This window comes from Arthrobacter sp. 4R501 (genome assembly GCF_002929755.1).
GTDB lineage: Bacteria > Actinomycetota > Actinomycetes > Actinomycetales > Micrococcaceae > Arthrobacter.
The window spans coordinates 56578-114248 of the sequence record NZ_PJIW01000005.1 but is presented as its reverse complement, the minus strand read 5'-3'; the positions used below and the strand labels follow the sequence as shown (position 1 = coordinate 114248).

Annotated in this window: 52 protein-coding genes, 1 tRNA gene and 1 riboswitch (1 of these 54 running past the window's edge); of the genes, 22 read left to right on the top strand and 31 right to left on the bottom strand. The window is 65.3% G+C overall.

Annotated features, from left to right (window positions below):
• Positions 1 to 11: 11 nt before the first annotated feature.
• The 8 genes from atpA to CXR02_RS06050 form a co-directional block, all read right to left on the bottom strand.
• The gene (gene atpA / locus CXR02_RS06085) at positions 12 to 1649 is read right to left on the bottom strand and encodes a F0F1 ATP synthase subunit alpha (protein ID WP_104061171.1); all 1638 of its coding nucleotides are present in this window, start codon (positions 1647 to 1649) and stop codon (positions 12 to 14) included.
• An 83-nt stretch (positions 1650 to 1732) separates the two neighbouring features.
• A complete protein-coding gene (locus tag CXR02_RS06080; RefSeq protein WP_104061170.1) occupies positions 1733 to 2560 on the bottom strand; it encodes a F0F1 ATP synthase subunit delta in 828 nt (275 codons plus the stop codon).
• Positions 2560 to 3111: a F0F1 ATP synthase subunit B gene (locus tag CXR02_RS06075; RefSeq protein WP_056349412.1), complete on the bottom strand. Its 552-nt coding sequence runs from the start codon at positions 3109 to 3111 to the stop codon at positions 2560 to 2562. The genes CXR02_RS06080 and CXR02_RS06075 overlap by 1 nt, the downstream gene beginning before the upstream one ends.
• A gap of 56 nt (positions 3112 to 3167) precedes the next feature.
• Positions 3168 to 3383, bottom strand: a complete 216-nt coding sequence (gene atpE, locus CXR02_RS06070; protein ID WP_056349415.1) for an ATP synthase F0 subunit C — start codon at positions 3381 to 3383, stop codon at positions 3168 to 3170.
• A gap of 79 nt (positions 3384 to 3462) precedes the next feature.
• Positions 3463 to 4263, bottom strand: a complete 801-nt coding sequence (gene atpB / locus CXR02_RS06065) for a F0F1 ATP synthase subunit A (RefSeq protein ID WP_056349417.1) — start codon at positions 4261 to 4263, stop codon at positions 3463 to 3465.
• Between the two features lie 81 nt (positions 4264 to 4344).
• Positions 4345 to 4683 (bottom strand): hypothetical protein, encoded by a 339-nt coding sequence (locus CXR02_RS06060; RefSeq protein ID WP_227008120.1) that lies wholly within the window; start codon positions 4681 to 4683, stop codon positions 4345 to 4347.
• Positions 4676 to 5158, bottom strand: coding sequence for a hypothetical protein (locus tag CXR02_RS06055; protein ID WP_056349423.1), 483 nt, complete (start codon positions 5156 to 5158; stop codon positions 4676 to 4678). The genes CXR02_RS06060 and CXR02_RS06055 overlap by 8 nt, the downstream gene beginning before the upstream one ends.
• Positions 5159 to 5251: 93 nt before the next feature.
• The gene (locus tag CXR02_RS06050; protein ID WP_104061169.1) at positions 5252 to 6364 is read right to left on the bottom strand and encodes an MraY family glycosyltransferase; all 1113 of its coding nucleotides are present in this window, start codon (positions 6362 to 6364) and stop codon (positions 5252 to 5254) included.
• A 307-nt stretch (positions 6365 to 6671) separates the two neighbouring features.
• Between CXR02_RS06050 and CXR02_RS06045 the strand changes: the two genes are divergently transcribed.
• Positions 6672 to 7568, top strand: a complete 897-nt coding sequence (locus tag CXR02_RS06045; RefSeq protein ID WP_104061168.1) for a glycosyltransferase — start codon at positions 6672 to 6674, stop codon at positions 7566 to 7568.
• On the opposite strand, the gene CXR02_RS06040 is transcribed toward CXR02_RS06045, so the two are convergent.
• The 10 genes from CXR02_RS06040 to argS form a co-directional block, all read right to left on the bottom strand.
• Positions 7565 to 8323, bottom strand: a complete 759-nt coding sequence (locus CXR02_RS06040; protein WP_104061167.1) for a WecB/TagA/CpsF family glycosyltransferase — start codon at positions 8321 to 8323, stop codon at positions 7565 to 7567. The two genes, CXR02_RS06045 and CXR02_RS06040, sit on opposite strands and share 4 nt — an antisense overlap.
• Positions 8320 to 9123: an L-threonylcarbamoyladenylate synthase gene (locus tag CXR02_RS06035; protein ID WP_104061166.1), complete on the bottom strand. Its 804-nt coding sequence runs from the start codon at positions 9121 to 9123 to the stop codon at positions 8320 to 8322. The genes CXR02_RS06040 and CXR02_RS06035 overlap by 4 nt, the downstream gene beginning before the upstream one ends.
• Before the next feature lie 15 nt (positions 9124 to 9138).
• On the bottom strand, positions 9139 to 10008 hold the full coding sequence (gene prmC / locus CXR02_RS06030) for a peptide chain release factor N(5)-glutamine methyltransferase (protein WP_104061165.1): 870 nt from the start codon (positions 10006 to 10008) through the stop codon (positions 9139 to 9141).
• A 12-nt stretch (positions 10009 to 10020) separates the two neighbouring features.
• On the bottom strand, positions 10021 to 11094 hold the full coding sequence (gene prfA, locus CXR02_RS06025) for a peptide chain release factor 1 (protein ID WP_058932004.1): 1074 nt from the start codon (positions 11092 to 11094) through the stop codon (positions 10021 to 10023).
• 107 nt (positions 11095 to 11201) lie between these two features.
• Complete coding sequence (gene rho, locus CXR02_RS06020) at positions 11202 to 13466, bottom strand: transcription termination factor Rho (protein ID WP_104061164.1); 2265 nt, start codon at positions 13464 to 13466, stop codon at positions 11202 to 11204.
• A 296-nt stretch (positions 13467 to 13762) separates the two neighbouring features.
• The gene (gene thrB / locus CXR02_RS06015) at positions 13763 to 14737 is read right to left on the bottom strand and encodes a homoserine kinase (RefSeq protein WP_104061163.1); all 975 of its coding nucleotides are present in this window, start codon (positions 14735 to 14737) and stop codon (positions 13763 to 13765) included.
• 2 nt (positions 14738 to 14739) lie between these two features.
• Entirely contained in the window at positions 14740 to 15846 is a 1107-nt protein-coding gene (gene thrC / locus CXR02_RS06010; protein ID WP_104061162.1) for a threonine synthase, read from the bottom strand.
• Positions 15847 to 17163, bottom strand: a complete 1317-nt coding sequence (locus tag CXR02_RS06005; RefSeq protein ID WP_104061161.1) for a homoserine dehydrogenase — start codon at positions 17161 to 17163, stop codon at positions 15847 to 15849. It abuts the gene before it with no gap.
• Positions 17156 to 18661 carry a diaminopimelate decarboxylase gene (gene lysA / locus CXR02_RS06000; RefSeq protein WP_104061286.1) on the bottom strand — a complete coding sequence of 502 codons (1506 nt, stop codon included), beginning with the start codon at positions 18659 to 18661 and terminating at the stop codon, positions 17156 to 17158. Before lysA ends, CXR02_RS06005 begins: the two co-directional genes overlap by 8 nt.
• A gap of 5 nt (positions 18662 to 18666) precedes the next feature.
• Entirely contained in the window at positions 18667 to 20316 is a 1650-nt protein-coding gene (argS, locus tag CXR02_RS05995) for an arginine--tRNA ligase (RefSeq protein WP_104061160.1), read from the bottom strand.
• 171 nt (positions 20317 to 20487) lie between these two features.
• Here argS and CXR02_RS05990 point away from each other — a divergent pair, with 171 nt between their 5' ends.
• The 4 genes from CXR02_RS05990 to CXR02_RS05975 all read left to right on the top strand — a co-directional run bounded on the left by CXR02_RS05990 (position 20488) and on the right by CXR02_RS05975 (position 23541).
• Entirely contained in the window at positions 20488 to 20961 is a 474-nt protein-coding gene (locus CXR02_RS05990; protein ID WP_104061159.1) for a hypothetical protein, read from the top strand.
• Between the two features lie 3 nt (positions 20962 to 20964).
• Positions 20965 to 21831: an FAD:protein FMN transferase gene (locus CXR02_RS05985; protein ID WP_104061158.1), complete on the top strand. Its 867-nt coding sequence runs from the start codon at positions 20965 to 20967 to the stop codon at positions 21829 to 21831.
• A complete protein-coding gene (locus CXR02_RS05980; protein ID WP_104061157.1) occupies positions 21828 to 23390 on the top strand; it encodes a ferredoxin--NADP reductase in 1563 nt (520 codons plus the stop codon). Before CXR02_RS05985 ends, CXR02_RS05980 begins: the two co-directional genes overlap by 4 nt.
• Positions 23391 to 23468: 78 nt before the next feature.
• Positions 23469 to 23541: transfer RNA gene (locus CXR02_RS05975), tRNA-Arg, on the top strand.
• Positions 23542 to 23817: 276 nt separating this feature from the next.
• On the opposite strand, the gene CXR02_RS05970 is transcribed toward CXR02_RS05975, so the two are convergent.
• Entirely contained in the window at positions 23818 to 25281 is a 1464-nt protein-coding gene (locus CXR02_RS05970; protein ID WP_104061156.1) for an HNH endonuclease signature motif containing protein, read from the bottom strand.
• Between the two features lie 233 nt (positions 25282 to 25514).
• Between CXR02_RS05970 and CXR02_RS05965 the strand changes: the two genes are divergently transcribed.
• Together CXR02_RS05965 and CXR02_RS05960 are read left to right on the top strand one after the other, a co-directional pair.
• Entirely contained in the window at positions 25515 to 26573 is a 1059-nt protein-coding gene (locus CXR02_RS05965) for a M4 family metallopeptidase (RefSeq protein ID WP_104061155.1), read from the top strand.
• 60 nt (positions 26574 to 26633) lie between these two features.
• Complete coding sequence (locus CXR02_RS05960; RefSeq protein ID WP_104061154.1) at positions 26634 to 26975, top strand: protealysin inhibitor emfourin; 342 nt, start codon at positions 26634 to 26636, stop codon at positions 26973 to 26975.
• Positions 26976 to 27005: 30 nt separating this feature from the next.
• Here the strand turns inward: CXR02_RS05960 and CXR02_RS05955 are convergent, their stop codons facing one another.
• On the bottom strand, positions 27006 to 27974 hold the full coding sequence (locus CXR02_RS05955; RefSeq protein WP_104061153.1) for a GlxA family transcriptional regulator: 969 nt from the start codon (positions 27972 to 27974) through the stop codon (positions 27006 to 27008).
• A gap of 81 nt (positions 27975 to 28055) precedes the next feature.
• On the opposite strand from CXR02_RS05955, the gene CXR02_RS22320 reads away from it, so the two are divergent.
• Positions 28056 to 28223: a hypothetical protein gene (locus CXR02_RS22320; RefSeq protein ID WP_181037140.1), complete on the top strand. Its 168-nt coding sequence runs from the start codon at positions 28056 to 28058 to the stop codon at positions 28221 to 28223.
• A gap of 207 nt (positions 28224 to 28430) precedes the next feature.
• Complete coding sequence (gene hrpA / locus CXR02_RS05950; protein WP_104061152.1) at positions 28431 to 32384, top strand: ATP-dependent RNA helicase HrpA; 3954 nt, start codon at positions 28431 to 28433, stop codon at positions 32382 to 32384.
• Positions 32385 to 32449: 65 nt separating this feature from the next.
• Here the strand turns inward: hrpA and CXR02_RS05945 are convergent, their stop codons facing one another.
• Genes CXR02_RS05945 through CXR02_RS05935 form a run of 3 tightly spaced genes read right to left on the bottom strand, consistent with a single transcriptional unit; the run spans position 32450 to position 34952 of the window.
• Positions 32450 to 32878, bottom strand: a complete 429-nt coding sequence (locus CXR02_RS05945) for an HIT family protein (protein WP_104061151.1) — start codon at positions 32876 to 32878, stop codon at positions 32450 to 32452.
• Positions 32875 to 34068, bottom strand: a complete 1194-nt coding sequence (locus CXR02_RS05940; protein WP_104061150.1) for an NAD(P)-dependent alcohol dehydrogenase — start codon at positions 34066 to 34068, stop codon at positions 32875 to 32877. Before CXR02_RS05940 ends, CXR02_RS05945 begins: the two co-directional genes overlap by 4 nt.
• Positions 34065 to 34952 (bottom strand): sulfurtransferase, encoded by an 888-nt coding sequence (locus CXR02_RS05935; RefSeq protein WP_104061149.1) that lies wholly within the window; start codon positions 34950 to 34952, stop codon positions 34065 to 34067. Before CXR02_RS05935 ends, CXR02_RS05940 begins: the two co-directional genes overlap by 4 nt.
• A 99-nt stretch (positions 34953 to 35051) precedes the next feature.
• Here CXR02_RS05935 and CXR02_RS05930 point away from each other — a divergent pair, with 99 nt between their 5' ends.
• Positions 35052 to 36131, top strand: coding sequence for a PLP-dependent cysteine synthase family protein (locus CXR02_RS05930; protein WP_104061148.1), 1080 nt, complete (start codon positions 35052 to 35054; stop codon positions 36129 to 36131).
• Positions 36132 to 36135: 4 nt separating this feature from the next.
• On the opposite strand, the gene CXR02_RS05925 is transcribed toward CXR02_RS05930, so the two are convergent.
• Positions 36136 to 36792 carry an MBL fold metallo-hydrolase gene (locus CXR02_RS05925; protein WP_104061147.1) on the bottom strand — a complete coding sequence of 219 codons (657 nt, stop codon included), beginning with the start codon at positions 36790 to 36792 and terminating at the stop codon, positions 36136 to 36138.
• Positions 36793 to 36902: 110 nt separating this feature from the next.
• On the opposite strand from CXR02_RS05925, the gene CXR02_RS05920 reads away from it, so the two are divergent.
• On the top strand, positions 36903 to 37385 hold the full coding sequence (locus CXR02_RS05920; protein WP_258060841.1) for a Fur family transcriptional regulator: 483 nt from the start codon (positions 36903 to 36905) through the stop codon (positions 37383 to 37385).
• A gap of 44 nt (positions 37386 to 37429) precedes the next feature.
• On the opposite strand, the gene CXR02_RS05915 is transcribed toward CXR02_RS05920, so the two are convergent.
• The 5 genes from CXR02_RS05915 to CXR02_RS05895 form a co-directional block, all read right to left on the bottom strand.
• Entirely contained in the window at positions 37430 to 38305 is an 876-nt protein-coding gene (locus CXR02_RS05915; RefSeq protein WP_104061146.1) for a metal ABC transporter permease, read from the bottom strand.
• Complete coding sequence (locus CXR02_RS05910; protein ID WP_104061145.1) at positions 38305 to 39120, bottom strand: metal ABC transporter ATP-binding protein; 816 nt, start codon at positions 39118 to 39120, stop codon at positions 38305 to 38307. Before CXR02_RS05910 ends, CXR02_RS05915 begins: the two co-directional genes overlap by 1 nt.
• On the bottom strand, positions 39117 to 40115 hold the full coding sequence (locus tag CXR02_RS05905; protein ID WP_104061144.1) for a metal ABC transporter solute-binding protein, Zn/Mn family: 999 nt from the start codon (positions 40113 to 40115) through the stop codon (positions 39117 to 39119). The genes CXR02_RS05910 and CXR02_RS05905 overlap by 4 nt, the downstream gene beginning before the upstream one ends.
• Before the next feature lie 115 nt (positions 40116 to 40230).
• Positions 40231 to 41301, bottom strand: a complete 1071-nt coding sequence (locus CXR02_RS05900; protein ID WP_104061143.1) for a hemolysin family protein — start codon at positions 41299 to 41301, stop codon at positions 40231 to 40233.
• The gene (locus CXR02_RS05895; protein ID WP_104061142.1) at positions 41298 to 42632 is read right to left on the bottom strand and encodes a hemolysin family protein; all 1335 of its coding nucleotides are present in this window, start codon (positions 42630 to 42632) and stop codon (positions 41298 to 41300) included. Before CXR02_RS05895 ends, CXR02_RS05900 begins: the two co-directional genes overlap by 4 nt.
• 500 nt (positions 42633 to 43132) lie before the next feature.
• On the opposite strand from CXR02_RS05895, the gene CXR02_RS05890 reads away from it, so the two are divergent.
• The 4 genes from CXR02_RS05890 to CXR02_RS05875 all read left to right on the top strand — a co-directional run bounded on the left by CXR02_RS05890 (position 43133) and on the right by CXR02_RS05875 (position 49209).
• Positions 43133 to 46933, top strand: a complete 3801-nt coding sequence (locus tag CXR02_RS05890; protein WP_104061141.1) for a multifunctional oxoglutarate decarboxylase/oxoglutarate dehydrogenase thiamine pyrophosphate-binding subunit/dihydrolipoyllysine-residue succinyltransferase subunit — start codon at positions 43133 to 43135, stop codon at positions 46931 to 46933.
• Positions 46934 to 47054: 121 nt separating this feature from the next.
• On the top strand, positions 47055 to 47654 hold the full coding sequence (locus CXR02_RS05885; RefSeq protein ID WP_099093407.1) for a GDSL-type esterase/lipase family protein: 600 nt from the start codon (positions 47055 to 47057) through the stop codon (positions 47652 to 47654).
• Between the two features lie 101 nt (positions 47655 to 47755).
• A complete protein-coding gene (locus CXR02_RS05880) occupies positions 47756 to 48598 on the top strand; it encodes a hypothetical protein (protein WP_104061140.1) in 843 nt (280 codons plus the stop codon).
• Positions 48598 to 49209 (top strand): PadR family transcriptional regulator, encoded by a 612-nt coding sequence (locus CXR02_RS05875; RefSeq protein ID WP_104061139.1) that lies wholly within the window; start codon positions 48598 to 48600, stop codon positions 49207 to 49209. The genes CXR02_RS05880 and CXR02_RS05875 overlap by 1 nt, the downstream gene beginning before the upstream one ends.
• A gap of 394 nt (positions 49210 to 49603) precedes the next feature.
• On the opposite strand, the gene rsrA is transcribed toward CXR02_RS05875, so the two are convergent.
• Entirely contained in the window at positions 49604 to 49864 is a 261-nt protein-coding gene (rsrA, locus tag CXR02_RS05865; RefSeq protein WP_104061138.1) for a mycothiol system anti-sigma-R factor, read from the bottom strand.
• Entirely contained in the window at positions 49861 to 50670 is an 810-nt protein-coding gene (locus tag CXR02_RS05860) for a sigma-70 family RNA polymerase sigma factor (RefSeq protein ID WP_104061283.1), read from the bottom strand. Before CXR02_RS05860 ends, rsrA begins: the two co-directional genes overlap by 4 nt.
• 316 nt (positions 50671 to 50986) lie before the next feature.
• Here CXR02_RS05860 and CXR02_RS05855 point away from each other — a divergent pair, with 316 nt between their 5' ends.
• From CXR02_RS05855 to CXR02_RS05825, 7 genes are all read left to right on the top strand, one after another.
• A complete protein-coding gene (locus tag CXR02_RS05855; RefSeq protein ID WP_056343291.1) occupies positions 50987 to 51523 on the top strand; it encodes a DoxX family protein in 537 nt (178 codons plus the stop codon).
• A gap of 6 nt (positions 51524 to 51529) precedes the next feature.
• Positions 51530 to 52930: a 3-phosphoshikimate 1-carboxyvinyltransferase gene (aroA, locus tag CXR02_RS05850; RefSeq protein ID WP_104061137.1), complete on the top strand. Its 1401-nt coding sequence runs from the start codon at positions 51530 to 51532 to the stop codon at positions 52928 to 52930.
• The gene (rsgA, locus tag CXR02_RS05845) at positions 52914 to 54029 is read left to right on the top strand and encodes a ribosome small subunit-dependent GTPase A (protein WP_058931974.1); all 1116 of its coding nucleotides are present in this window, start codon (positions 52914 to 52916) and stop codon (positions 54027 to 54029) included. The genes aroA and rsgA overlap by 17 nt, the downstream gene beginning before the upstream one ends.
• A gap of 52 nt (positions 54030 to 54081) precedes the next feature.
• Positions 54082 to 54894, top strand: coding sequence for a histidinol-phosphatase (gene hisN / locus CXR02_RS05840; protein WP_104061136.1), 813 nt, complete (start codon positions 54082 to 54084; stop codon positions 54892 to 54894).
• A gap of 159 nt (positions 54895 to 55053) precedes the next feature.
• Positions 55054 to 55167: riboswitch (SAM riboswitch) on the top strand.
• Between the two features lie 35 nt (positions 55168 to 55202).
• Positions 55203 to 56642, top strand: a complete 1440-nt coding sequence (locus CXR02_RS05835) for an aminotransferase class V-fold PLP-dependent enzyme (RefSeq protein ID WP_104061135.1) — start codon at positions 55203 to 55205, stop codon at positions 56640 to 56642.
• A gap of 121 nt (positions 56643 to 56763) precedes the next feature.
• Positions 56764 to 57522 carry a class I SAM-dependent methyltransferase gene (locus CXR02_RS05830; RefSeq protein WP_104061134.1) on the top strand — a complete coding sequence of 253 codons (759 nt, stop codon included), beginning with the start codon at positions 56764 to 56766 and terminating at the stop codon, positions 57520 to 57522.
• A 31-nt stretch (positions 57523 to 57553) separates the two neighbouring features.
• Positions 57554 to 57671 carry the start of a metal-dependent transcriptional regulator gene (locus tag CXR02_RS05825; RefSeq protein ID WP_104061133.1) on the top strand. Its footprint extends 596 nt past the window's final position, so only the first 118 of its 714 coding nucleotides appear in the window; the start codon lies at positions 57554 to 57556; its stop codon lies beyond the right edge, outside the window.

Here is a 57671-nt window from a genome sequence, read left to right as displayed (position 1 = left end):
TGCCAGCGAAACTAGCGCTTCTGCTTGACGATCTTTTCCTGGTCTACATCGGCTTCCGAGATAGCTTCGGGCTCCTCGTGGCCGGCGCCTACCAGGCGGTTGTCACCTTCACCGAAGAAGCCCTTTTTGAAGGCCACAATCGCGGTCTTCAGTGCTTCAGCGGTGTCATCGTCCATAACGTTGGTCTGCGCCAGCGTGGTCAGGATGGAGGACTTGTGCTTGAGGTGCTCCAGGAATTCGGTCTCGAAGCGGTTGATGTCCTCAACCGGAACCTCGTCGAGGTGGCCGTTGGTACCTGCCCAGATGGACACAACCTGGTTCTCGATCGGGAACGGTGAGTACTGGCCCTGCTTGAGCAGTTCCATCAGGCGCGCGCCGCGGGTCAGCTGCTGGCGCGAAGCGGCGTCGAGGTCCGATGCGAACATGGCGAAAGCCTGCATGTCACGGTACTGGGCCAATTCCAGCTTCAACGTACCGGAGACCTTCTTCATGGACTTGACCTGCGCAGCACCACCCACGCGAGACACAGAGACACCCACGTCGACGGCCGGACGCTGGTTGGCGTTGAAGAGGTCCGACTGCAGGAAGATCTGGCCATCGGTAATGGAGATCACGTTGGTCGGGATGTAGGCAGAGACGTCGTTTGCCTTGGTTTCGATGAGCGGCAGGCCGGTCATCGAGCCGGCACCGAGCTCGTCGGAGAGCTTGGCACAACGCTCCAGCAGGCGGGAGTGCAAGTAGAAGACGTCGCCCGGGTAGGCTTCGCGTCCCGGCGGGCGGCGCAGCAGCAGTGAAACTGCACGGTAGGCCTCGGCCTGCTTGGAGAGGTCATCGAACACGATGAGGACGTGCTTGCCGCCGTACATCCAGTGCTGGCCGATGGCCGAACCGGCGTACGGTGCCAAGTACTTGAAGCCTGCGGGGTCAGACGCGGGGGAAGCCACAATGGTGGTGTATTCCAGTGCGCCGTTGTCCTCAAGGGTCTGACGGACGGCCGCGATGGTGGATGCCTTCTGACCGATTGCCACGTAGATGCAACGCACCTGCTTGGTCACATCGCCGGAAGCCCAGTTGGCCTTCTGGTTGATGATGGTGTCGATGGCGATAGCCGACTTGCCGGTCTGGCGGTCACCGATGATCAGCTGACGCTGACCGCGGCCGATCGGGATCATGGCGTCGATAGCCTTCAGACCGGTCTGCATCGGTTCGTGGACCGACTTACGCTGGGTTACGCCGGGCGCCTGGAGTTCCAGTGCACGGGTTTCGGTGGTCTTGATTTCGCCGAGGTCGTCGATGGGCTGGCCCAAGGGGTCAACCACGCGGCCGAGGAAGGCGTCGCCTACCGGTACGGACAGAACCTGCCCGGTGCGGTGGACTTCCTGGCCCTCTTCGATTCCGGTGAAGTCACCGAGTACGATGACACCGATCTCGCGGACGTCGAGGTTCTGGGCCAGGCCCAGGGTGCCGTCTTCGAAGCGAAGCAGCTCGTTCGCCATGACCGAGGGAAGGCCCTCAACACGGGCGATGCCGTCACCTGCGGTTGTTACACGGCCAACCTCTACGCGCTCAGCGTTTCCGGGTTCGTAGGACGCCGCGAACTCGTTCAACGCAATACGGACGTCGTCGGCGTTGATGGTCAATTCGGCCATCTGCAGTCCCTGCTCTCCTGTTTTCGTGATCATCGTTGCTCACGATGACCGGGGTTTCGTTTCGTTAAGTTGTGCTTGTCCGGCTATCCGGCCAGTTGGCGGTGAAGCTGTCCCAGCCGGGTGATAACCGAAGCGTCGAGCACTTCGTCACCCACCTGGACACGGATTCCGCCGATCAGTTCAGGATCAACGGTGAGGTTGATCTTGAGCTCGCGACCGTACAGGGAATTAAGCCCTGCCTGGAGGCGGGCGAACTGCGTCTCCGTCAAGGGACGGGTGACGCTGACCGTTGCAATCCAGCGCTGCTGCCGTTTGGCTGCCAGCTCGGCGAACCGGGCTACGAGCCGAGTCGCCTTGATGCCGCGGGGCTGGGAAACTGCCTGCGCGATGAGGACTTTTGCTTCCTCGCCTGCGCCGGGATGCAGCTTCTGCGCCAACGCGGTCTTCGCTGCAGCACTGGCCTGCGGCTCCGACAGAGCACGTTGTACCTCGTGGTTGGAGGCAACGGCCTGGTTGAAGGAGAACAGATCGTTCTCCAGCTCTTCCAGCCCAGAGATCCCGGAGGCAGAAACGGCCGACTTGTTTTCAGCAACAGCGATAACCACCGTTGCGGCAAGCGTCTCGAGTGCATCGCCGATATCTCGGGCCGATGCCCAGCGTGAACTGGCCAGTCCGCCCGCGATGTCCGCAGCCTCAGCGGAGACTTTTCCGCCAACAAGCTGCCTGACAAGCGCCGACTTTTCGTCACCGGTGCGGGAAGGGTCAGTCAGGGCGCGGCGCAAGCCAGCCGAGCTGTCCACCGTTCCCAGGATTCCGAAGAGTTCCTTAGCCAACTGCAGCGAGGCCAACGGAAGCTTTGCTTCCAGTTGGGTCAGCGCCGTGGTCAGCGATTCGCTCGATACACCTGACATTACTTAGCTGCACCTGCGTTCTGGTTCTCCAGATCTGCCAGGAAGCGGTCAACAACACGGGCGGAACGCTCGTCATCGTTGAGTGCTTCGCCAACGATGCGGCCTGCCAGCGTGGTGGCCAGCGTGCCTACCTCGGAGCGCAGGGACACAACTGCGGCCTGGCGCTCCGATTCGATCTGCACGTGTGCCTGTGCCGTGATGCGGGCAGACTCAGCGGCAGCCTTTTCCTTCAGATCTGCAAGGATCTGGGCGCCTTCAGCACGGGCTTCCTCGCGGATGCGGTTAGCTTCCGCGCGGGCGTCCGTAAGCTGCTGCTTGTATTCTTCGAGGGCGGCTGATGCTTCTGCCTGGGCCTTTTCAGCCTTGGCAATGCCGCCTTCGATTGCCTCAGCGCGCTCTGCAAACGTCTTCTCGAACATCGGGACAACGAACTTGACCACGATGAACATGAGGACAGCAAAGCCGGCGAGGACAACGCCCATTTCCCAGACGTTGGGTACCAGTGGGTTAGTCTCGCCCGCTGTGGCAGCTGAGATGATCACCTGGTTCATAATTCACCCGTCCTTTTCTACTCGGTTCTGGATGTTCGCTTGGTTCTGAAGTCAGACTAGAGAACGAAAGCGAAGACCAGGCCGAGGATGGCGAGGGCTTCAGTCAGCGCGAGGCCGAGGAATGCGATCGGCTGCAGGACGCGCTGGGCTTCCGGCTGACGTGCTACGCCGTTGATGTAAGCAGCGAACACGAGACCAACACCGATACCACCGCCGATTGCGGACAGTCCGTAGCCGATGAGGTTGAGGGAGCCGTTGATGGTGCCTTCCATTTTTCTTCCTTTCAAGATGCCACCCATGTGGCAGGTTGTTTGGGTTGCTTCATCCCCGTGAGGGGAAGTTTGTGGGTGCCTAGTGGCTGTCCGCGTGCAGTGCGCCTTCGATGTAAATGGCGGTCAGCAGCGTGAAGACGTAGGCCTGCAGGGCCATGATCAGTGCTTCCAGCATGTACATGGCAACTGCGCCGGCGATGACCAGAAGGGAGGTTCCCTTGAGCAGGATGTTCTCCTGCATCACCAGGAACTCAATGCCTGAACCGGCGATCATGACGATCAAGTGCCCTGCCAGCATGGTGGCAAAGAGACGGAGGCTGTGTGTGACCGGCCGGACCAGGAAGTTCGAGATGATCTCGATCGGGATCACAATCGGGAGAATGTAGACCGGGACGCCGGACGGCACGGTGGCCAGCTTGAAATACTTCAAGCCGTTCTTCTTGATGCCGATGGCAATCCAGGTGACGTACACAATGCCCGCGAGGACATAGGCGCCGCCAACGTGCGAGAAGCTCGGGAGCTGGATCACGGGAATGGCGCCGTAGATGTTGTTCACCAGAATGAAGAAGAAAAGGCTGAACAACAGCGGGACATACTTCATGAAGTCTTTGCCGCCGATAATGTCTTTTGCAATGCCGTTTCGGACAAAGCCATAAGCCATTTCACCAGCGAACTGGAGCTTGCCGGGAACAAGCTGCTGCTTCCGCGCAGCTAGCAGAAAGAATGTGGCGATAATGACGACCGACAGGATTACCAGCAGCATCTGCTTGGAGAATCCGTCAGCCACCCCCCACGGCAGGATTGCCGGCAGGTGCATTTCTTCAATTCCAGGAGGATTGAACTCTCCTGAATCTTGGGCCGGGAGCGCAAGCGCGATCAACGCGTTTCCTCTCTGCAGTGTCCATCATTGGGCGTTGGTCGAGGACCCGCGGAATTGTGCTCCGCAGCTCCCCCTGTGAAATTATTTGGCATTTGTGTTTCCGTCCGCGGACGGGCCGCTGTCTGCGCCGCTCTTACCTGCCGTGGTTCTGGAACTGGTAAGGCCATGCATGTGGGAAAGATAGAAACCTCCGAGAGCTCCAAGCAGAGCGCCTGCGAGCACGATCCAGCGGGTTCCCCACAGATAATCCAGACCCCACCCTATCAAACTCCAGACGATGATTCCGCCAATAATGTAGCTAAAGACGGCCATTCCGGCGTTGTATCCGCCGTCGTTGTTTTCGGCCGACACCCCCGGCGTGGGCGCAGCGTTCTTGGGCACGGAGGAACCGTTTTTCGCTGTTCGTTTCCGATCAGGCATCGTTCGGCTCCTTGGGCTCGGGGTCGTTGTAAATCTGCAGGCGCGCCTTGCTGAAGCCATAGATTTCGGCAGCCTGCCAGAAGACAACAGTGGCAACGGCACCAATCAGGAACCATCGGTCGTGAAGCCAGGCAGGTGCTCCGATCACAAACAGGACAACCGCGAAACCCACGACCTTGACAAAGTAGGTGGCCGCGAACATTCCGATGGCACCAGAGGGGTTGTTGCGCCCCACGAAGTGGCCCACGAGAAGACTGATGGCGAAGAAGAGCATCACCAGGAGGCCGCCCAAAGTACTGGACAGAACGCCGCTGGGGCCGTTCAGGATCACAGCCGGGATGCCTGCCAGAATCAGCGCGCCTGCACCGGCAGCTGAACTGAGTGCGAGGAGGCGAAGCCACAGCGAGCGCGTGGGACCGGAAACACCAACGGGTCCGCTGCCGGACGAACGTCCGGGTTCGGCGTTGGAGGTCATAAGATCCCAATCGTCGGCGCCCTGGGGCTGGGTGGAGGGGCAGCTTGGGCTGCCCCTAAATTCTACACGAGATAGAAATATATCCGAACGCTGTTACGCCGGCGACTGGTCACTGTGGCGGCGCAGGTAAGGCCAGGCCGTAATCAGGCCCGTAACCAGCGTGGCGAAGATGTCGGCGGCCAATACAACTTGCCAGGGGAAGACTGCAAAGGCCAATCCCCCGAAGGACAGGACGGCGGTCCAGAGGTACATCAGGATCACGGCCGTCCGGTGCGAGTAACCGATATCCAGCAGCTTGTGGTGGAGGTGGCCGCGGTCTGCGGACCATGGCGAACGTCCCCGCGCTGTCCGGCGGACGACGGCGAGGCCCAGGTCAAGCAGTGGGAGGAACAGCACGGCGAACGGCAGCAGAATCGGTATGACTGTGGAGATACCGTTGGCGCGGTCGTACAGCCCTGAGCTGATCTGGCCTGTGGAGACGATGCCGGCGGCCGCCATCAGCAGGCCGATCAGCATGGCACCGGAATCGCCCATAAAGATCTTGGACGGGAACCAGTTGTGCGGCAGGAAGCCGATGCAACTGCCAACGACGACGGCGGTGAGCAGGGTGGCCAGGTCCGAATAGTCCAACAGGACGGCGTTCCGGTGCACCCAGTACGCCGTGAAGAAGAAGGCAGTTCCGCCGATGATGGCCACGCCGGCGGCCAGCCCGTCGAGGCCGTCAATGAAGTTGAAGGCGTTCATCGTGGTGACGATCAGCCCAGCCGTCAGCACCACCCGGAGCAGTTCGTTCTCCAGGTAGATCGGCTCCGGAACCCACGGGACTATGGTCATCCGGACGCCCCAGATGGCCACCACCAGGGCTGCGGCGCTCTGGCCGAGGAGCTTCACCCACCAACGGATGTCCAGGAGGTCATCCGCGATCCCCACGAGCACGATCAGCGCCGCGCCCGCCAGGACGCCCCATGGCGAGAAGTTGTTCCGGTAGATGTCCTTGACGAAGAAGGACTGGCTGGCGACAAGGAGGGCCACCAGCACGCCGAGGAAGATGGCCACACCTCCCAGCCGGGACACCGGCGTCGTATGCATGTCACGGCTGCGGATGGGGGCGTGGAGTTCAAGCCGGTGCCCGATGACGCGGGCACCCCAGGTGGCTCCGTAGGACACGACGGCAGCCGTCAGCCCCATAAGCAGGTACATAATCATGCGATAGCGGCCGTTTCGTCGGTGTGCGGCGCAACCCTGCGGGTGCGCACGGGCATGGACAGCGGCCCGAACAGGTGGTCCTCGATCGATGGGCTCACTGGCGGGGAATCTGACTTTCGATAAATGAAACTTCTCCGTCGCCGGGCGCGCAGCAGGCAGTGCATTTTTTCTTGTACGCAGTGCCTTACAGGGCTGTATTACAGTGGACTCTAGTCAAGATACTAGCGCCAACGGCTCCATGGCTTCGCGCCACACTGGCGCATTGCGAGCGGGGAATCCCCTGAAGGCCATGCTGAAAGGAATCCCCATGACCGTCCGGGTTGCAGTTGCCGCCGTGACGTTTAACCGTCATAAAGAGCTGTCCGTCCTGCTGGACGCCATTAATGCGCAGTCCGCGGCAGTGGACACCATCTGCCTTGTCGACAGCGGCACGGACCCCGCACGCGAAGTTGCCGCGCGGCACACAAATGTTGATTACGTCCGTTCCGAAGCAAACCTCGGCGGAGCAGGCGGCTTTGCCCTCGCCGCGCTGAAGGCGGTGGCCAGCGGTGCCAAATGGGTCTGGATGATGGACGACGACGCCGAGCCGGCAGATCCCGAATGCCTCGCCACGCTGCTGCGTGAGGCTGAGGCCCGCGACCTTGAAGCCGTGGTCCCGCTGGTGGTTGCCCCGGGCCATCCCGACCGGCTGTCCTTCTTCTTCCGGCTGGACGGGAAAGTCACCCACGACCGGGCCGAACTGGAAAAAGTAGGTTTCCTACCCAACGACGGACACTTCTTCAACGGTGCCCTGATCAGGTCCGACGTGTTTTTCAAGGTGGGCCTGCCGGACATGCGCCTCTTCATCCGCGGCGACGAGGTGGACTTCACCATCCGCCTCCGCAAGGCGGGCATCCGGTTCGGCACGGTCACCACCACCGCCATCACCCACCCGCATGCGTTTTCCGAGACGAAGCACGTCTTTGGTGCACGATGGCATGTGATCGTGCCGGATTCGGCGTTCAAACGTTACTACTACTACCGCAACCGCGGGTACCTGATCCGGCGCTATTTCCGGGTTAAGTCGCTGGTGGCCGACGTCGGCGGCTATCTTGGCTATTTTGCGCAGCGCCGTGACCTGAAGGGACTGCTTGCCTGGGCAAGTTCCTTCTCGAAGGGACTGCGTGCCAAGGGCTTCGCGCGGCTGGAGGATCAGAAGTTCTAGGACACGCGCCGCAGCCGGCGCCGCGCCAGCAGCCACAGCAGCACCCACGGCTCGCCAAACACGCGGTACGCCACGCGGCGGGGATGCAGCAGCAGGCGCCATGCCCATTCCAGCCCGAGCCTCCCGAGCCATCGAGGTGCAAGTTTCTGGATTCCGGCCAGCTGTTCGATCGCGCCGCCCACGGTGCAGTAGATGGCCGGCGGGAGCGTGCCGAGCCGGCGCTGCAGCACTGATTCCTGCAGCGGCATGCCCAACCCGAGCAGGACTAGCTGGGGTTGCTGCTCTGCGAGCCAGCGCACAGCAGCCGTTTCGACGTCGTCGTTCCAGCCCTCGCCGGGCAGGCCCGCTACGGTTGCACCGGGAACAAGGCTCCGGAGCTTTTCGACAGCCAAGGCGTTCGCCTCGGCGCCGGCGCCAACCACCGCCATCCGCTTCAGGCCGGTAACCCTGCCCAGGTACGGCAGCCAGTCCGTGGAACCCAGCCGGTACTCCATGACCGGCCCCACGGCATTCCCCGTCCGGCTCCACAGCCAGAGCACTGGCGCCCCATCGAGGAGCACCACGTCGCTCTCCTCATAGACGGAACGAAACCCTGCGTCGGAATGTGTCAGCGTGACACTGTGCAGGTTATGTCCGACGACGGTCCGCTTGGTCCCGTCGGCGACGAACCCCGCCAGCACCTCAAGCAGGTCGTCAACCTTGAGCGGCGTGGCGTCCACGCCCAGGACGGGGATGTGCTGGCGTGCCAGGCTCACCCGTCAGTCTCCCGAACCGGCGCGGACGGCTCGTCGGCAGCTTCTTCGGCTGCCGGCTCTTCAGCGGCCGGCTCTTCGTCTACTGATTCGGCCGGCAGAGCGACTGGTTCAGATTCTTCCTCGGGCTCAGCCATCGGGATCTCGCCCAGGCCCAAGACGCCCGGAACGTGCTCCCGGAGTTGTTCCAGGGACACAGCGCCGTTGCGCACGACGCGCAGGAGCGTCCCGGTGGCATCCACGATCGTGGAGGGCACGGCGTCGGTTCCTTCCACCGGCCGGAAACCGCCTTCGAGGTAGACCTCCACGGACTCCGCGAGCTGGGCACGAGCCTCAGCGGCGGTCTGTGCCGGCGGCTGGCCGGTCCGGTTGGCGGAGGAGACGGCCAGCGGACCGGTCAGCGTCAGGAGTTCCTGGGCTACCTCGTCGGCTGGCATACGCAGGGCCACCGTTCCCTGTGTCTCGCCCAGGTCCCAGTCCAGTGACGGCTGGGCGTGCAGGATCAGGGTCAGTCCCCCTGGCCAGAACGCCTCGGCGAGCTTGCGGGCATCACCGGAAACGTCTGTGGCCAGGCCGTCCAGCGCGTTGATCCGGGGAATCAGTACCGGCGGCGGCATGGTGCGGCTGCGCCCTTTGGAGGCCAACAGCATGGTGACGGCCTGCGGCGAAAAGGCGTCGGCGGCAATTCCGTAGACCGTGTCCGTGGGGAACACCACGCACTTCTTTTCGCTGATGGCACGCTGGGCATGCTCCAGGCCAAGGGCGCGCTGATCCTCGGACGTGCAGTTGTAGGTTGTGGTCACTGGCCTATTCTTTCATCACTCGTGGTGCGGACCGGCAAGGACGGCGCTGGTGGCGCGTTCCTTGCCGTTGAGGTCCAGGTGTGTGGTGATCTCCCGCCAGGCACCCGTCCGCTGCATCATGCCGGCGATCCAGCCGGCCTGGACTTCCGCGTGTTCCATCACGAAGTAGCCGCCGGGAACCAGCAGCCGGGCAGCCGAGGCGGCCGCCGCCGTCGGAAGTTCCATGCCGTCCGCTCCCCCGCCGTACAGGGCTTCGGGAGGATCGTGCAGGGCAACTTCGGGTTCATTCGGGATGGCTTCGGCGGGAATGTAGGGCGGGTTGGAGATTACGACGTCGAAGGTTCCGTTAAGTTCCGGCAGCGCGTCGCGGAGGTCCCCCAGCACCAGCTTGACGCCCAGGGGCGCCAGGTTCCGGGCCGCCCACGCGTGCGCGAACGGACTGTATTCCACGGCGTGGACCTCAGCGCCGGGCACCTCGTGGGCGATGGAGCCGGCTATTGCGCCCGAGCCCGTGCCCAGGTCAACAATCCGCGGGTGTGCCATCCCTTTGACGTGGTCGATGACCAGCTGCACAACGGACTCTGTTTCCGGCCGGGGGATAAAAACCCCCGGCCCGACGGCGAGCTCCAGATACCTGAAGTGCGCCACTCCGGTGATGTGCTGCAGCGGGATCCGTTGGGCCCGTTCAGCGACAAGTTCGGCATAGCCAACAGGCGCTGGAGTGTCCCCCAGCATCATCGCCCGGAGCCTGCCGAGCCCCACACCGAGCAGGTGGTCCGCCAGGAGTTCCGCGTCGACGCGGGGGCTGGGGACCCCGGCGTCCCGGAGGATCACCGTGGCCTCGCTGACGGCAGCCGCGAGGGACTGCCCAGACCCGAGTGTCATGGGTGCCGGCGGCTAGTCGCCGATGGCGTCCAGGCGTGCCTGTTCGTCCATCTCGATGGCGGACTGGATGACCGGTTCCAGGTCCCCGTTCATGACCTGGTCCAGGTTGTAGGCCTTGTAGCCGGTGCGGTGGTCCGCGATCCGGTTTTCCGGGTAGTTGTACGTGCGGATGCGCTCCGAACGGTCCATGGTGCGGATCTGGGATTTACGCTGGGCCGAGTTCTCGGCGTCGATGATTTCCTGCTGGTGCGCCAGGATGCGGGCGCGGAGCACGCGCATGCCTGCTTCGCGGTTCTGCAGCTGGGATTTCTCGTTCTGCATGGCCACCACGATGCCGGTGGGAAGGTGCGTGATGCGGACAGCGGAGTCCGTGGTGTTCACGGACTGGCCACCGGGACCGGAGGAGCGGTAGACGTCGATCTTGAGGTCGTTCTGGTTGATGTCCAGCTCTTCGGGCTCGTCAACTTCGGGGAGGACCAGGACGCCGGCGGCGGAGGTGTGGATGCGGCCCTGGGATTCGGTGACGGGCACACGCTGCACGCGGTGGACGCCGCCTTCGAACTTGAGCCTTGCGTAGACGCCCTCGGCAGGATCGTTCGAGTTGCCCTTGACGGCCATCTGGACGTCCTTGTAGCCACCGAGATCGGATTCGTTGGCTGAGATGAGTTCAGTCTTCCAGCCGCGGGATTCCGCGTACCGGGTGTACATCCGCAAAAGGTCGCCGGCGAACAGTGCGGCTTCATCGCCACCTTCGCCGCCCTTGACCTCAAGGATCACGTTGCGGGCGTCGTCGGGGTCCCGCGGAATGAGGAGCCTGCGCAGCTTCGCCGAAGCCTGCTCCAGCGCTTCCTCCAGCACGGGAACCTCGGCAGCAAACTCAGGGTCCTCCGAGGCCATTTCCTTCGCAGCGGCGAGGTCGTCCTCCAGGGCATGCCACTTGTTGTATGCCTCCACGATGCCATTGAGCTGCGCAGAACGCCGCCCCAGCTTCCGGGCCAGCCGCTGGTCAGCATAGACAGCAGGATCACCAAGCTGCGCCTGGATAGCATCATGCTCATCAAGCAGGCCCTGTACGGACTCAAACATTTCAAAACCTCTTTCGACTCTTACAAGTCTAGTTTCACGGGACTTAACGACGAACCGCCCAAAACATGCCGGCCATCAGGCCGGCATGTTTTGAGCGGTGAGCGCAGCTACTTGTCGTTATCCGACTTCGCGCCAAGCGTTGTCTTCTGGACCTGCATGAGGAACTCGACGTTGCTCTGGGTCTCCCGGATCTTGTTGGTCAGCAGCTCAAGGCTCTGCTGCGTTTCGAGTCCGGAAAGGACGCGGCGCAGCTTCCACATGATCTTGACTTCCTCGGGGGAAAGCAGGTTCTCTTCGCGGCGGGTACCGGACGCGTTGACGTCCACGGCCGGGAAGATGCGCTTGTCCGCCAGCTGGCGGGACAGGCGGAGCTCCATGTTGCCGGTGCCCTTGAACTCTTCGAAGATGACCTCGTCCATCTTGGAACCGGTCTCCACGAGCGCGGTTGCCAGGATGGTCAGCGAGCCACCGTTTTCGATGTTGCGGGCTGCACCGAAGAAGCGCTTCGGCGGGTACAGTGCGGCAGAGTCGACACCACCGGACAGGATACGGCCGGAGGCCGGTGCTGCCAGGTTGTAGGCGCGGCCCAGACGGGTCATGGAGTCCAGGAGGACCACCACGTCCATGCCCATTTCCACGAGGCGCTTGGCGCGTTCGATGGAGAGCTCGGCCACCGTGGTGTGGTCATCGGCGGGACGGTCGAAGGTGGAGGCAATGACCTCACCCTTGACGGTGCGCTGCATGTCCGTCACTTCTTCGGGGCGTTCGTCAACAAGCACCATCATGAGGTGGACCTCAGGATTGTTGGTGGTGATGGCGTTGGCGATGGACTGCAGGATGAGCGTCTTGCCGGCCTTCGGCGGCGAGACGATCAGGCCGCGCTGGCCCTTGCCGATCGGGGCAACCAGGTCGATGACGCGGGGGCCGATCTTCTTGGGATCCGTCTCCAGGCGCAGGCGCTCGGACGGGTACAGCGGAACCAGCTTGGCGAATTCGACGCGGTCCTTGAGCTCTTCCGGCGTCTTTCCGTTCACGGAGGTGACGCGGACCAGGGCGTTGAACTTCTGCCGTGCGGTCTGCTGGCTGCGGTCTTCGCCTTCACGCGGTGCACGGATGGCACCCACGCAGGCGTCGCCCTTGCGCAGGTTGTACTTCTTGACCTGGGCCAGAGAGACGTAAACGTCGTTCGGACCCGGCAGGTAACCGGACGTGCGGATGAACGCGTAGTTCTCCAGCACGTCCAGGATGCCGGCGACGGGCAGCAGGACGTCGTCCTCGGTGACCTCGACGTCGTCGACGTCCGGTCCCTGGGCGCGTCCCCGACGGCGGTCGTTGCGGTCGCGGAAGCGGTCGTTACGCGAGTTGTCTCGGCTCTCCTGGCCGCCACCGGAGCGGTCGCTCCGGTCATTGCGGTCGTTCCGGTCGCGGCGGTTGCGGCGGTTACGGCGGCTGCCGCCGTCGGAATCGTCGTTATCGCGGGTGTTGTCGCGATTGTCATCGCGACGGGCGCCGTCACGCTGGCCGGCGTCACGGCTGCCTGCGTTGTCGCGGCCACCATCGGTGGTCTCGCGGGCGGTGGTCTCGCGGGCGGTGGTTTCGCGGGCGGTGGTGTCACGGGCAGTGGTGTCACGAGCCGTGGTTTCACGGGCTGCGGTGTCGCGGGCGCCACGGGTGCGACCGCTCTCGCGGCGGTCAGCACGCTGGCCGTCGCCGGATTCGGCGCCCTGGGTTTCTGTGCGCTGGAAATCAGCACGCTGGGTTTCGGTGCGGTCAGCCTGGCGCTGTTCAGCGGCGGGCTGCTCGGCCGGAGCCTCAGTGGCTTCTGCCTGCGTTGACGTGGCGGCCGCATCGCCGCGGCGGCGGTTACGGGTACGCGGCTGGCGGCGTTCGCCCTCAGCTGCTGCGCCGGCCTCAACGGGCGCTGACGCCGGAGCCTCAACGGGTGCGGCGGCCGGAGCTTCAGTGGCCGTTGCCGCGGCGGGGGCCGCTACTACTCCGTCACTGACAGCGCGGCGGCTGCGTCCACGGCCACGGGCACGGGTCCCATCAGCGGCCGGGGCCTCCGAGGTTTCGCTTGCGGCAGCCACCGGTACGGCAGCGGCCGGGGCTACGTGGTTTTCGGTCGCCTTCTCGGCAGCCTTGGCCGGGGCCTTGCTGGCTGACGTGCCTGCGCGATGGGCAGAAATGGCGGTCACCAGATCCCCCTTACGCATGCGGGATCCACCGGAAATCCCCAGCTGGCTGGCAAGTGCCTGCAGCTGGGCGAGCTTGAGGCCGGCGAGGCCACTGCTCTTGGCGGGTGCGGCCGTTGACGATCCGGCAGCAGAAGTTGATGGTTCCACAGCTGAAGACAGCTCAGTGGTTTCGGTCACGAAGGATCCTTCCCCCTCGACGGCGTCCAGACTGGGAGCTGGACGCGATGATTTGATCTGGGCTGCAGTTCAGATCTGCAGCCGCATTTTCGGTCTTGCCGGTTGGATTTCGGCCAGCAGGGCCGGATACTGATTCACCTCACGCACCGATTAATGGCGGGGCGCTGGGCTGACGATTCAGGGGCAGACAATTCAGCTGCAGATTCCTGCGACAGACCAAGCAGGCGGCACCGGAAAATATTGCGCAGTAGGAGATCACTAACAACTGAATGCAGCTGCCGATCAGATAGGCGGAATTACCGCCGGTGCAATTCCACCTTAGCACCTTCGACGTCCACTGCCAGCTTCAGCACGCGCCAGCCGATGCCCGGCGTGTTCGCCTCTGTAAAGGACTCAATAAACCCAAGGACCTCGGCGGCTTCAGCTTCGCCGTCGGCGAGAACCAGGACCGTAGGTCCTGCACCCGAAACCACTGCCGCGTGGCCCGCGTTGCGCAGTGCCCTGATGAGGGCCGCGCTGGGCCGCATCGCCTCGGCCCGGTAACTCTGGTGCAGGTAATCCTCCGTGCCGGCATGCAGAAACTCGGGCTTCTGGGTCAGCGCATGGATCAGCAGCGCAGCCCGTCCGGAGTTCATGGCCGCCGCATGATGGCCCACAGACGCCGGCAGCAGGGCGCGCGCGGCCTCGGTGGACAATTCAAAATCGGGGACGGCCACGATGGGAATCACGGAACCGGCCACGGTAGCGCACGTGCTGCTGTACCGGTCACTGTCCTGCCATGACAGCGCCAGTCCGCCGAAAATCGCGGGCGCGACGTTGTCCGGATGGCCTTCCAACTCGCTGGTCAGCTGCAGGATCCAGTCCCGCCCGCGACGCGCCGCTTCGGGCACCATGGCATTGGCGGCCGAGACGGCCGCCACCACTGCCGACGCCGATGATCCCAGACCCCGGCCATGGGGGTTGACGTTCGTCGCCGTGATCCTGAGGCCACCGTGCCGGTATCCAAGCCGGGAAAAGGCAGCCTCCATCGCCCTGACCACCAGGTGACTGGCGTCCTGCGGCAGCGTGTCCGCCCCCTCGCCGCTGAGCTCGAAGACGAGCTCAGCGGATTCGAGGCTTTCCACCGTCAGGGTGTCGTGTAGTGCCAGGGCGAGGCCCAGGCTGTCGTAACCCGGTCCGAGGTTGGCGCTTGTGGCCGGGACCCTGACGGTGACGCGCTGGCCTGCTTCGATGACGGGCAGGTCAACGGCGGTGGGCGAGGTGGTTTCCAAGGCTACTTTTCTTCCAGTCCCAGTTCAGCTGCGACTGTCACGACGTCGTTCGAGACCTTGATCGGCTGCACTTCACTGCCGTCCTCGGTCCGGAGGGCCCACTGGGGGTCCTTGAGGCCGTGGCCGGTAACGGTGATAACGATGGTCTTGCCGGTGGGAACTTCACCGGCGGCGTGCTTCTTGAGCAGGCCGGCCACACCGGCGGCGGAGCCGGGCTCCACAAAAACGCCTTCGCGGGCGGACAGCCAGCGGTGGGCATCGAGGATCTGTTCGTCAGTCACGGCGTCGATGAATCCGCCGGACTCGTCACGTGCAGCGATGGCACCGTCCCAGGACGCCGGGTTGCCGATCCGGATGGCAGTGGCGATGGTGTCCGGTTCCGTGATGGGGTGCCCTGCCACGAACGGTGCCGCGCCGGCGGCCTGGAAGCCCCACATCTGCGGGGTTTTGGTGGACACGGCGGGCAAGGTTCCGGCCGTGTCGGATTCGAACGGCGCCGAGTACTCCTTGTAGCCCTTCCAGTACGCCGTGATGTTGCCGGCGTTGCCTACGGGCAGGACGTGGATGTCCGGAGCATCGCCAAGCGAATCAACAATCTCAAACGCGCCCGTCTTCTGGCCCTGGATGCGGGCCGGGTTCACGGAGTTGACCAGGAACACCGGGTAGGACTCCCCCAGCTTCCGAGCAATGTCCAGGCAGTTATCGAAGTTGCCGTCCACCTGGAGCAGCGTGGCGCCGTGCGCGATGGCCTGGCTCAGCTTGCCCATTGAGATCTTGCCCTCGGGGACCAGCACAGCGCATTTCAGTCCCGCTGCCGTGGCGTAGGCCGCGGCGGACGCGGAAGTGTTGCCGGTTGACGCGCACACCACGGCCTTGGCGCCGGACGCAACGGCGGCCGTCATGGCCATGGTCATGCCGCGGTCCTTGAACGAACCGGTGGGGTTCATCCCCTCGACCTTCAGGTACACCGTGGAACCGGTGAGCTCGGAGAGCTTCTGCGCGTGGACCAGCGGAGTGCCGCCTTCGCCCAGCGTGATGACCCTGGTGGATTCCGTTACGGGCAGCCGGTCAGCGTATTCGCGGATAACGCCGCGCCATTGGTGAGCCACTTAGACTCCTTCTACCCGCAGAACGGATGTCACTGAATTGATGACGTCGAGGCTCTTGATGGCCTCGACGGTTGCTGCGAGGGCAGCCTCTGATGCGCGGTGGGTAACGATCCGCAGTTCGGCAGACTCCACGTTGGACTCTGCGTCCCGGTGGATGGTCTGCCGCATGATTTCGATGGAGACGCCGTTCTCCGCAAAGAGCTGGGCGATGCGCGCAAGCACACCGGCCTGGTCGGCAACATCGAGGCCGATGTAGTAGCTCGTGTCCGAGGCATCGATCGGCAGGGCCGGCACGTGGCCGGTGGTGGTCTCCGTGCGGCCGGGGCCGCCCAGGACCAGGCGGCGAGCTGCGGAGACGAGGTCACCCAGCACTGCGGACGCCGTCGGAGTTCCACCGGCGCCCTGGCCGTAGAACATCAGTTCCCCGGCGTTTTCAGCCTCGATGAAGACGGCGTTGAACGCGCCGCGGACGGCCGCCAGCGGGTGTTCGCGCGGCAGGAGCGTCGGGTGGACGCGCACGGAGATGCCCTCGCCGCCGTCGGCGCCGACGATTTTTTCCGCGATGGCCAGCAGCTTGATGACAAATCCGGCTTCCTTGGCGGAGGCGATGTCGGCAGCGCTGACCTTGGTGATGCCCTCGCAGTAGACGTCCTCCAGCGAGAAGCGGGTATGGAAGGACAGCGAGGCAAGGATGGCAGCCTTGGCGGCAGCATCGTGGCCTTCGACGTCGGCGGTGGGGTCAGCTTCGGCGTAGCCGAGCCGCTGGGCCTCGGCGAGGGCGTCCGCAAACTGGGCGCCGGTGGAGTCCATCTGGTCCAGGATGAAGTTGGTGGTGCCGTTGACGATACCCAGCACGCGGGTGATGCGGTCTCCGGCCAGGCTGTCCCGGATGGGGCGCAGGATGGGGATGGCACCGGCTACGGCGGCTTCGTAGGACAGCTGCACACCGGCCTTGTCGGCCTCTTCGTAGAGGGTGGGGCCGTCCTGGGCGAGGAGGGCCTTGTTGCCGGTGACTACACAGGCGCCGTTGCGCAGCGCGGAGAGGATCAGCGTGCGGGCAGGCTCGATCCCGCCCATAAGCTCGATCACCAGGTCGGCGTCCTTGACCAGGGTGTCGGCGTCGGTGGTGAAGAGGTCCTGCGGCAGGTCCACATCCCGCTTGGCATTGACGTTGCGCACCGCGATGCCGCTGAGCTGCAGGCGGGCCCCGGTACGGGCGGCAAGGGCGTCGGCGTCCTCAATGAGAATCCGCGCAACCTGGGCCCCAACGTTGCCACAGCCCAGCAGGGCTACTTTCAGGGTTCGCAATTCAGTCATTCGGCACTCCCATGTCGCGGTTAAGCAGATCTTCTTCGGTTTCCCCGCGGACAATCAGCCGGGCAGATCCGCCGCGCACCGCGACAACGCCCGGCCGGGCCAGATAGTTGTAGTTGCTTGACAGGGCCCAGCAGTAGGCGCCGGTCCCCGGTACAGCAAGCAGATCACCGGCTGCCACGTCCTCGGGCAGATATACATCTCTAACAACTATGTCGCCGCTCTCGCAATGTTTGCCCACCACGCGGGACAGCTGCGGGGACGCGGCGGACGTACGGGAGGCCAGAATCGCCGAATAATCCGCGTCGTAGAGCACCGGGCGGGCGTTATCGCTCATGCCTCCGTCCACTGACACATAGCGGCGCGGATGCGTAACGTTCTCGTTGGCCTCTGAATCGCCCGGCGCGTCGACGCGGACAGTTTTCAGGGTACCCACCTCGTACAACGTGAAGGTGGTGCTGCCGACAATTGCGCGTCCGGGTTCGATCGAAATCCGGGGAGCAGTGATACCCAGCTCAGCACACGTGGAACGCACGACGGCGGCCATCGCCTGCGCGACGTCAGCTGCGGGGCGCGGGGTGTCCACCGGGGTATAGGCAATGCCGTAGCCGCCGCCGAGGTCCAGCTCGGGCATCACGATGGAGTACTTTTCCTGCATGGCAGCGTGGAAGCGCAGGAGCTTCTGCGCGGCGAGTTCAAAGCCGTCCGGCTCGAAGATCTGCGAGCCGATGTGGCAGTGCAGGCCCAGCAGTTCGATGCTGGCGTATCCCGTGGCCGCAGCCACAGCCTCCTCCGCTGCTGACAGTCCGGCCTGCTCGGTGGTATCCCCGGCCATGGAGAGACCGAACTTCTGGTCCTCGTGGGCGGTGGCGATGAACTCGTGGGTGTGCGCGTGGACGCCGGGAGTCAGGCGCAGCATGACCTTGGCAATTTCGCCGCGGTCCGAGGCGATTTTGGCCACGCGGTCCAGCTCATCGAGGCTGTCCACCACGATTCGTCCCAGCTTCATATCCAGCGCCCGGTTGATCTCGGCGTCGGATTTGTTGTTGCCGTGCAGGCCCAGGTTTTCGCCCTTGATGCCGGCCCGGGCCGCCACCGCGAGCTCGCCGCCGGAACAGGTGTCCAGCCGGAGTCCTTCGTCCGCCACCCAGGCGGCTACTGCTGTGCACAGGAAGGACTTGCCAGCATAGTAGACGTCCACTCCCCCGCAGATGTCGGCAAACGCGGCATCAAAGGCATCCTTGAAGGAACGTGCGCGGGCCCGGAAGTCTGTCTCGCTCATCACAAAGAGCGGCGTGCCGAACTGCGCCTTGAGCTCGCTGACTGCGATGCCATCGATGGCGAGCTCACCGGCGTCGTTCTTCCGCACATCCTGCGCCCACATGGGCTCGTGGAGGGCATTCAGGTCCGCGGGAACGGCGAGCCACTCGGGAGCCAGCGGGGACCCGCTGTTGGTGTCCTGTGCTGACACCTTCTGCGTCGAAGTTTCCTGTGCCGACATCAGTTTCACATCCGTTCCGGTGCGGACACGCCCAGCAGGTCCAGTCCGTTAGCCAGCACCTGGCTGGTGGCGTCGTTCAGCCACAGGCGGGTGCGGTTGACGTCGGTGACGGCTTCGTCGCCCTGCGGGGCAACACGGCAGGCGTCGTACCAGCGGTGGTAGGCGCCGGCAATGAGCTCGAGATGGCGGGCCACACGGTGGGGTTCACGCAGTTCGGCGGCTTTGGCCACAATCGAGGGGTAGCTGCCCAGGTAGGAGAGCAGTTCGTTTTCCGTGGCGTGATCCAGAAGTGAAGCATCGAACGCGCTCCGGTCCACGCCGGCAGCCACGGCGTTGCGGGCGGTGCCGCGGGACCGGGCGTGGGCGTACTGGACGTAGAACACCGGGTTCTCGTTGCTGTGCTTCTTCAGCAGATCAGGATCCAGGGTGAGCGGGGAATCCGCCGGGAAGCGGGCCAGGGAGTACCGCACGGCGTCCTTGCCCAGCCAGTCGATGAGGTCCTTGAGCTCGATGATGTTGCCGGCACGCTTGGACAGCTTGGCGCCGTTAACGGACACCAGCTGGCCGATCAGCACTTCGATGTTCACCTCGGGATCATCGCCCGCGCAGGCCGCAATGGCCTTGAGGCGGTTGATGTAACCGTGGTGGTCCGCGCCCAGGAGGTAGATCTTTTCCGTAAAGCCGCGGTCCTTCTTGGAGAGGTAGTATGCAGCGTCCGCGGCAAAGTACGTGGGTTCGCCGTTCGCGCGGATCATCACGCGGTCCTTGTCGTCCCCGAAGTCGGTGGTGCGCAACCAGACCGCACCGCCGTCGTCGAACACGTGGCCCTGCTCGCGAAGGCGGGCGACGGCACTTTCGATGTGGCCGGCGTCGTGCAGTTCCTGTTCCGAGAAGTAGACGTCAAACGCAACGCCAAAATCGGCAAGGGTGTCCTTGATGTCCTTCATCTGGGCCTTGTAGGCGGCGGCGCGGATGACAGGAAGTGCGGCGACCTCGGTGAGTTCGCGGATGTCGGGGTGCTGGGTGAGGACGTCGTGGCCGAGATCGGCGATGTACTGGCCCGGGTAGCCGCCGTCCGGCACCGGAAGTCCATGCAGCCGCGAGTAAACAGAGTTCGCGAACACGTTCATCTGCGAACCGGCGTCGTTGATGTAGTACTCGGCGGTGACCTCCGCGCCCGAAGCACGCAGCACACGGGCAATGGCATCGCCCAAGGCGGCCCAGCGAGTGTGGCCGATGTGCAGCGGACCGGTGGGGTTCGCCGACACAAATTCCATGTTCACCACGTGGCCGGCGAGCGTGGTGGTGGTGCCGTAGTCACGTCCGGCTTCCACGATGGCCTTCGCCAGGGCACCCGCAGCGGCGGCGTCCACGGTGATGTTCAGGAAGCCGGGGCCAGCGATATCCACGGCAGCGACGCCGTTGATGGACTTCAGGCGGGCGCTCAGGACGGTGGCGAATTCGCGCGGGTTGGTGCCGGCCTGCTTGGACAGCTGGAGGGCGATGCTGGTGGCCCAGTCGCCGTGCTCCCGGTTCTTCGGTCGCTCCACGCGCACCTCATCAGGGACAGCTGATGCGGAAAGCGCGATTTCGCCAGCGGCGACGGCGTCTTTCAGGCAGGCGGATATGGCGAGGGAGAGTTCTTCGGGAGTCACCCCTCTAGCCTACCGGGGGCCGCCACTGGGACGAATTTGGGGGTGGTGCGTGACTGGTTCCGCACAACTTTTCCTCACAGCGGACGCACTGCCGATTCACAGGGTGAACCATTACGCTGAATCCGATGTTGAGTACAGCGTAAGCACCCAGCCCACGAAACGAGCCCCATCATGAGACCGTCAGTCCGCAAGAGTGTTTTCGTCGGCATCGCCGGCCTGACCCTCGCTGGAACAGTGGCCGGCTGCGCGCCGTCGGCCACGCCCGCGGTGCCCGCTGCGACTTCCGACAGCACGTCCGGCGCCACCACGGCCCCTTCCGGCACGGCATCATCGCCGGCCAGCAGCGCCTCCCTGTACCAGGACGGCACCTACAGCGCTGACGGCACCTATGTTTCCCCCAACGGCACCGAAACCGTGGGGGTTGAGCTGACGCTCGCCGCGGGCACGGTCACGGCTGTGAACATCACCCAGCACCCCTCGAACCCCAACACGCGGAAATTCCAGGGCGAATTCGCCGGCGGGATCGCAGCGCAGGTTGTGGGCAAGAGCATCGACGAACTCAACGTCTCCAAGGTGGCAGGATCCTCGCTCACCAGCGGCGGTTTCAACCAGGCCCTGGACAAGATCAAGTCCGAGGCCCAGTAGGCCGTGCCGGACCCGGAGGACTTCCGCTTCGACGGGATCGGAACCCGTTGGGAAATCTCCACCCCCCGTCCGCTTGACGCCAGCGTCCGTGCCCGGCTGCTCGCCCTCGTGGAACGGTACGACGGCGACTGGTCCCGGTTTAGGCCCAATTCGACCGTCGGTGCCATGGCCCAACAGCCCGGGCGGTATGAACTGCCGCCGGAAGCGGCGGACCTTGGCCGGCTGTACCGCTCGCTCTATGAGATCACCGGCGGTGCAATGACGCCGCTGATCGGCGGCAGCCTGGAGCGCCTCGGGTACGACGCCGCCTATTCCCTGCGGCCGGCAGGAAACGCGCTTCCGGCACCCCGCTGGGAGGACGTCCTGGCGTGGGACGGCAACGTGCTGACCACCACCGCTCCCCTGGTCCTGGACATCGGTGCCGCCGGTAAGGGGCAACTGGTGGACCTTCTCGCTATTGAGCTGCGCTCCTGCGGCGTGGACTCCTTCGTGATTGATGCCAGCGGCGACCTGCTGCACCGCGGGCCTAATCCGGTCTCCGTGGCGATGGAACACCCGTACGATCCGGCGAGGGCCATCGGGACCGTGCCGCTAGCGGGCGGCGCATTGTGCGCGTCAGCCTCAAACAGACGGGCGTGGGGCGACGGCCTGCACCATGTGCTCGATGGCATAACAGGCCTGCCCGTCAGTACGGCGGTAGCCACGTGGACCATGGCGGAAAGCACCATGGTGGCCGATGCCCTGGCCACCGCCCTGTTCTTTGTCCCCGGCAAAGAGCTGGAACGGAGCTTCGACTTTTCCTGGCTGACCGTTTTTTCTGATGGAAGTGCTGCCTACTCGGCCGGATTTGAAGGGACACTGTTCTCATGAGCCCCGTTGATGCCCCCAAGGCAACCGCCGTTTTCACTGCCGGCCGGCTGGACACCCTGCTGGGCAAGTACACAATGTACCGGCTGATCCTGCTGGTGCTGGCAGCACTTGCCGCGTACAGCCTCCTGCTGAATGCCCTTGGCTGGCTGACGTTCGGCATCCCGCAGATGCTCGTCCACTTAGTGCTGTGTCTTGGCCTGACCTACGTGTCCAACCGAGGGCTGGCTGCCCTTTTCCACGTCCGCCCGCATCCCGAGTCGTCGCTGATCACCGGCCTGCTCCTGTATTTCCTGTTCTGGCCCTCCTTTATGCCCCTGGATATGGCGGGAGTGGCCCTGGCGTGTGTGCTGGCCTCCGCTTCGAAATACGCGCTGGCCTGGCGTGGCCGGCACATCTTCAACCCCACCGCCGCCGGGGCGTTTGTCACCGGGCTGACGGGCCTGAACATCGCAACTTGGTGGGCCGCCACACCTGCCATGCTGTGGCTGCTGGTCCCGGGCGTCCTCCTGGTGCTCTACCGGACGCGTAAGTTGCTCATGGCGGCCGTGTTCCTTGTGGTTGCCACATCAATTGTGAGCGCTGAGCTGCTGCAGGCAGGGCTTACCCTGGGCAGCGCACTCTGGCAGGCCCTGGCGCAGCGGCCGCTGCTGTTCTTCGTCGGCTTTATGCTGACGGAGCCGCTCACCCTCGCTCCGCGCCGCTGGCAGCAGCTCGCGCTCGCCGCACTGGTTGGTGTGGTGTTCGCGGTGCCGTACAACTTCGGCTTCATCGCCAACTCGCCGGAACTGGCCCTGCTGGTCGGCAACCTGCTGGCGTTCCTTGTGGGCCAACGCGGCGGGCTCAGGCTCAGGTTCGCTGGCTCCCGTCCCCTGACGCCCAGCACCACAGAGTTCGCCTTTGAACCGTCCCGGCCCGTCCGGTTTGTGCCGGGACAGTACATGGAACTGGATCTGCCGCACGCCAAGTCTGACGGTAAAGGCCGACGCCGGGTGTTCAGTTTGACCAGCGCCCCCGGTTCGGAGACTGTGAAGTTTGGCGTCCGGACGGCGGAGCCCCTGTCGGCGGCGAAGAAAGTCCTGCTGGACCTGAAGCCTGGCGATGAGGTGGCCGCCACGTCCGTGGGCGGAGATTTTGTCCTGCCCCGCGATCCCCGGACCCCTGTCCTCCTGATCGCCGCGGGCATCGGTATCACGCCCTATCTTGCGCATCTGGCTTCCGGCGCCGCGCAGGACCGGGACGTGGTTCTCCTGCTGCTGGCGCGCAATTCTGCGGAAATTGCCTACCCGGCCGAGCTGCAGGCGTCCGGGGCGCGCATCCTGGCACGCCTCGCAGACGGTTCGGTCCCGCCGTCGTTCATCACTGATGCCGGGACGCTGGGATCCGGGGGCGCTGCAGCTGGCGCCCGGCTGGACGGAGATTCCCTGAAGGCCCTCGTCCCCGACATTGCCGGCCGCGCTGTCTACATCTCCGGGTCCCCTGCGAGCGTCGCATCGCTGCGCCGTGCAGCCCACAAGGCCGGCTCGCGCCGGGTGCACGTGGACTCTTTTTCGGGCTACTGAACAGGGCCGTTTTTCCTTGCAGGCACCTTCCTGCTAAGCTCTAGGACGTCCCGCTGGCAACGGCAGGATCCCTGAATTGCCCTCGTAGCTCAGGGGATAGAGCGTCTGCCTCCGGAGCAGAAGGTCGTTGGTTCGATTCCAATCGAGGGCACAGATGAAACCCCCGCCGCTTGCAAAAGCGGCGGGGGTTTCTGCGTTGGTTCCCCCAAAGGCGCGAGAGGATCCTCACAGACACGTGAGGCCCTGCAGAGCTGGGCAGCCGGACACATGAAGCCCTACCCAGCTGGCGCGGCCGGACACCGGCCGCATGTTTGTGGCGACGCGGCTGTGGTACGCCGGTTTATTGCGGCGCGGCTGTGGCACTCCGGCTTGTCGGACTCCGCGGCTATCGCTGCGCCTCAAAACCCAGCCCGCGACATGGCCTGCGCTAAGGCGGCGTGGTGCACAAGGCTCCTGTTGTTTCCGACGCTGGCAAATTCGGTGGTTCCCAGTCGGGGTGTTCGCTTTGGTAGTGGCGTCCGGTGGGTGATATCCAGCTTGGCGGTTCGTTCTTGGTAGCGCCGGTGGGTTTCCAACCGGTGATGTGTCTGAGCCGGTGGTGCTTGCGGCATGGCTGGCCGAGATTACTGATCCCGGTACGGCCGCCGTGGGCCCAGGCGAGGAGGTGGTCTGCTTCGTTGTCGAGGGAGTGGTTGCTGCAGCCGGGGAACGGGCACTTTCCGTCGCGCAACCGTAGCCATTGGCGTTGGGCTTTGGTGAGCCGGTAGCTGGTCCGCCCGATCTCCAAAGGTGCACCGTCGCGAGGGTCTGTCAGGACGCGGTGGAAGGATTCGGCACCGTCGGCGACGAGCTGGCGGGCCATGGACGGCGGGATCGGGCCGTATCCGTCGAGCATGGCGGGCTCATCCGTGACACCCAGCAGCGAGAACACCGGGACGGTAACGAGGACCTGTGCCCGCGGTGACGGAACACGGTCACCCACAGCGAGGCCCCCGGTCTCTTCGTCGCTCGTTTCGCCGGTCGCGCCACCGCTCTTTTCCCTACCCTCATCACCGGTTCCGCCGCCGGCGATGTTGTTGCCGAGAAGCCAGGCGGTGACGCTGTCAGCGCGGAGCTGGCTGAGGTTCCGGTCCTCATGAGGCCCTTGGAGGGCACGGGCTGCGGTGGTGGCGCGGTCCCAGATCCCCGAGGCCTGGTCGGCGGGGAGGTAGGCGGATAGCCAGGCCATGCCGTCGCGGTCCGGGGCATATTCCAGGCGCCGGTCGGCTGCGCTCTTGATGTGGCGTTTTTCGATGCTGACCGGGTGGTGGCGTTCGCGCCAGGTGCGGGCCTTGTGCCGGAACCTTCCGGGGATGAGCTCTCCGGCCGGGCCGCGTGCCGGATTCACCGCGTGGGGGTCCAGGAAATGCGCCTCCAACGCCGCCGCGCCCGGCCTGTCGAGGTTGGTGGTTTCGTCGACCATGATCCGGGCGTGCTGCCACGAAATCGTCCCGGCCTGCAACGCGGACAGCGTCAGTGGCAGGGCCGTGGTCAGGGAGTGCGCCTCGGCCAACAGCGCCCCAGCGGACCGTTCGCTCACCGTTAGGACGCACGCGACCTCCGCGACTACGGCCATCTCCTGCCCGGTATGGTCCTCGGGCGACGTGGCCGGAGCCGCCAGGGCTTGGGCAGCGGCGGCGTAACCGGCAGCCAGCCAGACCTTCAGGGCGGCACTTTTCGCGTCCAACCGTGAGATCTCGGCCAGCCCGTCCAGAAAACCATCCGCCACACGGCGCAGCGGATCAGCACCACCGGATCCCGAGGCCTCAGGCCCGCCACGGAGCACAACCGCAAGCTCAGCAAAGGACACCGAAAGGGCCTCCGCCGTCGCCACAGCCGCTCTGCTATCCATACCCAAATCATCCCGGGAGGGTCTGACAATAACGGCGAGGCTAAACGGCCATGTGCATAACTCCGCGAAAAACGGTCCGTGCCTCCAGCCGCCGCGGCGGTTCAGGGCCACAGCTGTCCCTTCGGCCCATGAAACGGGGCCTCAACTGTCCGTTCGCGCCGGGTTGAGTGAGCCTTCATCAGATTGTCAGCACCCCCTCGTAGGCTGATTCAACGTACTCGAGGGGGTAGGCCATGCACATTCCAGCTACATTCTGTTCCATCATTCCGCCTTACATACTGCGGCGGTTGGCCCGCCTGGACGAGCCTCGGTTTTCTGCCGCCGCGCGGGCCGCCAAGGAAGCGCTAAGCCACGTCCGGTCAGTCCAGTCAGCCCGTACCCAGCCGGCTCCGGCCGCTCCCCCGGCACTGCGCGACGTCCGTCCCGGCCCACCCAACAGGAGCATCTACGATGCCGGCGGATCCGAGATCCTGCCCGGAAAGCTCGTACGCAAGGAAAGCGAACCGGCTTCCGGCGATCAGTCCGCTGATGAGGCGTACGACGGCCTTGGACACACGCATCGCCTGTTTGCCGACATCTTCGGCCGTAACTCCATCGACGGCGAAGGACTGCCGCTCGATGCCACGGTGCACTTTGGCAAGCTCTACGACAATGCTTTCTGGGACGGCCGCCAGATGGTCTTCGGCGACGGCGACGGCGAAGTCTTCGAACGATTTACGCGGTCGCTGAGCGTCATCGGGCACGAACTCACTCACGGCGTCACGCAGTACTCGGCGGGGTTGGCTTACCGCAACCAGGCCGGTGCCATCAACGAATCCATGTCCGACGTTTTCGGCGCGCTCGTGGAGCAGTACCTGAACAGCCAGTCCGTGACTGACGCCAGCTGGCAGATCGGCGAAGGACTCTTCACGCCCCAGGTTGAGGGATCGGCTCTCCGATCCCTCAAGGCCCCGGGCACAGCGTACGACGACGACGTGCTGGGTAAGGATCCGCAGCCCGATTCGATGGACTCGTATGTGCGGACCAGCGCGGACAACGGCGGCGTCCACATCAACTCCGGGATCCCCAACAGGGCCTTCTACCTCACGGCGGAGACCCTGGGCGGCAACGCCTGGGAGGCGCCGGGACGGATCTGGTACGACGCACTGACGGGCGGCTCGCTGCCTGCCACCGCCACCTTCCGCGTCTTCGCGAGGGCGACGGCGGCATCCGCCGTCGACCTGTTCGGCACCGATTCGCCGGAGCATGACGCCGTGCGGCAGGCGTGGGAAACTGTGAAGGTCAAGCTTTAGTTGAACGCCTGCCCGCCGCGAGCCGGCGGCCAGGCTGCAGGAAAGCCCAGGACCTAGGCCATGAAGATCAGTGTGGAGCGCAGCGGCGGCATCGCAGCCCTGACCCGCGTATGGACAGTGCACGCCCAGACCGCGAGCGCCAAAAGCCAGTGGCAACCCATTGTGGAAGCATGCCCTTGGGGCACGGTGCCCAAGACTGTCCGGGCCGCAGCCGCGGAGGTGCAGGACAACCAGCCGGACCGATTTATCTATTCGATCCGGGCGGGCCAGCGGCGGGCAGCGCTGCCGGAGCAGGCTGTCACAGGACCATGGCGTGTGCTGGTGGACAGCACCCGGGCGGCCTCCGAGGACAGCCCCGTGCGGCAAGACACGCCTGGACCGCAAGGGCCTGCCCCGGCTTGATCGGCCCGCTAGGGCTTAGCGGCTCGCCGGTCAGCCTGCCGTTACCAGCTGTCCCCGGAAGGCCCGACGGTAGGACTGCGGGCTGGTGTCCAGCACCTTGGCGAAGTGATGCCGAAGGAGGACGGGGTGGCCAAAGCCGGATTCCCGGGCAACCTCGTCGATGTTCAGGTCAGTGGATTCCAGCAGCTCCTGCGCCCGGAGGACCCGCTGCGAGTTCAGCCAGGCAGCAGGTGTGGCCCCGGTTTCGGACCGGAAGCGGCGGGCAAACGTCCTGGCTGACATGTGCACGCGTGCCGCCAACTCAACAACAGTGTGCTCCTGCTCCAGGTTCTGCACCATCCAGCGCAGCAGCTCTTCCATCGGCGCCGATCCACAGGCAGGCATGGGCCGGTCGATGAACTGGGCCTGGCCGCCGTCGCGGTGCGGCGGCACCACCATGTCCCGCGCAATGGCGGCGGCCACGTTGGCGCCCAGCTCAACGCGCACCAGGTGGAGGCAGGCATCAATCCCTGCCGCGGTTCCGGCACTGGTGATCAGGTTCCCGTCCTGCACGTAGAGCACGTTTTCATCGACCTGCACTTCCGGATACCGGCTTGCGAGCTCATGGGAATAGTGCCAGTGCGTGGTGCATCGCCGCCCGTTCAAAAGACCGGCGCGTGCCAGTGCGAAGGCTCCGGAACAGATGGACATCACCCAGGCGTCCCGGGCGTGCGCGGCGCGCAATGCCTCCATGACGGATTCCGCAACGTCCGAATCGTGTCCGTAGGGCGTCATGATCACGAGGTCCGCGTCCGCCGTTGCCTCCAATCCCAGCGCAACATTCAAGGAGAGTCCCGATTTCATCCGGACGTTACCGGGCTCGGGTGTGCAGACCCGGAAGTCGAACGCCGGAACGTTGCTGCCGCGTCCTGATCTGTCGATGCCAAAAACCTCGCAGGCGGTGGCGAACTCGAAGACAGAGAAGTTGGGAACTACGATGACTGCCACTGATTTGAGCATGCTTCCATTATGGCAGAAATTCGAGCTTTTTGGGCATTTCTGCCACTGTTTCTTCACCGCCGACGGGAGCAGCATTGAGTCATGGAAATCTTCGGAATCGCCCTAGTGGTCCTGCTCCTCGTTGTTCTCGCCGCCACCGTCTCAGCGCTCCTGCGTGATGGCCGCGGCCACACCCCGCCCATCACCTCCGACCAGCCTTGGTCCGCCCTGGACCTGCCCAGCGTCAACTACACCCTGCGCATTTTCTAACCAGAAGGCATGCCTCAACCCGCCATTGTTAACCCATCCGTACCAACACGAAAGGACCCGGCACATGTGAGCCGGGTCCTTTCCTCATGTTCTGAATGAGTGGCGTCCGGGAGGGCGGGGAAGGCGGGATCAACGGCCGGGCCGGCGTCGGGGTTGACGGCAGCAAGCGCGGGAAACAGGCGCCGCCCCAGTAGACTGGCTGCAGCCATGACATTTCATATCTCCTACCCTGCTGAGCTGCCCGTTTCCGAGCGCCGCGAGGACCTGAAGGCTGCCATTGCAGCGAACCAGGTGACCATCATCGCCGGCGAGACCGGCTCCGGCAAGACCACCCAGATCCCCAAAATGTGCCTCGAGCTGGGCCTTGGCGACAACGGCCTGATCGGGCACACCCAGCCGCGGCGGCTCGCAGCCCGCACCGTCGCTGAGCGCATCGCCGAGGAACTGGGTGTGGAGATCGGCCAGGAAGTCGGCTTCCAGGTGCGGTTCACCGGCGAAGTCAGCCGCGCCACCAAGGTCAAGCTCATGACCGACGGCATCCTGCTCGCAGAGATCCAACGGGACAAGCTGCTGCGCAAATACAACGCCATCATCATTGACGAAGCGCACGAGCGCAGCCTCAATATCGACTTCATCCTGGGCTACCTCAAGCGCATCCTGCCGCAGCGGCCGGACCTGAAAATCATCATCACCTCGGCCACGATCGATCCGGAGCGGTTCGCTAAACACTTCGGGTCCGACGACGAGCCCTCCCCCATCATCGAGGTGTCCGGGCGCACGTTCCCGGTGGAGATCCGGTACAGGCCGCTGTCCCAGCCAGCCGGCGGACCCGCCGATGGCGAAGATGCAGACGCCTCCGATGACGAACTCGAAGAGGACCGCGATCCGCTCGACGCCGTCTGCGACGCCGTTGACGAACTCGCCACCGAGGCACCCGGCGACATCCTGGTCTTTTTCTCCGGCGAGCGCGAAATCCGCGACGCAGCAGAGGCACTTAACGCCAGGATCCAGTCCAACCGGCGCCTGGCCGGCACCGAGGTGCTCCCGCTGTTCGCCCGCCTGAGCCTGCAGGAACAGCACAAGGTGTTCCACCCCGGCAAAAACCGCCGGATTGTGCTGGCCACCAACGTGGCCGAGACGTCACTGACGGTCCCGGGCATCAGGTACGTCATCGACACCGGCACGGCCCGCATCTCCCGCTACTCGCACCGCACCAAGGTCCAGCGGCTGCCCATCGAGCGCGTGTCGCAGGCTTCGGCGAACCAGCGCTCCGGCCGGTGCGGCCGTGTGTCGGACGGAATCGCCATCCGGCTCTATTCGGAAGAGGACTTCGGGTCCCGGCCGCTGTTCACGGACCCGGAAATCCTCCGCACCAACCTGGCGGCAGTCATCCTGCAGATGACCGCCATGGGCGTTGCCCGCGGGCCCAAGGACGTGGAAAACTTCCCGTTCGTCGAACCACCGGACTCGCGGGCAATCAACGACGGCGTTACGCTCCTGCGCGAGCTCGGCGCCCTGAATGCCGTCCGGCCAGGTGACGCCAAGAGCGGCGGACTCACCGCCGTCGGACAGCAGCTTGCCCAGCTGCCGGTGGATCCCCGCCTCGGCAGGATGATCGTGGAGGCCGGCAAGCGCGGCTGCGTCCGCGAGGTAATGATCCTGGCCGCGGCGCTGACCATCCAGGACCCGCGTGAGCGTCCCACGGACAAGCAGCAGCTCGCTGCCGAGAAGCATGCCCGCTTCCGTGACGAAAACTCTGACTTCACCGGCTTCCTGAACCTGTGGAACTACCTGCAGGAGAAACAGGAGGAACTCTCGTCCACCCAGTTCCGCCGCCTGTGCCGGACCGAGTTCATCAACTACCTTCGCGTCAGGGAATGGCAGGATCTCTTCGCCCAGCTCCGCCAGATGGCTCGCCCGCTCGGGATCAGCCTGGACAACAAGCGCCTTGCCGATCCTGCGGGCAACCACGAGAGCATCCACATGAGCCTGCTGTCGGGCCTCCTCAGCCACATCGGCATCCTGGACGAGCGTAAGCGCGAATACGCCGGTGCCCGCGGCAGCCGGTTCGCCATCTTCCCCGGCTCGTCGCTCTTCAAGAAGTCCCCCACGTTTGTGATGGCTGCCGAACTCGTGGAGACGAGCCGCCTCTGGGCCAGGGTCGCAGCCAAGTTCGATCCCGTCTGGGCGGAGCAGGTGGCGCCGGACCTCGTTAAGCGCAGCTACAGCGAGCCGCACTGGTCCACCCAAATGGGCGCGGTCATGGCGTACGAGAAGGTCACCCTGTACGGCGTGCCCATCATCCCGCAGCGCCGGGTCAACTACAGCCGAGTGGATCCTGTGCTGGCCCGCGAGCTGTTCATCCGGCACGCCCTGGTGGAAGGCGATTGGAAAACGCACCATAAGTTCTTCCACCGCAACCGCGCCCTGCTTCTGGAGGTCGAGGAGCTCGAAGCCAGGATGCGCCGCCGGGACCTGCTGGTGGACGACGAAACGCTGTTTGAGTTCTACGACGCCAGGATCGGCCCCGGCGTTGTATCCGAACGGCACTTCGACAAATGGTGGAAGGAGGCCCGGCAGCAGAATCCGGACCTCCTCGACTACGACAAGTCATTGCTGCTCAACAACGACGCCGATGACCTGGACGAGGCCGCTTATCCGAAGACGCTGTTGCACAAGGGCTTTGAGCTGCCACTCAGCTACGAGTTCCACCCTGTGGCGCCCGGGTCACCGCCCAACCCGTCCGACGGCGTCACGGCCGAAGTCCCGGTGCTCTTCCTGAACCAGCTCGATGATGCCGCCTTCCGTTGGCTGATCCCCGGCCAGCGTGCCGAGCTCGTGGCTGCCCTGATCAAGTCCCTGCCCAAGCAGGTCCGCAAGAACTTCGTCCCCGCTCCGGATGTGGCCCGGCAGGCCGTTGCCGCCCTGGAATCGGACTTTGATCCGGCCCACGATGAGCTGGAAGCTTCACTGGAACTGGCCCTGCGCCGGATCCGGGGCCACGTCATCCCTCCCGGTTCCTGGAACTGGGACGCGGTGCCGTCCCACCTACGGGTGAGCTTCAAGGTTGTCGATACCCAGGGCAAGGCGCTGGATGAGGGCAAGGACCTCGCGGCCCTGCAGGAGCGGCTGGCCCCGGCAACACGCCGCGCCATTGCTGAATCCCTGGGGGCCACGCCCAGAACCACCGCGCCGCAGTCTCGTGGAAATTCGAAGTCACCCGGAAGGTCCGGCGGGAACGTACCCGCTTCGTCGGCTGGCGGAAATGCAGCCGGCAGCGGCACAGGCTTCACGGAACAGTCCGGCCTGACGGAGTGGGCCTTCGGCACGGTGCAGCGGCAGGTCAGCAACACCGTCAACGGCCACATGGTCACCGGCTATCCGGCGTTGGTGGATGAAGGAACATCCGTGGCGCTGCGAGTCTTCCAGACCTCGTCGGAGCAGCTCGAGGCCATGCGCGGCGGTGTGATCCGACTCCTCGCCCTCCGAGTACCCGCACCGGACCGCTACGTTCTGGAGCACCTCAACAACACCGAAAAGCTGACGTTCAGCCAGAATCCGCACGGTTCGGTGTCAGCCCTCATTGCCGATTGCGCCCTCGCTGCCGTGGACAAACTGACCCCGGCGGAACTCCCGTGGGACCGGGCGTCCTTCGACGCCCTCTACGAGCAGGTCCGGGCGGAACTCATCGATACCGTCTTCAGTGTGACGGCCGTGGTGGAGCGCGTCCTGGCCAGCACCCGGCGGATTGAGAAACAGCTGAAGGGCACCACCAGCCTCGCACTCATCAGCGCCCTGAACGACGTCAGGAGCCAGCTCGAGCAGCTGGTGTTCCCGGGATTCGTGGCCCGCACGGGCTACAAGCAGCTGAGCCAGCTCCCCCGCTATCTTGCCGCCATCGAGAAACGCCTCGAAAAGCTCCCCGGCAACGTCCAGCGGGATGGCCTGAGCATGGCCGCGGTCCAGCGGCTGGAAGACGATTACGACGACGCCGTGTCGGCCCTGCTGCCAGGGCGTCGGGTCGGTGCCGAACTGACGCAGGTCCGCTGGATGATCGAAGAGCTGCGGGTGAGCCTCTTCGCCGTCGAACTCGGAACGGCCTATTCCGTCTCCGAAAAGCGGATCCGGGCTGTCCTGAACAAGGCGCTGGCGCCGGCCTAGGCCTGCCGGCCCACGGCTGGCGCGGGCAAAGTCCTGGACGGGCCAAACCGGCACGAGCGTCAGGCTCAGCTGGCGGGAACGAACTCCGCATAGCCGGCGGCCCGAAGCCCGGCGCGCAGCTTTTCGGCGTTCGCGTCCAGCACCGCGGGATCCGGGTTCTGGTCGGCCGAGGCGAAATCGAAATCAGCCATGGTCCTGGACGGCCACACGTGTACGTGCAGGTGGTTGATCTCGTACCCGGCCACAATCAGCCCCGCCCGCTCGGCGGGAAAGACGTCCAGCTGCACCGCACCGATCCGCCGGGCCACCTCCATCACCTTCGCGAGGGTCTCCGGGGACGCATCCGTCCAGCGGTCCACCTCCTCGGTGGGGACCACCAGGGTGTGCCCGTCGGCCAGAGGACCCGTGGTCAGGAAGGCCGCAACGTCAGCCTCCCGCCAGACGAAGCGTCCGGGGATCTCGCCATTGATGAGTTTGGTGAACAGGGTGCTCATGCGTCTGCCTTCTCGGCCGGAGCCTGCAGGGTGCTGGTGTCCAGCACAAACCGGTATTTCACGTCGCCTGCCACCATGCGGTCGTAGGCCTCATTCAGCTGGTCTGCGCGCACCAGTTCGATATCCGCCACTACTCCGTGCTCGGCGCAGAAGTCGAGCATCTCCTGAGTTTCGGCGATGCCGCCGATCAGCGAGCCAGCGTACGCGATCCGCCGCCGGATAAGGGCCCCCGGATTCACCGGCGGCATGGCGTCGGAGGGCAGGCCCAGCTGGAACAGCGCACCGTCAACGCGCAGGGTGCGGAAGAACGGATTCAGGTCGTGCGGAGCGGCCACGGTGTCGATGATGAGGTCGATGGTGCGGTCCGCGGCGGCCATGGCGTCCTTGTCCCGGGACAGGATCACTTCGTCGGCCCCGAGTTCCAGCGCGGCGGGCACCTTGCCTTCGGAGGTGGTGAAGACCACCACCCGCGCTCCCATGGCCTTGGCGAGCTTCACGGCCATGTGTCCGAGTCCGCCGAGCCCCACCACGCCCACCACGTCGCCTTCCTCCACGTCGAAGTGCCGCAAGGGAGAGAATGTGGTGACACCGGCGCAGAGCAAAGGGGCGACGGCGGCCGGGTCCAGGTTGCCGGGCACTCGGACCACGTAGCGCCGGTCCACCACCACGGCGGACGAGTAGCCGCCCTGGGTGATGGCATCACCGTTGCGCGGATCCGTGGCGCCATAGGTCCCGATCAGCCCGTTTTCGCAGTACTGTTCCAGGCCGTCCAGGCAGCTCTCGCATTCGCGGCAGGAATCAACCATGCACCCGACGCCCACGCGGTCCCCCGGGGTGAAGTCAGTCACCCCCGAGCCGACGCGGCTGACGGTTCCCACGATTTCGTGGCCGGGGACCAGCGGATATTTCTGGCTGCCCCATTCGCCGCGCGTGGCGTGCACGTCCGAGTGGCACAGGCCGCAGAATTCGATGGCAATCTCGACGTCGTCCGCTTTCGGGGCGCGCCGGGCAAGCGTCAGGGGCACCATGCCGCTGTCAGGGGAAACCGCGCCATAGGCGGCTGCCAGCACGCCGGTGCCCGGATCGGTGACCAGGTCCGTAGCAGGATGAGCAGCAGGATCGGCAACAACATCATCGTTCGGCAATACGGGGCGGGCAAGGGGCGGCGGTACGGGGCGTCCTGGGGTCATCCTTCGACGCTACCCCCGCGGGCCGCCGCATGGCCATTCGGCCGGCTGCCCGTCGCCACCGGCAGCGCGGGATTGTTGGACCATTCCGAGAAGGAACCCGGATAGAGGGCGGCCCGGAATCCTGCGATTTCGAGGGCGGCCACCTCATGGGCGGCGGTCACGCCCGAGCCGCAGTACACGGCCACCGGGACGTCGTCGCGGACGCCGAGGTCCTCGAACCGGCGCCGCAGCAGGTCCGCAGGCAGGAAATGCCCGGCCCCGTCCACGTTCTCCGTTGTGGGTGCGCTCCGGGCGCCCGGAATGTGGCCGGCGCGGGGATCAACGGGTTCAAATTCGCCCCGGTACCTTTCGCCGGCCCGGGCGTCCAGGAGGACGCCCGTTGCCGGCCAGTCCGCCGCTCCGGCCGCGTCGATGCTGGGCATCCTGCCTCCGGCAGGGGAAACGTCAAAGGAAACACGCCCGACGGCGGCGTCCACCGGTCCGGTGTCCAGCGGCAGTCCGGCGTCCCGCCAGGCGGCCAGTCCGCCGTCGAGCAGGTACACGTCCTGGAACCCTGCGTTGCGGAGCATCCACCAGAGCCGGGCGGCGGCCATGTTGCCGCTGTTGTCATAGGCCACCACAACGTCGCCGTTGTTGATCCCCCAGCGCCTGGCAGTTTCCTGGAATTCCGCGTCCGTGGGCAGCGGGTGCCTGCCGCGGGCCGGGGTGGCCGGCGTCGCCAATTCGGTGGCGAGGTCCACAAAAACTGCCCCGGGGAGGTGCCCCTCAAGGTAGTGTTCCCGGCCGTGCGGGTCCCCCAGCGCCCAGCGGACGTCCAGCAACACGGTTCGCTGGCCGGCGTCGAAACGCGCCGCCAAAGCCGGGACAGCCATCAGTGGACCCATCGTTCTCCTTGCAATTGTGCTTGTGGGGTGTGCAGCCGCTGATCCAACTCTAACTGCGGCAGAACGGCTGGCGGGTAGGGCCGACGGTAGGCTGGTCCGGTGAAGAACGCGAGCGCTGACCGGGCCTGGGCTGACCAGGCCATCAGAAAAGTCAATGCGGAAAACAACCGGTCCGCCGATACCCATCTCTACTCGGTACCGCTCCCGCAGCACTGGGGCGTCCAGCTTTACCTCAAGGACGAATCCACGCACCGTTCGGGGAGCCTCAAGCACCGGCTGGCCCGCTCGCTGTTCCTCTTCGGCCTGGTCAACGGCTGGATCCGTGAAGGGACCACCATCGTGGAGGCGTCCAGCGGCAGCACCGCTGTTTCGGAGGCATATTTCGCGCAGCTCCTGGGCCTGCCGTTCGTTGCGGTCATGACCCGCACGACGAGCCCGGAGAAGATCGCGCTGATCGAACAGTTCGGCGGCTCGTGCCTGTTGGTTGACCACGCCTCGGAGGTTTATGCTGCGGCGGCGGACGTCGCTGCCACGTCCAACGGCCACTACATGGACCAGTTCACCTACGCGGAGCGGGCCACGGACTGGCGTGGCAACAACAACATCGCGGAGTCCATCTTCGGGCAGCTGGCGCTGGAGGAACACCCCGTCCCCCGCTGGATCGTGGTGGGTGCGGGGACCGGAGGCACCAGTGCAACCATTGGCCGCTACCTGCGCTACCGCGGCCACGACACCCGCCTTGCGGTGGTCGACCCGGAGAATTCCGCGTTCTACCCCGGCTGGGTGAACGGTACTGGTGGGGCCAGCACCGGCCTGCCGTCCCGGATCGAAGGCATCGGCCGCCCGCGGATGGAACCGAGCTTTGTGCCCGCCGTCATCGACCACATGATCCAGGTTCCCGATGCCGCCTCCGTCGCAGCCATGCGGCACCTGCGCACGGTCGCCGACCTGCACGCCGGACCGTCCACCGGCACCAATCTGTGGGGTGTCTGGCAACTGGTGGCGGAAATGATCGCCGAGGGACAGCGCGGCAGCATTGTGTCGTTGATGTGCGACGGCGGCGACCGCTATGCGGGCAACTACTACAATCCGGCGTGGCTGTCCGGCCAAGGCCTGGACCCCGAGCCGCATGAGGAAGTCATCCGCCGGTTTTTCGAGACCGGCGTCTGGAACGCGTAGCCGATCAGACCTCCACCGATTCCCGCGGGGCAAGGCGGGTGTACTCGGTGCCGTATTTCCGGCCCAGCCGGGCAACGTGACCTTCCACTATCTTCAGGCCCGTTTCGTTGAGCAGCCCGTCATGGATCTGGAATGCTCGCGGGGCCCGGACGGCGATAACAAAATCCACCACCTCGCTGACCTTGCTCCACGGCGCGTGGAGCGGAACCAGCAGCGTCTGCACGCTGAGGCCGTCGGGGACGATGAACGAGTCCCCCGGGTGGTAAACGTTGCCGTCCACCAGGTAGCCGATGTTGGCGACGATGGGGACCTGCGGGTGGATCAGTGCATGCTGCCCGCCGAAGCTGCGGACGCTGAAGCCGGCCGCGTCAAAACTGGAACCGGGTTCAACCGTGTGGATCCGCGCTGAAGCCTGCGGCGCCTCCTCCCGCAGATGGGCGGCCACTCCGGCCGGCGCGAAGACCGCCAGGACGTCAGAGCGGCGCAGTGCGTTGACCATGGCCGGCACATCCACATGGTCGCCGTGCTCGTGGGTGATGAGCACGGCCTGCGCCCCGTCCAGGGCTTCCTCTGTTTCGGAGAATGTTCCCGGATCCACCACCAGCACCCGGCCGTCCTGCTCAAGCCGGACGCACGCGTGGGTGTATTTTGTCAACTTCATAGCGCCAGCCTAGGGTCCGACCCCAAACCTGTCCAAGGGGCGTCCGGCTGTTCAGCCCAGGCTGGTAATCTTGATGATTGCCACCGTCCCTCAGGGAAGCGAGTACCTTCATGCCGTTCGGCACCAAAGCTGACGCCACGCCGTCGACCGCTGCATCCGGCGCAGGCACCGTTAGTGTGCCCGGCAAGGAGCAGCGCGTCACCAAGCAGCGTGTGGCCGTCAGCGCTGCCCTGGACGAGCTGGATGACTTCGTCAGCACGCAGGAGCTCTACCGCATCCTGCAGAACAGGGGCGTCTCAGTTTCCCTGGCAACGGCGTACAGGATCCTGCAGTCCCTCGCCGACGAGGGCCTCGTGGACGTGCTGCGCAACGGCGAGGGCGAAGCCGTTTACCGGCGCTGTGCCGTGACCGGGCACCACCATCACCTGCTGTGCCGCAACTGCGGGAAGGCCGTGGAAGTCGAGGCCCCGGCGGTGGAAACCTGGGCCGCTCGGATCGCCACCGAACATGGCTACAGCGAGGTGGCGCACACCGTGGAGATCTTCGGCCTGTGCCCGGAGTGCACAGCCCTCAGGGCCGCCGGCAAGCTCTGACGGCCTGCGCCGCCGCAACCTGAAGCATCCCGCGTATGCCCGTGTCAGCGGGCGTGCACCAGCCGGCCGTTGATGCCCTTCTTGGCCCGGACACTGCCGACGGTGCGGCACACCACGTAGATCAGGAATGACAGCGTGGTGACGTAGGGGCTGATGGGGATCCGGCCGCCCAGGGCCAGCAGGATTCCGCCCACCGTGGCCGTGACGGCGAAAAGAACACTGAGCGCCACGACGGCCACGGGAGCGGACGTCACGCGGAGCGCCGCGGCTGCCGGGGTGATCAGCAATGCGAGCACCAGGAGCGCCCCCACCACCTGGATGGATAGCGCAACGCTGACTCCCAGCAGAACCATAAAGATCAGCGCGAGCGTCCGTACGGGCACCCCGCGGGCTTCTGCCAGTTCGGGATCAACGCTGGCAAAGTTCAGCGGGCGCCAGATGGCTGCCAGGGCTGCGATGACCAGCACAGCGGCGCCGGCAAGGACCTGGAGCTGGACGGTGTCCACGGACACGATCTGCCCCGTGAGCAGGCCGAATTTGTTGGCGGCCCGGCCTTCGTAGAGCGACAGAAACAGGATGCCGAGCCCCAGGCCGAAGGGCATGATGACCCCGATGATGGAGTTTTTGTCCCGGGCCCGGACGCCCATCAGGCCCAGGAGCAGCGCAGCCGCCACCGAGCCGATGAGCGAGCCAAACACGATGTCCGAGCCGATCAGGAGCGCAAACGCCGCCCCGGCGAAGGAGAGCTCGGAAATGCCGTGGACGGCGAAGGCCAAGTCCCGTTTCATCACGAAGGTGCCCACCAGCCCGCCCAACAGGCCCAACACAGCCCCGGCCCAGATCGAGTTCTGGACCAGCACCAGCAGCTCGCCGTAGTTCTCAAAGCTGAAGATCGCTCCGATGATGCTGTCCGCATCCATCAGGCCACCTCCCCCACCGTGGCGTGGAAATCGGCATGGTGGTGCGTGGTCGCGTCAGGCAGGCCGACGACGACGATGCGCCCGTTCGCGTGGATGACTTCCACGTGGCTGCCATAGAGTTCAGACAGGACTTCGGTGGTCATGACCTCTTCCGGGGTCCCCACCCGGAACCGCCCGCCCGCAAGGTACAGCACCCGGTCAACGTAATCGATGATGGGGTTGATTTCGTGGGTGACAAAAACCACCGCGCTGTTCTGGGCGTGGCACTGCTTGTTGATCAGCGCACTGACGGCCTGCTGGTGGTGCAGGTCCAGGGACAGCAGGGGTTCGTCGCAGAGGAGGACCTTGGGGTCCGTGGCCAGCGCCTGGGCCACCCGGAGGCGCTGCTGCTCACCGCCGGAGAGCTGGCCCACCGGGACTTTGGCGTAGTCACTGGCACCCACCAGTTCCAGGAGCTCATCGATCCTGCGGTTTGCCCGGGACTTGCCCAGCCGCAGCCCCCAGCGGTGGCCGTCCACTCCGAGCCCCACCAGGTCCCGGGCACGCATGGGGGTGTCCGGAGCAAAGGATTTCTGCTGCGGAATGTAGCCGATCAGGTTGCTGCCCCGCTCCACGGGACGGTCGCCAAGGGTGGCCCGGCCGGACTGCAGTTCCTGCAGGCCCAGGAGAACCTTGAGGAAACTGGTCTTTCCGCTGCCGTTGGGGCCCAGGACGGCGAAAAACTCGCCGGGCTTGATGTCCAGGTCGAGATCCTCCCAGAGCAAGCGTTTGCCGAACTGCAGGGACGCCCCGCGGAGGCTGACCACCGGTTTCAACTATTTCTCTCCAAAACTTTGCTGACGTTGTCAACATTGTCCGTCATCCACTGCAGGTACGTCTTGCCTTCGGGCAGGGTTTCGCTGAAGTCAATGACGGGAACGCCGACTGCTTCGGCTGCCTTTTTCAGCGCCTGTGTCTGGGGTCCCTCTGTCTGCGCGTTGTAGGCGAGGAACCTGATGTCCTTGGATCCCGCCAGGTCCGTGGCTGCTTTCAGCACCGCGGGCGGAACGTCCGAGCCTTCCTCGATCGCGGCGGTGTAGTCGGCCGGAGTCTTGTTCTCCAGCCCGGCTGCCTCGAGCAGGTACAGCGGGACAGGTTCGGTCACGGCCACGGCTGCGCCTGTTCCGTTGGCCTTCAGCGCGGCGAGCTTGACGGCCAGGCCGTCCACCCCAGCTTTGAAGGTTGCGGCATTGGAAGTGAACAGGGCCGCGGATTCCGGTTCGAGTTCACCCAGTTTTGCCGCCAGTGAATCAGCGAGCTTACCCATGGCATCCAGGCTGTACCAGGCGTGCTCGTTGAACTCACCGTGCTCGTGGTGGTGGCCGTCAGCTGACTCGCTCGCCGCCGACGGCGAATCGGTGTGGCCTTCCTCCGGAGCCAGGCCAGCCACTTCGACGGCCGTGACGATATTGCTGTGCGGGATGTTGCTGTCGTCGGCCATCTTGTGGAGGAAGGCGTCGTAGCCGCCGCCGTTCTCGACCACCAGTTCCGCTTTGGACACCAGCAGCCGGTCCTGCGCGGTGGCCTCGTACGAATGCGGGTCCTGGCTGGTCTTGGTGATGATGGAGGTGACGTTGACTTTGTCCCCGCCGATGATCGCGGCGATGTCCCCGTACACGTTGGTGGACGCCACCACCTCGACGACGCCGGCGGATGACTGCGGGCCGGACGTCGCCGACGGTGCACCGCCTCCGGAGCCGCAGGCGGTGAGCAGCAGGCTCAGGCCGGCGAGGGCTGCGAGGGACGTTCGGATGGCGGCGGGGTGGCGCACGGAAACCTCAGTTCAGTACAGGGATGGACTTTTGCGTCTCCAAAAAGCTTACCCCTAAATGTGAATGATTCCTATTTAGGATAGCCGGGCCGGGCCCGTGCGGACCCGGGCGCGCTCAGTCACCGTTCGGCTCGCCCAGCCTCCTGATGCCGGTGGCCTGCGTGGCGTCCCGGATCTCTCCCACCAGCTGCTCGATCACGTCTTCCAGGAAGAGGACGCCGTGGGTCTGCCCGTCCGTGCCGATCACGCGGGCCAGGTGTGAGCCCGTGCGCTGCATGACGGACATGGCCGTTTCAACTTCGTCGGCCAGCGCGAGGTTGGCCAGCGAACGGATCCTGCTCTCCGCGATGGGGTGTTGGTAGTCCGACTCGGGAATGGACAGCACATCCTTCACGTGGAGGTACCCCGACAGCATGCCGTCATCGTCCAGCATCGGGAACCTCGAAAAACCGGTCCTGCTGACGGCTTTTTCAAACTCCACCGGTGTGGTGGCCGCCTTCAGCATGACCAGGTCGTCCAGCGGAACCATGATGTCCGACGCCGTGTATTCGGAAAATTCCAGGGCGCCGGTGATCAGTCCCGCGTCATCATCCACCAGCCCGTGACGGGTGGATTCCTGCACGATCGACTGAACCTCTTCGAGGGTAAAGGACGAGTTCACCTCATCCTTGGGCTCAATCCGCAGCAGCTTGAGGATGTGGTTGGCGGACCAGTTCAGCGCGACGATGGCCGGGTTGACCAGCTTCGCAACAAACATCAGCGGCGGCGCCAGCAGCAAGGCAGCCTTGTCCGCCACCGATACCGAAATGTTCTTCGGCACCATCTCGCCGAATGTCACGTGGAGGAAGGTTACCACCATCAGGGCAATGCCGAACGCCGCGACGTCGGCAACTTCCACCGGCAGCCCGACAGCTTCCAGGGGAGCCGCCAAGAGGTGGTGGATGGCCGGTTCGGCCACCTGCAGGATCAGCAGCGAGCACACGGTGATGCCCAACTGCGCACAGGCAAGCATCAATGAGACGTTCTCCATAGCGCGCAACGTGGTCTGTGCCCGCATGGAACCGGCCTCGGCCAGTGGTTCGATCTGGCTGCGCCTGGCCGACATTACGGCGAACTCGGCGCCGACAAAAAACGCGTTACCCAGCAGGAGGACAACCAGCCAGGCAATTCCGGCCCAGTCACTCATCGTTCACTCCCGTCTTCCGGAGCAGGCTCCGCTTCAGGCGCCGCCGGATGGAAGGAGATCCGCTCGATCCTTCGGCCGTCCATCCTGGTCACGCTCAGCGTGCCTCCGCCTACGTCGACGGTGTCCCCCACGGCGGCGATCCGGCCCAGTTCACTCATGACGTACCCGCCCACGGTTTCGTAGGCGGCTTCGTCCGGAACAGTCAGCCCCGGGATCTGTTCGGAAAGCTCATCGGGGCGCAGCAACCCGGGAAAGTACCAGTCCCCGGAGGCGCTCTGGAGCAGTCCCGGGCGTACCTTGTCGTGCTCGTCGGACACTTCACCGACGATTTCCTCCACCAGGTCCTCAAGGGTGGCGATGCCTGCGGTTCCGCCGTATTCATCCAGGACAATCGCGAGCTGGAGGTTTCCCTCGCGCAGCTCGGCCAGGAGGGCATCGAGGTGGATGGTCTCCGGCACGCGGAGGACATCGGTCATGATGGCCCCGGCCTCCAGGTTGGCCCGCCGGTCCCACGGCACGGCAACGGCCTTCTTGACGTGGACCAGGCCCTTGATGTCGTCGGAGGACTCCCCGATGACGGGGAAACGGGAGTACCCGGTGCGCCGGGCGGCGTCCAGGATCTCCGAGACAGGCTGGTCGGCGTCGATGGTTTCCATCCGGATCCGGGGCGTCATAACGTCGGCGGCCGTCCGGGCCGAGAAGTTCAGGGTGCGGGCCACAAAGTTGGCCGTCCCGGCGTCGAGCGTTCCCATGGCGGCGGAGCGCCGCACCAGGGAGGCGAGCTCGGCCGGTGTCCGGGCACCGGAAATTTCTTCCTTGGCCTCCAGGCCAAAGACGTTCAGTACCTTGTTGGAAAAGCCGTTGAGCACCACGATGGCCGGCTTGAAGATGGCCGTAAAGACCAGCTGCGGCCGCGCCAATGCTTTGCCGACCTGGAAGGACAGCGCAATGGCCATGTTCTTGGGCACCAGTTCGCCAAGCAGCATGGACAGCAGCGTGGCCAGCACCATGGCGATGACCAGGGAAACGGATGCCGCCGCCACCTCGGGAATTCCGACGGCGGCCAGCGGGCCCTCGAGGAGGCGGCCCACCGACGGTTCCATCACGTAACCGGTCAGGAGGGTGGTGAGGGTAATGCCGAGCTGACAGCTGGAAAGCTGGGTTGAGAGGGATTTCAGGCACTTGAGCAGCGGGACGGCACCGGTGTCACCGTTATCGATGGCACGTTGGACCGTGGCCTGGTCAAGGGCAATCAGGGAAAATTCGACGGCGACGAAAAAGCCGGTGCCGGCGATCAGCAGGAGGCCTGCCGCGAGGAGCAACCACTCCATTCAGCATCCCGCCCGAAAGCCGGGAGAAATTGTGTGAAGCCGGGGGAAACGGACCGGCGGAGGATGATCGGCCGAAGCCGACGCTGTTTCCATAGGGGCTCCGCCGGGGTGGGCTGACGGAGAATGATGGGCGCGTGTTCGGGGTTTGCCGGCTCTGCGGGTGGACTGCGCGGTGCTGTACGTCGTGCTCCGCTGACAGCCCCCAGGCCGGCACCTAGATTTACTGTCCATAAGAAGTTCAGTCTACAGGAGCAGATTGCGCCTTTCGGATGGCCGCACTGAGGTCACGGCGCACCCGCGCCGGGACGGTTTCCGGACGCCACAATCCGCGATCTCCGCGTCATGGCCATGATTTGGGTCACCGTTATTGGCAGTTAACACAGAATGCTCATTAGACTGGCAACGGTCCGGGTTCAGGACGCAGAGACTGGTTCGAATGTTGTGCTGCGGCACCGTGGCGGCCAGAGAGAAATCAAACTCATGGAAGAGGCGTATTTCAAGTGCCAGAGCAGCCTAGCCACCGTCTACCAGAGGAATTTGGCGGAAACGAGTGGCTCGTTGACGAACTGTACGAGCAGTATCAGAAAGACAAGAACACGGTGGATACCAAATGGTGGCCCCTGTTCGAGTCCTTCGATTCAGGCAGCGGTTCTTCTTCCAACGGAAGCACGGCGGTAGCCGTGGCCCACCCAGCAACCCGCGAAATGCCGGCTGTACCGGCGGCACCTCCGGCTTCTGCAACTGCTGCACCGGCAACGTCGCCGGCCGCTCAGCCCGCAGCGCCAGCCACCGCCCCCGCGGCGGCAAAGAAAGCTCCCGCTACGGTCGCCCGCGATGGCGCGAAGAAGACCGAGCCCGGAACCGGCGCCCAGCCGATTCCCGCCCAGCTTCCCAAGAACGTCAAGGCACCCACTGCTCCGGAAGAGGACGTGGTCTCCGTTCTTCGTGGCCCGGCCAAGGCCATCGCCACCAACATGGTCACCAGCCTTGAGGTCCCCACGGCCACCAGCGTCCGGGCTATTCCGGCCAAGCTGTTGATCGATAACCGCGTGGTCATCAACTCCAACCTGGCCCGTGCACGCGGCGGCAAGGTTTCCTTCACGCACCTCATCGGCTACGCCGTGATCCGGGCACTCGCCCAGTTCCCCTCCATGAACGTCTACTACGACGAAATCGACGGCAAGCCCAGCGCCATCCAGCCGGCCCACGTCAACTTCGGCATCGCCATTGACATGCCCAAGCCGGACGGCACCCGCCTGCTTATGGTGCCCAACATCAAGAAGGCGGAGACCCTCAACTTCTCCGAGTTCTGGCACACCTATGAAGACCTGATCAAGCGGGCCCGCGCCGGCAAGCTGACCGCCGATGACCACTCCGGCACCACGGTGTCCCTGACCAACCCCGGCGGCATCGGCACCGTTCACTCCGTGCCGCGCCTGTCCAAGGGGCAGGCCGCCATCATCGGCGTCGGCGCGCTGGACTACCCGGCCGAGTTCCAGGGCGCCAGCGAAAAGATCATTGCGCAGAACGCCATCAGCAAGGTCCTCACGCTGACATCCACCTATGACCACCGCGTCATCCAGGGAGCCGGCAGCGGCGAGTTCCTGAAGCTTGTGCACCAGCTGCTGCTCGGTGCCCAGAACTTCTACGACGAAATCTTCGAGTCCCTCCGCATCCCGTACGAGCCCGTTCGCTGGAGCCCGGACCTGCAGGTGGACCCTGCCGACCAGATCAACAAGGTTGCCCGGATCCAGCAGCTGATCCACTCCTACCGTGTGCGCGGCCACTTGATGGCAGACACCGATCCCCTGGAGTACGTCCAGCGCAAGCACCCGGACCTTGACGTCCTCACCTATGGGCTGACCCTGTGGGACCTGGACCGTGAGTGGCCCACCGGCGGTTTCGGCGGCGCGCCCATGCTCAAGTTCCGCGACATCCTCGGCGTCCTCCGTGATGCCTACTGCCGCACCACCGGCATCGAGTACATGCACATCCAGGAGCCGGAGGAACGCAAGTGGTTCCAGGACCAGCTGGAGCACCCTTACTCGAAGCCGAGCCGCGAAGAGCAGCTGCGCATTGTGTCCCGGCTCAACGCGGCCGAAGCGTTTGAGACCTTCCTGCAGACCAAATTCGTCGGCCAGAAGCGCTTCTCGCTGGAAGGCGGCGAATCCCTGATTCCGCTGCTCGACGCCATCATTTCCGATGCCGCCGACGACGGACTGGACGAGGTTGCAATCGGCATGGCCCACCGCGGCCGCCTGAACGTCCTCACCAACATCGCCGGCAAGACCTACGCCCAGGTGTTCCGCGAATTCGAAGGCACCCAGGATCCCCGCTCGGTGCAGGGCTCCGGCGACGTGAAGTACCACCTCGGTACCGAAGGCACGTTTACATCGGAAAGCGGCAACGAGACCAAGGTCTACCTCGCCGCCAACCCGTCCCACCTCGAGGCTGTCGACTCGGTGCTCGAAGGCATCGTCCGCGCCAAGCAGGACCGCCTGGACCAGGGCGAGGCCTTCCCGGTCCTGCCCCTGATGGTCCACGGCGACGCTGCATTCGCAGGCCAGGGCGTGGTTGCCGAGACACTGAACCTGTCCCAGCTGCGCGGCTACCGGACCGGCGGCACCATCCACGTGGTGGTCAACAACCAGGTGGGCTTCACCACTGCGCCATCGTCGTCGCGTTCATCCACGTACTCCACGGACGTCGCCAAGATGATCCAGGCACCGGTGTTCCACGTGAACGGTGACGATCCCGAGGCCGTGGTGCGCATTGCCCAGCTCGCCTACGAGTTCCGCCAGCGTTTCCACAAGGACGTTGTGATCGACATGGTGTGCTACCGCCGCCGTGGCCACAACGAGGGTGACGACCCCTCGATGACCCAGCCCATGATGTACAACCTGATCGAAGCCAAGCGCTCCGTCCGCAAGCTGTACACCGAGGCACTCATCGGCCGTGGCGACATCACCGAGGAAGAAGCGGAGCAGCTGCTCCGCGACTACCAGGAACGGCTGGAGCGGGTCTTCGCCGAAACGCACGCGGCCCAGACCTCGCCCATCCCGATCATCACCGCGGACTCCGCCGCCGTCTCCGACATTGAGCGTCCCATCGCCCAGCAGGCTGACTCCGGCACCAACGCCCCGGCGTCCACTGCCATTTCGCCGGAGACCCTCGCACACATCGGCAAGGCCCACGTCCAGATCCCCGAGGGCTTCACCGTCCACGCCAAGCTCAAGCAGCTCCTCGAAAAGCGCGAGCAGATGTCCCGCGAAGGCGGCATCGACTGGGGCTTTGGCGAGATCGCGGCCTTCGGATCGCTGATCATGGAAGGCGTTCCCGTCCGGCTTGCCGGCCAGGACTCGCGCCGCGGCACGTTTGTGCAGCGCCACGCGGTGTTCCACGACCGCGCCAACGGCGGCGAGTGGCTGCCCCTGGGCCACCTCTCGGATGACCAGGCGAAGCTGTGGATCTACGACTCCCTGTTGTCCGAATACGCGGCCATGGGCTTCGAATACGGCTACTCGGTGGAACGCCCGGATGCCCTGGTGCTGTGGGAAGCGCAGTTCGGTGACTTCGTCAACGGCGCGCAGACCATCATCGATGAGTTCATCTCCTCGGCCGAGCAGAAGTGGGGCCAGCGCTCCTCCCTGGTCCTGATGCTGCCGCACGGCTACGAAGGCCAGGGCCCGGACCACTCGTCGGCACGCATCGAACGCTTCCTGCTGATGTGCGCCGAAGAGAACATGATCGTCGCCAACCCCACCACGGCGGCCTCACACTTCCACCTGCTGCGCCGCCAGGCGTACAGCCGGCCGCGCAAGCCGCTGATCATCTTCACGCCGAAGCAGCTGCTGCGCCTCAAGGCAGCCGCGTCGTCCGTCGAGGACTTCACCACGGGCTCCTTCCGCCCCGTCATCGGTGACCACGAGCCGCTGGCGGCAGACGCCGTCGAACGCGTACTGCTGGTCTCCGGCCGCCTGTACTACGATCTCCTGTCCACCCGGCAGAAGACCGGTGACAAGACCACCGCGATTGTCCGCGTGGAGCAGCTTTACCCGCTGCCGCACGGAGAAATCGCAGCGGAACTGGCCAAGTACCCGAACGCGGAGGTTGTCTGGGCACAGGACGAGCCCGCCAACCAGGGACCGTGGCCGTTTATGGGCCTGAACCTCCCGGAGGCGCTGGACCGGCGCGTCCGCCTGGTGTCGCGTCCCGCATCGGCCTCCACGGCGGCCGGCTCCATGAAGCGACACGCAGCTGAGCAGGATTCACTGCTGAAGCAGGCATTTGCACGGAAGTAGTCCCAGTGGCTGCCCGGCCGGACGTCGAAATACCAGACTCCGGCCGGGCAGTTCTGTTTAATGAAGATGGATCATAGCCACGCCGATTGGCCTGAATCGGCACGGACGTAAAGAGGGACTTGTGGAAGACAGGAAGCTGCGGATCGCAGCTGTTGGAGATGAACTGCTGGCCGGGCTGGGCGATCCCAGGGCCCTCGGCTGGCTGGGCCGCGTGTTGGCCCGCACTCCGCAGGACGGCATGGTCATGGAAGCGTATGCCCTCCCCTGTCCCCAGGAAGGAACGGAGGGGCTGGCTGCCCGCTGGCAGGAGGAGGCCGGGCGGCGGTTCGGTGACCAGCACGAGAACCGCCTGGTGATCGGCCTTTCGGGCCGGGACATCGAGTTCGGCCTGTCCACCGCCCGGAGCCGCCTGAACCTGGCCAACATCCTGGATACCGCCACGCAGAACCGGATCGAGGTGTTTGTGGTGGGCCCGCCGCCCACGCTGGACCCGGTACAGAACCGCCGGCTCGCCGATCTGAACACAGCCTTCGCTGACGTCACCACCAGGCGCAAGCACCTCTATGTGGACACGTTCTCCCCGCTGCTGAACCACGAACAGTGGCGCCAGGACCTTGCGGCCAACACCGGCACGCCCGGGCAGGCGGGCTATGGCTTGATGGCCTGGCTGGTCCTCCACCGTGGCTGGTTCCAATGGCTGGGTATGGACGCCCCCGAGTAAGCATCCCCAACCCTTCCAGTCGCGATATATCTTGACTGCTTCCGGCGGTCCGTTATATCTTGGAATATCAGTCACGATATATCGCGGTTTTGGAGGATTTCATGACAGAGGACAGCTGGACCGTCACTGGTCCGCAAACCATCGACGTTGACCACGTCAGGTCGCTAAAGCTGGGCATGGTCCGCGGCCGGTTCGACGTCGTCACCCATGCCGACGCCGTTGCCCGCGTGGAGATCAACGACGTCCAGGGCGATCCCGTGTCGGTGACACTGACGGACGGCAGGCTTGAGGTCCGCCATCAGCTGCACGGCCCGCAGGGCTGGTTCAAGAACCTGATGGGCACGGTCAACCACAACAGCAATAACTCAGCGGTTATCAGTATTGCGCTGCCTGCCGGCGTCGAGGTGGAGGCCGGTACGGTCAGCGGCGATGGCCTTGTGTCCGGAATCAGCGGGCACACGCGGCTCAATACCGTTTCAGGTTCTGTGATGGCAGACGGCACATCCGGGGAACTTCACGTCAACACCGTCAGCGGCGAGGTCATCGCGCGAAACCACGACGGCGTCCTGACCGCCAAGAGTGTCTCCGGCGAGGTCACCGCATCCGGCCGGTTCAGCAACATCCGGGCTCACACGGTCAGCGGCGACATGAGTTTTGACCTGCTCGGCTTTACCCACGACTTCGGTGCCAATTCAGTCTCCGGCGACCTCACCATCAGGCTGCCGCACGACGTCGGGGTGGACATCGTGGCGAAGTCTGCCAGCGGCGTTGTGGTGATTGATGACCAGCAGTACTCGCAGCCCGGAGGCAAGGTGGAAACCATTGCCGGACCGGACGGGAAACTGATGCTGGTCCGGACCAACTCGGTGTCCGGCAAAACGTCCATCTTCCATGGCCAGCCGGCCCGCAGTGACGACGCAAGTAGCCCGGAAGCGGGGCACTGATGCCTCCGGTGTTCGCCCACGGCGCGCTCCGGCTGTACCTGCTCGCACTGCTGGAGTCGGGGCCTAAGCATGGCTATGAACTGATCAAAGCCCTCAGCGAACGATTCGGCGGCACCTACTCCCCAAGCGCGGGAACCATCTATCCGCGGCTGGGGAAGCTGGAGGAAGAAGGGCTCGTCGCCACCGAGCCTGTTGGCCGCCGCACCAACTACCGCATCACCGCGGCGGGGCTTGCCGAACTCAACAAGCGCCGTGAGGAACTCGCCGGAGTCGAGAACGACATTTCCGCTTCCGTCCGCCGCCTGGCAGACAACCTGCGGGCGGATATCCGCGCCAACATGCGTGGGTTGCGGGCAGACCTGGCAGCCACCGCAGAGGCGGCCCGTTCCACGGCGCGGGCCGCCGATTTCAGGAAAGCCGGCCGCCAGTCTTCGGAAGGGTTCCGGGAGCTGAAGGAAGCGGAGATGCTGCTGCAGGCGTTCCGGGACGACCTGCGCGTGGAACTGCGGCTGCAGGCAACCCGGCAACCGCTCAGCGCCGTCACGCTGGAAACTGTCAGGACCGTGCTGGACCAAGCGCGCATCTCCATCCGCAACTCACTGCCCGGCTGAGCAGCGCGGCTGCACTGCCCGGCCGAGCCGCCCGGCTGCGCCGCCGGATCGGTGTTGCCCCCGGTCACAGCCCGTTTCGGTTTCGCGGCGTGTCCCATGGTGTGGGAGACTTGAGGGCAGCTCTTTTGAGTACCAACATTTAAGGAGGCCAGCTATGAGCAAGCGTGCACGTAAACGTCGTGACCGTAAGCGTGGCGGCGCGAACCACGGGAAGCGCCCCAACGCCTAAGCTAAAGCTTGGAAAACGGTTTAAGCGAAGGACCCCGGAAGCCACATGGCTTCCGGGGTCCTTCGTCTTTGCACTGGTCTTTCACGCCTGCGGTACTGCGGACGGGCATCGACGCAGCCAGGCGTCCCCGCGGTCAGGTGTCCCTTCAGACGGCTACCGCTTGTGTCAGGCGTCCACCGGGCGGATGGAGTGGATCCGGTCCAAAATGGCGTTCTTCAGGTTTTCCGGAGCGGCCTCGGTGCACGAGCGCTTCACCAGGTTGCGGATCACGCACTCGAGGTCGTACTGCTCGGTGCACTCAGGGCACTCATCAAGGTGGGTCTTGATTTCCGTGATGTCCTGGCGGGTCAACGCCCCGTCGAGGTATTCGTAGATGCGTTGCATCCGGGCGTCATCGCAGTCGCCCAATCCCTGGCAGTCGCTCATTTCCTGTTCTCCTGTTTTGTGGTCGCGGCCGTGTCCTGTGATTCGACGGCGCCTTTGAATCCTCGTTCGGCGGCATAGTCCGCCAGCATGTCCCGCAACATTTTCCGGCCGCGGTGGAGCCGGGACATCACTGTCCCGATGGGCGTGTTCATGATGTCCGAGATCTCCTTGTACGCGAAGCCTTCGACATCGGCGAAGTACACCGCCAGCCGGAACTCCTCGGGAATGGCCTGCAGCGCCCGTTTGACGTCCGAGTCCGGCAGGTGGTCCAGCGCCTCAGCCTCGGCCGAGCGCAGGCCGCGGGACGTGTGCGACTCCGCCCTGGCCAGCTGCCAGTCCTCGATGGTGTCCGAGTTCGACTGCAGCGGTTCGCGCTGCCGCTTCCGGTAAAGGTTGATGTACGTGTTGGTCAGGATCCGGTACAGCCAGGCCTTGAGGTTGGTTCCCGGCTTGTACTGATGGAACGCGGAGAACGCCTTCGTGTAGGCCTCCTGGACCAGGTCTTCCGCATCAGCGGGGTTCCTGGCCATACGCATGGCGGCCGAGTAGAGCTGATCCACGTACTGCATGGCATCACGCTCAAAACGGACCCGGCGTTCTTCCGCTGATTCGGTGGCCACATCCACAGGTTGCTCGGCGGGCCCAGGCTCAGCGGGCACAGGGACATCCGCTTCAGGCTGCGCGTCTGCCGGCCGCGAGTCACTCCCTGCCGGCGCGTCGCTGCTGGCATTGGCTTCGCTGCTTGTTTTGGCTTCTCGTTCGGAGGCCTCATACATGGCCTCGAGGGCCGGATCCAGGGTGCTCATTGCGTTCAAGTCTACTGTGACGGCCTTGGCGCGCGACGTACCGTACTCCGGAGGATCGGATTCCAGAGTCTGCAGTGCTACGGATCCGGCGGGCTCCGTCCCGTCCTTCAGTAACCTCAAGGGCAACTCCAGTCTGTGTCAGGCCATAATGTTCCAGGCAAATACCTGCCGGGCAATCCATGATGAGTCAATTCGTCCGGTGTTCGGCGGACCCGCAAACCATAACCGCTGGCGGCAGGCAAATATTCCCCAAAAGTGCAAGACTAGAACGGACTCCGCCGCATCCGGTGCGGTTCGTCCAGCCAGGAGGAAACCCATGTCCTTTGTCCGTACTCTCGCCCGCCCCATGCTGGCTTCCAGTTTCGTAGTCGCCGGACTGGACAAGCTGAAGAACGCCGATGACACCGCCACCCAGCTTTCGCCGCTCCTGCAGAAGGCAGCCGCGTCGTTGCCGTTCCAGGCCGACGAAAAGATGCTGGCCCGGGTGATCGGCGGAACGCAGGTGGGTGCCGGCGTGCTGTTCGGCCTGGGCAAGTTCAGCCGCCTCTCGGCAACACTGCTAACTGTCATCTCGCTCCTGAACACCTTTGTGGAATGGCGCAGCGCGGACATCAGCACCAAGGAAGGCCGAGAAGCCCGCCGGAACCAGCTGCTCAAGAACATTTCCCTCAGCGGCGGCGCCCTGCTGGCCTCGGTGGACACCGCCGGCAAGCCGGGCCTGGCCTGGCGCGCCGAGCACCTCGCCGCGGACGCCCGGAAGAGCGCCGCCGGCGCCCGCAAGACCACCGGCCAAAAGCTTCACAAGGCAGACAAGGCCGTGCGCCGCGCCGTCGAACACGCAACGGGGGCGTAAGGACGGATGACCGGTTCCACCCCGCCCGCAGCCACCGACTCTCACAGCTCCACCGGCACCGTTCCGCACTGGCCGGCCCCCTTCGCCAGCAGGCCCATCAACGCCACCGTCACGGTGCCGGGTTCAAAATCCCTGACCAACCGGTTCCTGGTCCTGGCCGCGCTGGCTGACGGGCCGTCCCGCCTCCGCGCCCCCCTGCATTCCCGGGACTCTGCATTGATGATCGACGCCCTCCGCCAGTTGGGAGCCACCATCACGGAGGTGCCCGGCGACGGCGCGTTCGGGCCGGACCTTGAGGTCCTGCCCCTGAGCCAGGAGGCGCCGTCGTCACGGACGCACATTGACTGCGGCCTCGCCGGAACAGTGATGCGGTTTGTTCCGCCGCTTGCGGCGTTGCGCAACGGCGTGAGCGTGTTCGACGGCGACCCCCACGCCCGGAAGCGTCCCATGGGCACCATCATCGAGGCCCTGAAAGCTCTCGGGGTGGCCCTGACCGCGGACGACGGCGGGACCCCCTCGTCGCTGCCGTTCACGGTGGAAGGCACCGGGGAAGTCCGGGGCGGCCACCTGGTGATCGATGCCAGTGCGTCGTCACAGTTCGTCTCGGCCCTCCTGCTGGTCGGCGCCAGGTTTACCGACGGACTCCACCTTGAACACGTGGGCAAACCGGTGCCGAGCCTGGACCACATCAACATGACCGTTGCCGTACTCCGCGGCGTCGGTGTATCAGTTGACGATTCCGTGCCCAACCACTGGGTAGTGCCACCGGGCCCCATCCGCGCCTTTGACCAGCGCATTGAGCAGGACCTCTCCAACGCCGGCCCGTTCCTGGCCGCCGCGCTGGCCTCCGGCGGCACCGTCCGGATCCCGGACTGGCCCGCCGGCACCACCCAGGTGGGAGACCTCTGGCGCAGCATCCTGGCGGACATGGGCGCGGACGTCAGCCTGGCTGACGGCGTCCTGACCGTCACGGGCGGGCCAGAGATCAAGGGTGCGCATTTTGACGAAACCAGCGAACTCGCCCCCACCGTGGCGGCCCTCTGCGCCCTGGCCAGCGGACCTTCACGGCTGACCGGCATCGCGCACCTTCGCGGCCACGAGACGGACCGGTTGGCCGCGCTGGTCACCGAAATCAACCGCCTCGGCGGCGACGCGGAGGAGACCAGCGACGGCCTGGTGATCCGCCCGGCAAAGCTGCACGCCGGCGTCGTCCACAGCTACGCGGACCACAGGATGGCCACCGCCGGTGCCATCCTCGGCCTCGCGGTGCCGGGCATCGAAGTCCAGGACATCGCTACGACTGCCAAGACCATGCCGGAATTCCCGCAGATGTGGGCCGACATGCTGGCCCAGGGCGCTGCTGCCGACAAGCGCGTGGAAGGTCCCGCTGGTGGCACGCAGCACTGATTCCTGGGACGAGTCCGACGTCCGGATCCGGCCCAGCAAAAAGGGCTCCCGGCCGCGCACGAAGGACCGCCCTAGCCACGACGACGCCGTCACGGGCCGCATCATCACCGTGGACCGCGGCCGGTACACCGCCGTCGTCGGCGAAGACTCGGGCGACGAGCGGATCATCATCGCAGCCAGGGCCCGCGAACTCCGCCGCTCCCCCGTGGTTGCCGGCGACTTCGTTTCCCTCGTTGGAGATGTCTCCGGGGAACCCGACACGCTGGCCCGCCTCGTCCGGATCCAGGACCGCAGGACCCTGCTGCGCCGCAGCGCCGATGACACTGATCCGATCGAGCGTGCGGTGGTGGCCAACGCAGATCAGCTGGTGGTGGTGGTGGCCGCCGCAAACCCGGAGCCGCGCACAGGCTTCATCGACCGCGCCCTGGTGGCCGCTTACGACGCCGGCATTGAGCCGCTGCTGCTCGTCACCAAGGCGGACGTCAAGGATCCGGCGGAACTGCTGTCCAACTACGAGCACCTGGACTTCCCGGTGATCATCAGCCGCACGTCGGACTCCGAAGCCTCAGGTATCGATGCCCGCTCCGACGACGGCCTCTCGGCCCGCCTGGACAGTGACGCTGTTTCGCAGCTCCGCGCGTACCTCGAGGGCAAGGTCTCCGTGATGCTGGGTCATTCCGGCGTGGGCAAGTCAACCATGGTCAATGCGCTCACCGGGGCCGAACGGGCCACCGGGGGTGTAAACGCGGTGACCGGCCGCGGCCGCCACACGTCGTCGTCGGCCCTAGCCCTGAAGCTGACCGGGGCTCCCGCCGGAAGCTGGATCATCGACACCCCTGGCATCCGTTCGTTCGGCCTGGCCCACGTGGACCCGGACCGGATCCTGCGGTCCTTCCCGGACCTGGAGCCGGGTACGGATGCCTGCGAGCGTGGCTGCAAGCACAACACCGCGGCCGTCAACTGCGGCGTGGATGCCTGGGTGTCCGCCGGCCACGCGGGCCCCACCGGCCCGGCCCGGCTCGCGTCCCTGCGGCGGCTGCTGGGCACGGATCCCCGCCTGGTGGGCCAGGAAACCAAGGAACTAGGCAGCATCGGCTAGACGGAACGCCGATGTCCCCAACACTGCGGCCCTGAGACGGTAGTTTGGAACCATGATCCAACCCGCTTCGAGCTACAACGATGACTTGCGCCTTGCCCATGTGCTGGCAGATTCCGTGGATGACCAGACCATGAGCCGCTTCAAGGCACTGGACCTCCGCATCGAGACCAAGCCGGACCTGACGCCGGTAACGGACGCGGACAAGTCCGCGGAGGAAGCCATCCGCGGCCAGCTGTCCCGCTCGCGTCCGCGCGACGCCGTGCTGGGCGAGGAATTCGGCAGTTCGGGCCATGGCTCCCGACGCTGGATCATTGATCCCATCGACGGCACCAAGAACTTTGTCCGCGGCGTCCCGGTTTGGGCCACCCTGATCGCCCTCGTGGACGAAGGCGAACCCGTGGTGGGAGTGGTCAGCGCGCCCGCGCTGGGCAAACGCTGGTGGGCCGCCAAGGGTTCCGGCGCGTACATGGGCAAGTCCCTCGCCGCCGCAACGCGGCTCCGCGTCTCGGACGTCTCCAAACTTTCGGATGCCTCCCTGTCCTACTCCAGCCTGGGCGGCTGGAAGGAACGCGGCAACCTGGACGAGTTCCTGGGCCTGACCGAGGACGTGTGGCGCACGCGCGCCTACGGCGATTTCTGGTCCTACTGCATGGTGGCCGAAGGTTCCGTGGACATTGCCTGCGAGCCCGAACTGAACCTGTACGACATGGCTGCCCTGGTGCCCATCGTGGTGGAAGCCGGCGGCCGTTTCACCTCCTTGGAGGGACAGGACGGGCCCTTCGGCGGCAACGCCCTGGCCACGAACTCCATCCTGCACTCAGAGGTGCTCAAGCGGCTGAACCCGGATCTGGACGATCTCCTCTAGGCGCTTTCTTCGAACTATCGACGGCGGACGCCTCCTCAAGGGGGCGTCCGCCGTCGTATCTTCGACAAATGAGGCTGTTCCTCAAACGCGCGTAACAAAGTCCTTAACATTGGGCCGAGCTTCCTTTCTGCAGCGGCGGATGTTCTACGCTTCTTAACAGGTCACGAGTGCCAGCGCTAAACCCCGGTTTGCTGGCCGGCAACCCTCCATTCGCGGTGGGGTGCCCCGGGTGACGACCAGGCCGGTCCGGAATGGACACGGCAAGCGCGGATTCCCGTTACCGGGAGTCCTTTTAGAGTGAGGTCTCCGTGACAACTGCCACCGTCTCCCCCAACACTGTTTCTCCCAGCAACACTGCCGCCGCCAAGGCCGCTGCGGTGTTCAACGATGCCGCCGCCGTTGCCGGCCGCCCCCTCTCTGCCGTCACCGGCGCGGAAATCCAGGCACCGCTGATCCAGGGCGGCCACATCCGGTACGCAAACCTGGACTACGGCGCGTCCGCTCCCGCCCTCTCCGTGGTGTCGGCCTACCTCAACGAGATCCTGCCGTTCTACGCCAGCGTCCATCGCGGCGCCGGCTACGCATCGCAGATCAGCACCTCCGTCTATGAGAACGCCCGGGACATCGTGCGCGACTTTGTGGGCGGACGCCCGGACGACTCAGTCATCTTCACCCGGAACACCACCGACTCGCTGAACCTGCTGGCGGGTTGCCTGCCGGCGACGGACGGGCGGCCTAATGGCGATGTCCTCTACCTGGACATCGAACACCACGCCAACCTCCTGCCGTGGCAGGGAGTCCCGCACCGCAGCGTCGTCGCCGCGGACACCATCGTGGGGACCCTCGAGGTCCTCCGCGCCGAACTTGAGCAGGGCAACGTCAGCCTCCTCGCGGTCACGGGCGCCTCCAACGTCACCGGCGAGATCCTCCCGATCAGGGCCCTGGCCGCCCTCGCCCATGAGTACGGGGCGCGGATCGTGGTGGACGCCGCGCAGCTGGCGCCGCACCGGCGCATCAATATCAGCACAGACGACGTCGACTACCTCGCCTTCTCCGGGCACAAGCTCTACGCGCCCTTCGGCTCCGGCGTCCTGGTGGGCCGCACCGACTGGCTCGACGCCGGCACGCCCCACCTGGCCGGCGGCGGCGCCGTCCGCGAGGCAAGGCTCGACGGCGTCAGCTGGGCCACCGGTCCGGCCCGGCACGAGGGCGGCTCCCCCAACGTCCTCGGCGCGGCCACGCTGGCCCGCGCCACCCAGGTCATCGCGTCCCTGGACCACGCCCGCTGGCACGCCCACGAGGCGGCCATCAGGTCATTCCTGGTGGAAGGGCTCGGGAGGATCGACGGCGTCACCGTGCACCAGATCTTCTCGGACACGGACGCCGAAACGGGCACCATCGGCGTGGTGAACTTCTCCGTGGCAGGGTACGACGCCGGGCTTGTGGCCGCGTACCTGTCGGCCGAGCATGGCGTTGGCCTCCGGGACGGCCGCTTCTGCGCGCACCCGCTGCTCAAGCGCCTCGGCATTCCCTCCGGTTCCCTGCGGGCCAGCTTCGGCGTGGGCTCACGGCTGGAGGATGCCCAGCGGCTCCTTGCCGGCCTGGAGCAACTCCGCCGGACCGGCCTGGGCTGGGACTACGTGGTGGACGCGGGACGCTGGGTTCCGGCCAACGACACCCGCACGTACCCTCACTGGGCTCCCAACACCCCGGGCACCGCCGGCGCGGCTCCGTGCCTTGACGACTGACTGACGCTTTCCTCCCCTGGTTCCTGACCTGGCTGCCACGTGACCGCCGCCTGATCCAGGGGCTGCGGCCCATGCGGTAAATTCGAAGGATACCGATGGGCACAGTTGAAGGAGGCCGCACGTGGCACGGGGTGGCCCCAGACTTGAGCACGGACGCCGCCTGGAGCTCGGACAGAGTTTCCAGGACGGCGGCGAACACTACCAGCGCGTACGCCCTGGCTACCCTGCCGACTCAGCGGACTGGCTGATCCCTGCCGGGGCCGCGGACGCCGTGGACGTGGGGGCCGGAACCGGCAAGTTCACCGCTCTTCTGCTGGAACGCAGCCTGGCGGTTTCCGCCGTGGATCCGTCGCCGGACATGCTCGAACAGCTGCGGGCCCAGCACGCGGCGGCGGACGCGACGCAGGGGACGGCAGAGGCGACGGGACTCGCTGACTCCTCGTTCGACGTCGTAAGCGTGGCGCAGGCCTGGCACTGGTGCGATCCGCTGCCGGCGAGCACCGAACTGGCGCGGATCCTGCGGCCCGGCGGAACGCTGGGGCTGATCTGGAACCAGCTGGACACGTCCGTTCCGTGGGTGCACCGGTTGTCCCGCATCATGCACGCGGGCGACGTCTACAAGCCCGGGTTCCGCCCGGTGGTGGGGCCGGAGTTTGAAGGCCTCGAGAGCCATGTGACGCGGTGGGAGGACAGCCTCAGCACGGCGGACATCATGGAACTGACGAAGTCCCGCAGCTACTACCTGCGCGCCGGCGAAGCCACGCGCGGCAAGGTCCTCGCCAACCTCGATTGGTACCTGCACAAACACCTGGGGCACGCCGCCGAAGAGGAGATCAGCCTGCCGTACCTGACGTTGACGTGGCGGGCCACGAAGGCGTGACGGGCGCTGACCACCGGGTAGGCTTGGAAACGTGAAGACCAGCGCGCCCTCCTCCTCGATCGAGGACTACGTCAAGGTCATCTACGGCTTCACGGAGTGGCAGGACAAACCCATCACGTCCTCCCAGCTCGCGCAGCGCCTGGGGGTGG

Coding starts and splice junctions, on each gene's coding strand:
- atpA (WP_104061171.1), bottom strand. CDS start 1,649: ATGGCCGAATTGACCATCAACGCCGACGACGTCCGTATTGCGTTGAAC.
- CXR02_RS06080 (WP_104061170.1), bottom strand. CDS start 2,560: ATGTCAGGTGTATCGAGCGAATCGCTGACCACGGCGCTGACCCAACTG.
- CXR02_RS06075 (WP_056349412.1), bottom strand. CDS start 3,111: ATGAACCAGGTGATCATCTCAGCTGCCACAGCGGGCGAGACTAACCCA.
- atpE (WP_056349415.1), bottom strand. CDS start 3,383: ATGGAAGGCACCATCAACGGCTCCCTCAACCTCATCGGCTACGGACTG.
- CXR02_RS06060 (WP_227008120.1), bottom strand. CDS start 4,683: ATGCCTGATCGGAAACGAACAGCGAAAAACGGTTCCTCCGTGCCCAAG.
- CXR02_RS06055 (WP_056349423.1), bottom strand. CDS start 5,158: ATGACCTCCAACGCCGAACCCGGACGTTCGTCCGGCAGCGGACCCGTT.
- CXR02_RS06050 (WP_104061169.1), bottom strand. CDS start 6,364: ATGATTATGTACCTGCTTATGGGGCTGACGGCTGCCGTCGTGTCCTAC.
- CXR02_RS06045 (WP_104061168.1), top strand. CDS start 6,672: ATGACCGTCCGGGTTGCAGTTGCCGCCGTGACGTTTAACCGTCATAAA.
- prmC (WP_104061165.1), bottom strand. CDS start 10,008: ATGACACTCGGGTCTGGGCAGTCCCTCGCGGCTGCCGTCAGCGAGGCC.
- prfA (WP_058932004.1), bottom strand. CDS start 11,094: ATGTTTGAGTCCGTACAGGGCCTGCTTGATGAGCATGATGCTATCCAG.
- CXR02_RS06005 (WP_104061161.1), bottom strand. CDS start 17,163: ATGACTGAATTGCGAACCCTGAAAGTAGCCCTGCTGGGCTGTGGCAAC.
- lysA (WP_104061286.1), bottom strand. CDS start 18,661: ATGTCGGCACAGGAAACTTCGACGCAGAAGGTGTCAGCACAGGACACC.
- CXR02_RS05990 (WP_104061159.1), top strand. CDS start 20,488: ATGAGACCGTCAGTCCGCAAGAGTGTTTTCGTCGGCATCGCCGGCCTG.
- CXR02_RS05980 (WP_104061157.1), top strand. CDS start 21,828: ATGAGCCCCGTTGATGCCCCCAAGGCAACCGCCGTTTTCACTGCCGGC.
- CXR02_RS05970 (WP_104061156.1), bottom strand. CDS start 25,281: ATGGATAGCAGAGCGGCTGTGGCGACGGCGGAGGCCCTTTCGGTGTCC.
- CXR02_RS05965 (WP_104061155.1), top strand. CDS start 25,515: ATGCACATTCCAGCTACATTCTGTTCCATCATTCCGCCTTACATACTG.
- CXR02_RS05960 (WP_104061154.1), top strand. CDS start 26,634: ATGAAGATCAGTGTGGAGCGCAGCGGCGGCATCGCAGCCCTGACCCGC.
- CXR02_RS05955 (WP_104061153.1), bottom strand. CDS start 27,974: ATGCTCAAATCAGTGGCAGTCATCGTAGTTCCCAACTTCTCTGTCTTC.
- CXR02_RS22320 (WP_181037140.1), top strand. CDS start 28,056: ATGGAAATCTTCGGAATCGCCCTAGTGGTCCTGCTCCTCGTTGTTCTC.
- hrpA (WP_104061152.1), top strand. CDS start 28,431: ATGACATTTCATATCTCCTACCCTGCTGAGCTGCCCGTTTCCGAGCGC.
- CXR02_RS05945 (WP_104061151.1), bottom strand. CDS start 32,878: ATGAGCACCCTGTTCACCAAACTCATCAATGGCGAGATCCCCGGACGC.
- CXR02_RS05940 (WP_104061150.1), bottom strand. CDS start 34,068: ATGACCCCAGGACGCCCCGTACCGCCGCCCCTTGCCCGCCCCGTATTG.
- CXR02_RS05935 (WP_104061149.1), bottom strand. CDS start 34,952: ATGGGTCCACTGATGGCTGTCCCGGCTTTGGCGGCGCGTTTCGACGCC.
- CXR02_RS05925 (WP_104061147.1), bottom strand. CDS start 36,792: ATGAAGTTGACAAAATACACCCACGCGTGCGTCCGGCTTGAGCAGGAC.
- CXR02_RS05920 (WP_258060841.1), top strand. CDS start 36,903: ATGCCGTTCGGCACCAAAGCTGACGCCACGCCGTCGACCGCTGCATCC.
- CXR02_RS05915 (WP_104061146.1), bottom strand. CDS start 38,305: ATGGATGCGGACAGCATCATCGGAGCGATCTTCAGCTTTGAGAACTAC.
- CXR02_RS05900 (WP_104061143.1), bottom strand. CDS start 41,301: ATGAGTGACTGGGCCGGAATTGCCTGGCTGGTTGTCCTCCTGCTGGGT.
- CXR02_RS05895 (WP_104061142.1), bottom strand. CDS start 42,632: ATGGAGTGGTTGCTCCTCGCGGCAGGCCTCCTGCTGATCGCCGGCACC.
- CXR02_RS05880 (WP_104061140.1), top strand. CDS start 47,756: ATGACAGAGGACAGCTGGACCGTCACTGGTCCGCAAACCATCGACGTT.
- CXR02_RS05875 (WP_104061139.1), top strand. CDS start 48,598: ATGCCTCCGGTGTTCGCCCACGGCGCGCTCCGGCTGTACCTGCTCGCA.
- rsrA (WP_104061138.1), bottom strand. CDS start 49,864: ATGAGCGACTGCCAGGGATTGGGCGACTGCGATGACGCCCGGATGCAA.
- CXR02_RS05860 (WP_104061283.1), bottom strand. CDS start 50,670: ATGAGCACCCTGGATCCGGCCCTCGAGGCCATGTATGAGGCCTCCGAA.
- CXR02_RS05855 (WP_056343291.1), top strand. CDS start 50,987: ATGTCCTTTGTCCGTACTCTCGCCCGCCCCATGCTGGCTTCCAGTTTC.
- aroA (WP_104061137.1), top strand. CDS start 51,530: ATGACCGGTTCCACCCCGCCCGCAGCCACCGACTCTCACAGCTCCACC.
- hisN (WP_104061136.1), top strand. CDS start 54,082: ATGATCCAACCCGCTTCGAGCTACAACGATGACTTGCGCCTTGCCCAT.